The 54296-nt window shown below is 69.6% G+C and carries 59 protein-coding genes and 1 pseudogene (1 of these 60 running past the window's edge); 38 read left to right on the top strand and 22 right to left on the bottom strand.

What is annotated here, in order from left to right; genetic code table 11:
• Positions 1–62: 62 nt before the first annotated feature.
• Positions 63–1427 (bottom strand): MFS transporter, encoded by a 1365-nt coding sequence (locus tag ACFWBQ_RS25740; RefSeq protein WP_385497366.1) that lies wholly within the window; start codon positions 1425–1427, stop codon positions 63–65.
• Positions 1428–1718: 291 nt separating this feature from the next.
• Between ACFWBQ_RS25740 and ACFWBQ_RS25745 the strand changes: the two genes are divergently transcribed.
• The 11 genes from ACFWBQ_RS25745 to ACFWBQ_RS25795 are packed head-to-tail and all read left to right on the top strand — an operon-like array spanning position 1719 to position 11747.
• On the top strand, positions 1719–3203 hold the full coding sequence (locus tag ACFWBQ_RS25745; RefSeq protein WP_385497373.1) for an aldehyde dehydrogenase: 1485 nt from the start codon (positions 1719–1721) through the stop codon (positions 3201–3203).
• A gap of 34 nt (positions 3204–3237) precedes the next feature.
• Positions 3238–4182 carry a VOC family protein gene (locus ACFWBQ_RS25750; RefSeq protein ID WP_385497378.1) on the top strand — a complete coding sequence of 315 codons (945 nt, stop codon included), beginning with the start codon at positions 3238–3240 and terminating at the stop codon, positions 4180–4182.
• Entirely contained in the window at positions 4179–4976 is a 798-nt protein-coding gene (locus ACFWBQ_RS25755; RefSeq protein ID WP_385497384.1) for an aspartate dehydrogenase domain-containing protein, read from the top strand. The genes ACFWBQ_RS25750 and ACFWBQ_RS25755 overlap by 4 nt, the downstream gene beginning before the upstream one ends.
• The gene (locus ACFWBQ_RS25760; RefSeq protein ID WP_385497389.1) at positions 4973–5773 is read left to right on the top strand and encodes an alpha/beta fold hydrolase; all 801 of its coding nucleotides are present in this window, start codon (positions 4973–4975) and stop codon (positions 5771–5773) included. Before ACFWBQ_RS25755 ends, ACFWBQ_RS25760 begins: the two co-directional genes overlap by 4 nt.
• A gap of 11 nt (positions 5774–5784) precedes the next feature.
• A complete protein-coding gene (locus ACFWBQ_RS25765) occupies positions 5785–6306 on the top strand; it encodes a cupin domain-containing protein (RefSeq protein WP_053930186.1) in 522 nt (173 codons plus the stop codon).
• Positions 6299–7054 carry an SDR family oxidoreductase gene (locus ACFWBQ_RS25770; protein ID WP_385497398.1) on the top strand — a complete coding sequence of 252 codons (756 nt, stop codon included), beginning with the start codon at positions 6299–6301 and terminating at the stop codon, positions 7052–7054. Before ACFWBQ_RS25765 ends, ACFWBQ_RS25770 begins: the two co-directional genes overlap by 8 nt.
• A 19-nt stretch (positions 7055–7073) precedes the next feature.
• Positions 7074–7862: an SDR family oxidoreductase gene (locus ACFWBQ_RS25775; protein ID WP_385497404.1), complete on the top strand. Its 789-nt coding sequence runs from the start codon at positions 7074–7076 to the stop codon at positions 7860–7862.
• 9 nt (positions 7863–7871) lie between these two features.
• Positions 7872–9497 carry a thiamine pyrophosphate-binding protein gene (locus ACFWBQ_RS25780; protein ID WP_385497412.1) on the top strand — a complete coding sequence of 542 codons (1626 nt, stop codon included), beginning with the start codon at positions 7872–7874 and terminating at the stop codon, positions 9495–9497.
• A 38-nt stretch (positions 9498–9535) separates the two neighbouring features.
• On the top strand, positions 9536–10474 hold the full coding sequence (locus ACFWBQ_RS25785) for a PDR/VanB family oxidoreductase (RefSeq protein WP_385497416.1): 939 nt from the start codon (positions 9536–9538) through the stop codon (positions 10472–10474).
• Between the two features lie 29 nt (positions 10475–10503).
• Positions 10504–10728 (top strand): recombinase-like helix-turn-helix domain-containing protein, encoded by a 225-nt coding sequence (locus tag ACFWBQ_RS25790; protein ID WP_385497419.1) that lies wholly within the window; start codon positions 10504–10506, stop codon positions 10726–10728.
• Between the two features lie 2 nt (positions 10729–10730).
• Positions 10731–11747: a Rieske 2Fe-2S domain-containing protein gene (locus ACFWBQ_RS25795; protein ID WP_385497427.1), complete on the top strand. Its 1017-nt coding sequence runs from the start codon at positions 10731–10733 to the stop codon at positions 11745–11747.
• A gap of 158 nt (positions 11748–11905) precedes the next feature.
• On the opposite strand, the gene ACFWBQ_RS25800 is transcribed toward ACFWBQ_RS25795, so the two are convergent.
• The 3 genes from ACFWBQ_RS25800 to nhaC form a co-directional block, all read right to left on the bottom strand.
• Complete coding sequence (locus tag ACFWBQ_RS25800; RefSeq protein ID WP_385497431.1) at positions 11906–13171, bottom strand: arginine deiminase; 1266 nt, start codon at positions 13169–13171, stop codon at positions 11906–11908.
• Between the two features lie 68 nt (positions 13172–13239).
• Positions 13240–14694: a basic amino acid/polyamine antiporter gene (locus ACFWBQ_RS25805; RefSeq protein WP_385497437.1), complete on the bottom strand. Its 1455-nt coding sequence runs from the start codon at positions 14692–14694 to the stop codon at positions 13240–13242.
• A gap of 42 nt (positions 14695–14736) precedes the next feature.
• Positions 14737–16200: a Na+/H+ antiporter NhaC gene (gene nhaC, locus ACFWBQ_RS25810; protein WP_385497441.1), complete on the bottom strand. Its 1464-nt coding sequence runs from the start codon at positions 16198–16200 to the stop codon at positions 14737–14739.
• Positions 16201–16394: 194 nt separating this feature from the next.
• Between nhaC and ACFWBQ_RS25815 the strand changes: the two genes are divergently transcribed.
• A complete protein-coding gene (locus ACFWBQ_RS25815; protein ID WP_385497447.1) occupies positions 16395–17402 on the top strand; it encodes an MsnO8 family LLM class oxidoreductase in 1008 nt (335 codons plus the stop codon).
• A 70-nt stretch (positions 17403–17472) separates the two neighbouring features.
• On the opposite strand, the gene ACFWBQ_RS25820 is transcribed toward ACFWBQ_RS25815, so the two are convergent.
• Positions 17473–18093, bottom strand: a complete 621-nt coding sequence (locus ACFWBQ_RS25820; protein WP_385497456.1) for an L-threonylcarbamoyladenylate synthase — start codon at positions 18091–18093, stop codon at positions 17473–17475.
• Between the two features lie 284 nt (positions 18094–18377).
• A complete protein-coding gene (locus ACFWBQ_RS25825) occupies positions 18378–19739 on the bottom strand; it encodes an FAD-dependent oxidoreductase (RefSeq protein ID WP_385497463.1) in 1362 nt (453 codons plus the stop codon).
• Between the two features lie 302 nt (positions 19740–20041).
• On the opposite strand from ACFWBQ_RS25825, the gene ACFWBQ_RS25830 reads away from it, so the two are divergent.
• Positions 20042–20485 carry a nitroreductase family deazaflavin-dependent oxidoreductase gene (locus ACFWBQ_RS25830; protein WP_385497468.1) on the top strand — a complete coding sequence of 148 codons (444 nt, stop codon included), beginning with the start codon at positions 20042–20044 and terminating at the stop codon, positions 20483–20485.
• A 37-nt stretch (positions 20486–20522) separates the two neighbouring features.
• Here the strand turns inward: ACFWBQ_RS25830 and ACFWBQ_RS25835 are convergent, their stop codons facing one another.
• The 3 genes from ACFWBQ_RS25835 to ACFWBQ_RS25845 form a co-directional block, all read right to left on the bottom strand.
• Entirely contained in the window at positions 20523–21452 is a 930-nt protein-coding gene (locus tag ACFWBQ_RS25835) for a PmoA family protein (RefSeq protein WP_385497471.1), read from the bottom strand.
• Positions 21449–22603 carry a Gfo/Idh/MocA family protein gene (locus ACFWBQ_RS25840; protein ID WP_385497475.1) on the bottom strand — a complete coding sequence of 385 codons (1155 nt, stop codon included), beginning with the start codon at positions 22601–22603 and terminating at the stop codon, positions 21449–21451. Before ACFWBQ_RS25840 ends, ACFWBQ_RS25835 begins: the two co-directional genes overlap by 4 nt.
• Positions 22604–22726: 123 nt before the next feature.
• Entirely contained in the window at positions 22727–23701 is a 975-nt protein-coding gene (locus ACFWBQ_RS25845; RefSeq protein ID WP_385497478.1) for an acetylxylan esterase, read from the bottom strand.
• Positions 23702–23855: 154 nt separating this feature from the next.
• On the opposite strand from ACFWBQ_RS25845, the pseudogene ACFWBQ_RS25850 reads away from it, so the two are divergent.
• Positions 23856–24089 (top strand): annotated as a pseudogene (locus tag ACFWBQ_RS25850) (LacI family DNA-binding transcriptional regulator); the annotation flags it as partial.
• 224 nt (positions 24090–24313) lie between these two features.
• Positions 24314–24589, top strand: a complete 276-nt coding sequence (locus ACFWBQ_RS25855; protein WP_385497485.1) for a DUF2087 domain-containing protein — start codon at positions 24314–24316, stop codon at positions 24587–24589.
• Between the two features lie 245 nt (positions 24590–24834).
• On the opposite strand, the gene ACFWBQ_RS25860 is transcribed toward ACFWBQ_RS25855, so the two are convergent.
• The gene (locus tag ACFWBQ_RS25860) at positions 24835–25659 is read right to left on the bottom strand and encodes an aldo/keto reductase (RefSeq protein ID WP_385497489.1); all 825 of its coding nucleotides are present in this window, start codon (positions 25657–25659) and stop codon (positions 24835–24837) included.
• A gap of 313 nt (positions 25660–25972) precedes the next feature.
• Here ACFWBQ_RS25860 and ACFWBQ_RS25865 point away from each other — a divergent pair, with 313 nt between their 5' ends.
• Entirely contained in the window at positions 25973–27271 is a 1299-nt protein-coding gene (locus ACFWBQ_RS25865) for an alpha/beta fold hydrolase (protein ID WP_385497497.1), read from the top strand.
• 13 nt (positions 27272–27284) lie between these two features.
• On the opposite strand, the gene ACFWBQ_RS25870 is transcribed toward ACFWBQ_RS25865, so the two are convergent.
• Positions 27285–27857: a rhodanese-like domain-containing protein gene (locus tag ACFWBQ_RS25870; protein ID WP_385497502.1), complete on the bottom strand. Its 573-nt coding sequence runs from the start codon at positions 27855–27857 to the stop codon at positions 27285–27287.
• A 390-nt stretch (positions 27858–28247) separates the two neighbouring features.
• On the opposite strand from ACFWBQ_RS25870, the gene ACFWBQ_RS25875 reads away from it, so the two are divergent.
• The 7 genes from ACFWBQ_RS25875 to ACFWBQ_RS25905 all read left to right on the top strand — a co-directional run bounded on the left by ACFWBQ_RS25875 (position 28248) and on the right by ACFWBQ_RS25905 (position 34488).
• Positions 28248–28847 (top strand): helix-turn-helix domain-containing protein, encoded by a 600-nt coding sequence (locus tag ACFWBQ_RS25875; protein ID WP_385497511.1) that lies wholly within the window; start codon positions 28248–28250, stop codon positions 28845–28847.
• 102 nt (positions 28848–28949) lie between these two features.
• A complete protein-coding gene (locus ACFWBQ_RS25880; RefSeq protein ID WP_385497518.1) occupies positions 28950–29918 on the top strand; it encodes an NADPH:quinone oxidoreductase family protein in 969 nt (322 codons plus the stop codon).
• Complete coding sequence (locus ACFWBQ_RS25885; protein ID WP_385497523.1) at positions 29915–31105, top strand: acyl-CoA dehydrogenase family protein; 1191 nt, start codon at positions 29915–29917, stop codon at positions 31103–31105. Before ACFWBQ_RS25880 ends, ACFWBQ_RS25885 begins: the two co-directional genes overlap by 4 nt.
• Entirely contained in the window at positions 31102–32223 is a 1122-nt protein-coding gene (locus tag ACFWBQ_RS25890; RefSeq protein WP_385497527.1) for an acyl-CoA dehydrogenase family protein, read from the top strand. The genes ACFWBQ_RS25885 and ACFWBQ_RS25890 overlap by 4 nt, the downstream gene beginning before the upstream one ends.
• 212 nt (positions 32224–32435) lie before the next feature.
• Positions 32436–33326, top strand: coding sequence for a phosphatidylinositol-specific phospholipase C/glycerophosphodiester phosphodiesterase family protein (locus ACFWBQ_RS25895; protein WP_385497530.1), 891 nt, complete (start codon positions 32436–32438; stop codon positions 33324–33326).
• A 137-nt stretch (positions 33327–33463) separates the two neighbouring features.
• Positions 33464–33658, top strand: a complete 195-nt coding sequence (locus ACFWBQ_RS25900) for a hypothetical protein (protein WP_385497533.1) — start codon at positions 33464–33466, stop codon at positions 33656–33658.
• Between the two features lie 80 nt (positions 33659–33738).
• Positions 33739–34488: a hypothetical protein gene (locus ACFWBQ_RS25905; RefSeq protein WP_385497539.1), complete on the top strand. Its 750-nt coding sequence runs from the start codon at positions 33739–33741 to the stop codon at positions 34486–34488.
• A gap of 13 nt (positions 34489–34501) precedes the next feature.
• On the opposite strand, the gene ACFWBQ_RS25910 is transcribed toward ACFWBQ_RS25905, so the two are convergent.
• Both ACFWBQ_RS25910 and ACFWBQ_RS25915 read right to left on the bottom strand, forming a co-directional pair.
• The gene (locus tag ACFWBQ_RS25910; protein WP_385497551.1) at positions 34502–35143 is read right to left on the bottom strand and encodes an endonuclease; all 642 of its coding nucleotides are present in this window, start codon (positions 35141–35143) and stop codon (positions 34502–34504) included.
• Positions 35140–35358, bottom strand: coding sequence for a hypothetical protein (locus tag ACFWBQ_RS25915; protein ID WP_385497557.1), 219 nt, complete (start codon positions 35356–35358; stop codon positions 35140–35142). The genes ACFWBQ_RS25910 and ACFWBQ_RS25915 overlap by 4 nt, the downstream gene beginning before the upstream one ends.
• A gap of 128 nt (positions 35359–35486) precedes the next feature.
• Here ACFWBQ_RS25915 and ACFWBQ_RS25920 point away from each other — a divergent pair, with 128 nt between their 5' ends.
• Positions 35487–36725: an aromatic acid exporter family protein gene (locus ACFWBQ_RS25920; RefSeq protein ID WP_385497563.1), complete on the top strand. Its 1239-nt coding sequence runs from the start codon at positions 35487–35489 to the stop codon at positions 36723–36725.
• Positions 36726–36732: 7 nt separating this feature from the next.
• Here ACFWBQ_RS25920 and ACFWBQ_RS25925 read toward each other — a convergent pair whose 3' ends face one another.
• The 5 genes from ACFWBQ_RS25925 to ACFWBQ_RS25945 form a co-directional block, all read right to left on the bottom strand.
• Positions 36733–38349: a phytoene desaturase family protein gene (locus ACFWBQ_RS25925; RefSeq protein ID WP_385497569.1), complete on the bottom strand. Its 1617-nt coding sequence runs from the start codon at positions 38347–38349 to the stop codon at positions 36733–36735.
• Between the two features lie 4 nt (positions 38350–38353).
• Entirely contained in the window at positions 38354–38791 is a 438-nt protein-coding gene (locus tag ACFWBQ_RS25930) for an SRPBCC family protein (protein ID WP_385497576.1), read from the bottom strand.
• A 363-nt stretch (positions 38792–39154) separates the two neighbouring features.
• Entirely contained in the window at positions 39155–39391 is a 237-nt protein-coding gene (locus ACFWBQ_RS25935; protein ID WP_385497581.1) for a CDGSH iron-sulfur domain-containing protein, read from the bottom strand.
• Positions 39375–40061, bottom strand: coding sequence for a HemK2/MTQ2 family protein methyltransferase (locus ACFWBQ_RS25940; protein WP_385497588.1), 687 nt, complete (start codon positions 40059–40061; stop codon positions 39375–39377). Before ACFWBQ_RS25940 ends, ACFWBQ_RS25935 begins: the two co-directional genes overlap by 17 nt.
• Before the next feature lie 90 nt (positions 40062–40151).
• Positions 40152–41114 (bottom strand): iron-containing redox enzyme family protein, encoded by a 963-nt coding sequence (locus tag ACFWBQ_RS25945; RefSeq protein WP_385497598.1) that lies wholly within the window; start codon positions 41112–41114, stop codon positions 40152–40154.
• Positions 41115–41333: 219 nt separating this feature from the next.
• On the opposite strand from ACFWBQ_RS25945, the gene ACFWBQ_RS25950 reads away from it, so the two are divergent.
• A complete protein-coding gene (locus ACFWBQ_RS25950) occupies positions 41334–42638 on the top strand; it encodes a PP2C family protein-serine/threonine phosphatase (RefSeq protein ID WP_385497607.1) in 1305 nt (434 codons plus the stop codon).
• An 8-nt stretch (positions 42639–42646) separates the two neighbouring features.
• Here the strand turns inward: ACFWBQ_RS25950 and ACFWBQ_RS25955 are convergent, their stop codons facing one another.
• Together ACFWBQ_RS25955 and ACFWBQ_RS25960 are read right to left on the bottom strand one after the other, a co-directional pair.
• Positions 42647–43669: a PHP domain-containing protein gene (locus tag ACFWBQ_RS25955; RefSeq protein ID WP_385497616.1), complete on the bottom strand. Its 1023-nt coding sequence runs from the start codon at positions 43667–43669 to the stop codon at positions 42647–42649.
• A gap of 2 nt (positions 43670–43671) precedes the next feature.
• Positions 43672–44115: a hypothetical protein gene (locus ACFWBQ_RS25960; protein WP_385497624.1), complete on the bottom strand. Its 444-nt coding sequence runs from the start codon at positions 44113–44115 to the stop codon at positions 43672–43674.
• Between the two features lie 125 nt (positions 44116–44240).
• Here ACFWBQ_RS25960 and ACFWBQ_RS25965 point away from each other — a divergent pair, with 125 nt between their 5' ends.
• Genes ACFWBQ_RS25965 through ACFWBQ_RS26010 form a run of 10 tightly spaced genes read left to right on the top strand, consistent with a single transcriptional unit; the run spans position 44241 to position 49843 of the window.
• The gene (locus ACFWBQ_RS25965) at positions 44241–44561 is read left to right on the top strand and encodes a gas vesicle protein (RefSeq protein WP_385497629.1); all 321 of its coding nucleotides are present in this window, start codon (positions 44241–44243) and stop codon (positions 44559–44561) included.
• A 33-nt stretch (positions 44562–44594) separates the two neighbouring features.
• On the top strand, positions 44595–45050 hold the full coding sequence (gene gvpJ / locus ACFWBQ_RS25970) for a gas vesicle protein GvpJ (RefSeq protein ID WP_385497640.1): 456 nt from the start codon (positions 44595–44597) through the stop codon (positions 45048–45050).
• Positions 45047–45805, top strand: a complete 759-nt coding sequence (locus ACFWBQ_RS25975) for a GvpL/GvpF family gas vesicle protein (RefSeq protein ID WP_385497644.1) — start codon at positions 45047–45049, stop codon at positions 45803–45805. Before gvpJ ends, ACFWBQ_RS25975 begins: the two co-directional genes overlap by 4 nt.
• Position 45806: 1 nt before the next feature.
• Positions 45807–46061, top strand: coding sequence for a gas vesicle protein GvpG (locus ACFWBQ_RS25980; RefSeq protein WP_385497650.1), 255 nt, complete (start codon positions 45807–45809; stop codon positions 46059–46061).
• Positions 46062–46068: 7 nt separating this feature from the next.
• Complete coding sequence (locus ACFWBQ_RS25985; RefSeq protein ID WP_385497654.1) at positions 46069–47001, top strand: histone protein; 933 nt, start codon at positions 46069–46071, stop codon at positions 46999–47001.
• 6 nt (positions 47002–47007) lie between these two features.
• Positions 47008–48135 carry an SRPBCC family protein gene (locus tag ACFWBQ_RS25990; protein ID WP_385497658.1) on the top strand — a complete coding sequence of 376 codons (1128 nt, stop codon included), beginning with the start codon at positions 47008–47010 and terminating at the stop codon, positions 48133–48135.
• Positions 48128–48481 carry a gas vesicle protein gene (locus ACFWBQ_RS25995; RefSeq protein ID WP_385497660.1) on the top strand — a complete coding sequence of 118 codons (354 nt, stop codon included), beginning with the start codon at positions 48128–48130 and terminating at the stop codon, positions 48479–48481. The genes ACFWBQ_RS25990 and ACFWBQ_RS25995 overlap by 8 nt, the downstream gene beginning before the upstream one ends.
• Before the next feature lie 19 nt (positions 48482–48500).
• The gene (locus ACFWBQ_RS26000) at positions 48501–49337 is read left to right on the top strand and encodes a GvpL/GvpF family gas vesicle protein (protein WP_385497667.1); all 837 of its coding nucleotides are present in this window, start codon (positions 48501–48503) and stop codon (positions 49335–49337) included.
• 3 nt (positions 49338–49340) lie between these two features.
• Positions 49341–49568 (top strand): gas vesicle protein, encoded by a 228-nt coding sequence (locus ACFWBQ_RS26005; RefSeq protein WP_385497673.1) that lies wholly within the window; start codon positions 49341–49343, stop codon positions 49566–49568.
• On the top strand, positions 49565–49843 hold the full coding sequence (locus tag ACFWBQ_RS26010) for a gas vesicle protein K (protein WP_385497681.1): 279 nt from the start codon (positions 49565–49567) through the stop codon (positions 49841–49843). The genes ACFWBQ_RS26005 and ACFWBQ_RS26010 overlap by 4 nt, the downstream gene beginning before the upstream one ends.
• Positions 49844–49849: 6 nt before the next feature.
• On the opposite strand, the gene ACFWBQ_RS26015 is transcribed toward ACFWBQ_RS26010, so the two are convergent.
• Positions 49850–51031 (bottom strand): alcohol dehydrogenase catalytic domain-containing protein, encoded by a 1182-nt coding sequence (locus ACFWBQ_RS26015; protein ID WP_385497688.1) that lies wholly within the window; start codon positions 51029–51031, stop codon positions 49850–49852.
• Between the two features lie 188 nt (positions 51032–51219).
• Here ACFWBQ_RS26015 and ACFWBQ_RS26020 point away from each other — a divergent pair, with 188 nt between their 5' ends.
• The 3 genes from ACFWBQ_RS26020 to ACFWBQ_RS26030 all read left to right on the top strand — a co-directional run bounded on the left by ACFWBQ_RS26020 (position 51220) and on the right by ACFWBQ_RS26030 (position 54004).
• Positions 51220–51375, top strand: a complete 156-nt coding sequence (locus ACFWBQ_RS26020; protein WP_385497709.1) for a DUF6131 family protein — start codon at positions 51220–51222, stop codon at positions 51373–51375.
• Positions 51376–51523: 148 nt separating this feature from the next.
• On the top strand, positions 51524–52159 hold the full coding sequence (locus tag ACFWBQ_RS26025; protein ID WP_385497727.1) for a lytic polysaccharide monooxygenase: 636 nt from the start codon (positions 51524–51526) through the stop codon (positions 52157–52159).
• A 204-nt stretch (positions 52160–52363) separates the two neighbouring features.
• A complete protein-coding gene (locus tag ACFWBQ_RS26030; RefSeq protein ID WP_385497753.1) occupies positions 52364–54004 on the top strand; it encodes an MFS transporter in 1641 nt (546 codons plus the stop codon).
• Positions 54005–54050: 46 nt separating this feature from the next.
• Here the strand turns inward: ACFWBQ_RS26030 and ACFWBQ_RS26035 are convergent, their stop codons facing one another.
• Positions 54051–54296, bottom strand: the 3' portion of a protein-coding gene (locus ACFWBQ_RS26035; RefSeq protein ID WP_385497782.1) for an N-acetylmuramoyl-L-alanine amidase. Its footprint extends 336 nt past the window's final position; 246 of the gene's 582 nt are visible here — the last part of the coding sequence; its start codon lies off the right edge, out of view; the stop codon is at positions 54051–54053.

Here is a 54296-nt window from a genome sequence, read left to right on the forward strand (position 1 = left end):
GTGTCCCGGAGCAGTGATCACTGCTCCGGGACACCGGCCCCTGGCCTGGACTTCCGGACGCGTCAGGAGTTGAGCTCCTCCAGCGTCCTTCCCTTGGTCTCGATCGCGAACCAGGCGATGCCCGCGCCCACCGCGGCCACCACGGCGAGCTGTGCGAAGACGAGGCCCAGGCTGCCGCCCGATCCGATGATCGCGCCCACGGTTATCGGGCCGAGAATGACGCCGAGCCGGTTCCACAGGCCGCCGAACGCCGCCCCCTTGGCGCGGTTGGACGTCGGGTACAGCTCGGGGGAGTACAGGTACAGCCCCGCGTTGATCGCGTAGAGGAAGAACGTCGTGCACGAGGCGAAGACGGCAACCTGAGCGCCCGAGGTCGCGCCGAGCAGGGCGAGCACGCCCAGCGAGAGCACGGTGCCGACGAGCGCGCCGATCAGGGCGGGCCTCCGGCCGATACGGTCGACCAGGAGGGCCACGACGAACGTGCCGAGCAGACCGGTGATGTTGCTGAGCAGGGTGAAGGTGAGTGCGGTGGTCAGATCCAGGCCGAACTGCTTCGTGTAGAGCGACGGCAGCCAGGTGGAGATGCCGTGGTTCACGTAGTAGGCAACGAACCACAGGCCCGACAGGACCGCTGTACGCCGAAGGTAACGGCCCCGGAACAGGTCGCGCAGGCGGCCCTGGGAGACCTCTTCGGGTACGTCGGCGGCGGGTGCGGGCAGCGGCTCGGCTGTGGCGCGGACGACCTCGGCCTCGATGCGGGCGATGGCCTCCTCGGCCTCCTGCGTACGTCCACGGGCCAGCAGCCAGCGGGGGGACTCCGCGACGTGGCGCGGAAGAACGGCGGCGATCAGTACCGGGAGCGTGCCGAGGAGGAACATCGCGCGCCAGCCGAAGTTGGGGACGACCCACACGGCGACCAGGGTGGCGGCCGCCAGTCCGGCCGGGAAGATCATCTCGTACAGCAGGACGAAGCGGCCCCGCTTGTCGGAGCGGGCTATCTCGTTGATGTACGTGGCCGCGACGGGCACGACACCACCGATGCCGAGACCCTGGAAGAACCGGAAGAGCGAGAAGGTCTCGATGCTGCCCGAGAAGGCGACGGCGAGGCTGGCCAGACCGGTGACGGCGACGCCCAGGGCGACAGTGCGCACCCGGCCGATCCGGTCGCCCAGCCAGCCCGCGGCCACGGCGCCGAGCAGCATGCCGATGGAGGCGGAGGTCACGGCGAAGGTGGCCTGGCCGGTGGTCAGGTGCCATTCCTTCATCAGGACGGGTAGTGCGGAGGCGGCCAGCAGCTGGTCGAACGCCTCGAAGAAGGTCACGGCGCCGATCAGGAACCGGACTTTGACGTGCCAGCGCGATTGCGGCAGTCGTTCAAGTCTCGCGGCTATGGAGCCGATGGCTGGCTTGCCGGCCACAGTCGTCATGGAGGGGTTCCTTCCGCGGGCAGAACAGTTGCGGAGACAGTAGGTTCCAGTATCTAAGCGGTCAATGGTTAAGAGCTTAGGAATCTCGCTCCCGGCAACTTGGTGTCCATCATCGACGCCACGGAGGGCGTGCTCAAGGCATGGAAGGCAACGATTTCGCCTTGAGGCCTTGCGGAAGAATAGTTAAGCGCTTAGATTTCTAGCACTTCGACGGTTCCGGGTGACGGCACACGCCAGTGCGTTCGCACCCGCAGCCCATCCCTGACCCCCACGTCGCCCGGAGGTACACCCGTGCCGCACTTCCCCACCGACATCCTGATCGCGGGCCAGTGGCGACGCGGTGCGGGCGCGCCCCTCGACACCGTCGACCCGGCGACCGGCCGCGTCCTCGCGACCGTCCACACCGCCTCGGCCGACGAGGTCGACGAAGCGGCCGAAGCCGCGGCGAAGGCAGCCGCGGACCCGGCCTGGCGGGACCTGCTCGCCCACGAGCGTGCCCGGCTGCTGTACCGCATCGCCGAGCTGACCGAACAGGCGGCCGACGACCTCGCCGCACTGCAGACCGCCGACACCGGTAAGACCCTCACCGAGACCCGCGCTCTCGCGCTCAGTGCGGCAGGCACCTTCCGCTACATGGCGGCGGCCCTGGAGAGCGCCGAGGACTCGGTCACGCCGTCCCGCGGCCCTTACGTCACCATGAGCGTGTACGAGCCGCTCGGCGTCGTCGGCGCGATCAACCCCTGGAACTCTCCCGTCGCCAGCGACGCGCAGAAGATCGCGCCCGCGCTCGCCGCCGGGAACGCGATCCTGCTCAAGCCGGCTGCCTGGACGCCTCTGGTCTCCCTCGCCCTCGGCCGGCTGATCACCCGGGCCCTCGACGAGTTCCACCTGCCCACCGCCCTGCTGTCGGTACTGCCGGGCAGCGGCCGGGTGGTCGGTGACGCCGTCGTACGCCACCCCCTCGTCGCCCGCATCGGATTCACCGGCGGTACGGAGACCGGCCGGTCCATCGCCACGATCGCCGCCCAGAAGCTCGTCCCCGCCTCGCTGGAGCTCGGCGGCAAGTCGCCGACGATCGTGCGTGCCGACGCCGACATCGAGCAGGCCCTGGCCGGCGTCATGTTCGGGATCTTCTCCTCCAGCGGCCAGTCCTGCATCGCCGGCTCACGGCTCTTCGTGGCCCGGGAGATCTACGACTCCTTCGTCGGTGAACTCGTCGAACGCGTCCGCAAGCTGCGCGTCGGCCCCGGCACCGAGCCGAGCACCCAGGTCGGCCCCCTGGTACACCACAGCCACCGCGACTCCGTCGCCGCCTACGTCGACCTCGCCCGCTCCGAGGGCGCACGGGTGCTGTGCGGAGGCTCGGCGCCCGAGGGGGAGCGGTACCAGGACGGCGCGTACTACCTGCCGACGGTCCTGGACGGACTGCCCAACACCTCCCGCACCTGCCAGGAGGAGATCTTCGGTCCCGTCCTGGTCGCCCTGCCCTACGACGACGAGGACGACCTGGTCCGCCAGGCCAACGACTCCGTCTACGGGCTGGCCTGCGGCATCTGGACCCGTGACCTGCAGGCCGCCTGGCGGATCGCCCGCCGGATCGAGTCCGGCACGGTCTGGATCAACACGTACAAGCAGTTCAGCGCCTCCACCCCGTTCAGCGGCTGGAAGGACAGCGGCCTCGGTACGGAGAAGGGCCGCGACGCGATCCGCGCCTACCAGCGCCAGAAGTCCCTGTACTGGGGCACCTCCGGCCACCCGCTTCCCTGGGCCAACTGACCCGGCACGCACGCCCGTCCGTCTGGAGAGACTGATGCACCAACCACCCCCCGGCCCGATCGCCCGGCTCCGCTCACTGCGCTACGTCGAGCTGCACACCCCGGCCTTCACCGAGACCGCCGACTTCTACGAAGAGGTCTGGGGCCTGGAGACCGTCGAGTCCGACACCGGCGCCCGCTGGCTGCGCGGCACGGGCGACGAGCACCACGTCCTCCACCTGGCCGAGCGGGAGCGGGTCGGCCTCGGCCGCCTCTCGTTCGCCGTCGCGACCCCTGCCGAGGTCGACGGGGCCGCGCGGCGCCTCGAGGCACGCGGCATCGTCCCCGTCTTCGGGCCCGGCCCGCTGGATCAGGCGGGCGGCGGCTACGGGCTGCGGTTCACCGATCCCGAGGGGCGCCTCATCGAGATCAGCGCCCAGGTCGAGGCGGTCGTCCCGCGCGGCCGGGACGGCGCCGTGCCCGTCGGGGTGACGCACGCCGTGCTCAACACCACCGACATCGACGCAGCCGTCACCTTCTACTGCGAGGTACTGGGGCTGCGCGTCTCCGACTGGTCCGAGCACCAGATGGCGTTCCTGCGCTGCAACAGCGACCACCACTGCATCGCGTTCAACCAGGCCGAGTGGACCTCCCTGAACCACGTGGCCTACGAGATGACCTCGGTCGACCACTTCATGCGGGGCCTCGGCCGGCTCCGCCACCATGGCATCACCCCCCAGTGGGGCCCCGGCCGGCACGGCCCCGGGAACAACACCTTCTCCTACTTCACCGACCCGTCCGGGCTGGTCTGCGAGTACACCTCCGAGGTCGCCCAGATCGTCGAGGACGCCTGGATAGCCCGGGTGTGGCGGCGGGTGCCGGACCTGTCCGACCTGTGGGGGACGGCGGGACCGCCGTCCAAGGAGATCCGCTGCCACATGGCGGGCGCGCCGGACCCCGGCCCGCTCGCTCCCCTCGACGCCCAGGAGGCCACCGCATGAGCACCGTACGCAAGGTAGGCATCGTCGGCTGGGGCGCGATCGGCCGGGTCGTCGGCACCGCCCTCGCCGAGGGCCGGGTGGGTGGCGCCGAGCTGGTGTGCGTCGTCGACAACCGCCCGCTCGGTGAAGCCGCACCGGCACGGCAGGCCACCTTCGAGGAGGCCCTGGAGGCCTGCGACCTGATCGTCGAGGCCGCGGGCCAGGGCGTCGTACGGGAGTGGGGCGAGCGGGTGCTGGAATCCGGCACCGATCTGCTGATCGCCTCCACCGGGGCGCTGACCGACGAGGACCTCGCGAAGCGGCTGCTCGCGGCGGGACCCGGCCGGGTGTACTTCACCGGCGGTGCCGTCGGTGGTCTCGACCTTCTCCAGGCGGCACGGTCCCTGGGGCCGCTCGACGAGGTCCGCCTCACCACCACGAAGCTGCCCTCCACACTCGAACAGCCCTGGATGGACGAGGAGTTGCTGACCCGGATGCGGTCGGCGACCGGACCGGTCGTGGTCATGACGGGCACCGCCCGCGAGATCCCGGTCAAGTTCCCCAAATCGACGAACGTGGCAGCGTCCGTCGCACTGGCCGTCGGCGACCTGGACACTGTGCGGGTCCAGGTCGTCGCCGACCCGGCGGCGCACCACACGCGCCATGTGATCGAGGCGTCCGGCGCACACGGTGCGTATCGCTTCGAGGTCGCCCACCTGCCCGACCCGGGCAATCCGGCCACCAGCCAGGTGGTGCCGTACGCGGTCCTGCGCAGCCTCGCCGCGCTCGCCGGACAGACGGGCCAGATCCTGTGAATGCCCGCGACGAGGTCCGGTTCGACGTCCATGTCGAAGAGGCCGGTGACCAGGGCCCCCTGCTGCTGTGCCTGCACGGGATCGGCTCGTCGTCGGCAGCGTTCGCCCCGCAGCTCGCCGAACTCTCCTCGTACGTGCGGGTCGTGGCCTGGGACGCGCCCGGCTACGCCAAGTCGCCCGACCCGGAGGGCCCGCTCGGCCTGGACGACTTCGCGGACGCAGCAGCCGCTCTCATCCGTGAGCGCGCCTCGACCGCGCACGTCCTCGGAGTGTCCTGGGGCGGCGTGATCGCGCTACGGCTCGCCGCCCGCCACCCGGAGCTCGTCGCCTCGCTGATCGTCGCCGACTCCAGCGCGGGCTCCGGCACGGACGAGGCGAAGGCGAAGGGCATGCGGGCCCGGGCCACCGAGCTGGCAGAACTCGGCCCGCGCGCCTTCGCCGAGGCCCGCGGACCGCGGCTGGTGTCGCCCGGCGCCCCCGACGAGCTGGTGCGCCGGGTCGTGGACACCATGGCCGCCTCGGTACGGCTGCCGGGCTACGCGTACGCAGCCGAGTCCATGGCCGCCGCCGACCTGCGCGCCGAACTCCCTTCGATCGCCACGCCCACCCTCGTGCTGTGCGGCGAGCAGGACCGGGTCACCGGCATCGAAGCGAGCCAGGTCATCGCCGGAGCCATCCACAAGACCGCCTACGTGATCGTCAAGGACGCCGGTCACCTGGCCAACCAGGAGCAGCCGGGCCACTTCAACGCCTGGGTGCTCTCCCACCTCCGTATCACCGCATCGATCCCCGCATAGGAGCCTCCACCATGCCTCTGACCACCGACGCGTACGACAACGGCGACGACCTCTCCGCGTACACCGACTCCCTCATCGCCACCAAGGCCTCCCGCGTGGCGGACTTCGACACCCTCTCCTTCCAGGAGAAGGCCGGCGCACAGTTCCGCCGCGGCCAGATCCGCTACGTCGGCTCGGGTGCCACCGGCAACCACGAGAGCGACAGCCGGATCCTCCCGTCCGGCGGGTTCACCTTCTCCAACATGCTGCTGCCGCCCGGCGCCGAGGGCCCGGCCCACACCCACCACGACGTCGAAGAGGCCTTCTTCGTCCTGGAGGGCGAGGTCAAGGTCGGTATCCACCGCGGCCCCGACGAGGCCGAGTACCGCACGCTCGGCTACCGCGACATGATCGTGGTCCCCGCCGGCGTGACCCGTTCGCTCAAGAACGAGGGCGACACCGACGCCCTGTTCTGCGTCGTCATCGGCACGCAGAAGCCGCAGGTGCCGACCTACCCCGAGTACTCGCCGATGCACGGCGTCACCCGTGGCTGACCAGTCCCCGGCCGACGCACGCACTGTCGTCGTCACCGGTGCGGGCCGTGGCCTGGGACTGGCCATGGCCCGCCGGGCAGGCGTCGACGGCTTCCGGGTCGTCGTCGCCGAACTGGAGCGGGAACGGGGCGAGCACGCCGTCGCGGAACTGTGCTCGGAGGGCATCGACGCCCGCTTCGTACGCTGCGATGTCGCCGACCCCGCCTCGGTGGCCGCGCTGGCGGCCGCCGTACGCGAGATCGGCCCCGTGTACGGCCTGGTCAACAACGCGGCCCTCGCCAACGGTGTGGGCGGCAAGGAGTTCCAGGACATCGACATCGAGGTGTGGGACCGGCTGATGGCGGTCAACGCCCGCAGCCCGTGGCTGGTGTCGAAGGCCCTGTACCCGCTCTTCGCGACACCGGGACGGATCGTCAACATCGCCTCGGACGCGGCCCTGTACGGATCTCCCCGCCTCGCCCACTACATCGCCTCCAAGGGTGCGGTCATCGCACTCACCCGGGCCATGGCACGCGAACTCGGCGACAAGGGGATCACCGTGAACGCGATCGCCCCCGGACTCACCGAGTGCGAGGCGACCGAGGGAGTGCCCGCCGAACGGCACGACCTCTACCGCATGAACCGGGCCATCTCCCGCCCGCAGCAGCCGGACGACCTCACCGGGATCGTCTCCTTCCTGCTCGGCGAGGAATCCCGCTACCTGACCGGACAGGTGATCGCCGTCAACGGCGGCTTCACCATGAACTGAACTGCAGGAGACACGAGTTATGGATCTGGGACTCGCCGACCGCACCATCGTGGTCACCGGCGGCAGCTCGGGCGTCGGCCTGGCCACGGTCCGCGCCCTGCTCGACGAGGGAGCCCGCGTCGCCACCTGTGGCCGTGACGCCGACCGGCTCGCCAAGGCGGCGGCCGACCTCGGCGCCGGACACGACCGTCTGCTGACCGGAGTCTGCGACGTCCGGGACGCGGGCGCCGTGGACGACTTCGTCCGCCGCACCGCCCAGGAGTTCGGCGGTATCGACGGACTCGTCAACAACGCCGGACAGTCCCGGATGAAGGGTCTCGACGACTCCACCGCCGAGGACTGGCGCGACGAGCTGGAGCTGAAGTTCGCCGGCGTACTCAACCCCCTGCAGGCCGCGCGCCCGCACCTCGCCGCCTCCGGCGCGGCGAGCGTCGTCAACATCAACGCGGTGCTCGCCAAGCAGCCCGAGCCCCGGCTGATCACGACGAGCGCCGCCCGGGCGGGCATCCTCAACCTCTCCAAGTCCCTGTCGGTCGAACTCGCCGGCGAGGGCATCCGGGTCAACTCCGTCTGCCTCGGTCTCATCGACACCGGCCAGTGGACGAGGCGCTACGCCGCCGCGGACTCCGGCCGGACCTACGAGGAGTGGCAGGCAGAACTGGCCGCCGACCGGGGCATAGCCCTCGGCCGCCTCGGCCGGGCCGAAGAGGTCGCGTACGCGGTTCTCACACTGCTCTCCCCCCTCGCCTCGTACATCACCGGCACCAGCATCGACGTCTGCGGCGGAGTCGGCCGCTCCATCCTCTGAGGAGACACCATGCGTTACGACAACGGAGGCGATCTCCTCGTCACCGTCCTGCGGGAACTCGGCATCGACACCGTCTTCGGCATCGTCAGCGTGCACAACCTGCCGCTCGTCGAGGCCGTCGACCGTGAACTGCGTTTCGTGCCCGTGCGGCACGAGGCATCCGCCGTGAACGCCGCGGACGCCTACGGGCGCGCCCGGGGCACCCTCGGCTGCGCACTGACCTCCACCGGCACAGGAGCCGGCAACGCGGCCGGATCGCTGATCGAAGCGCTCAGCTCGGGCAGTTCCGTCCTGCACATCACCGGCCAGGTGGAGAGCGAATTCCTCGGCAGCGGAAGGGGTTTCATCCACGAGACCAAGGACCAGCTCGGCATGCTGAGCGCGGTCTCCGCCTACGCCGCGAGTGTCCCGGACGCCGAGCAGGCGGGCCGGATCCTGCGCGAGGCGGCCCGCGCGGCGCTCACCGCGCCGGGCGGCCCGGCGAGCGTGGAGTGGCCGATCGACCTCCAGTTCGCGGCGCAGACCGACGAGCCGGCCGAGCTCCCCGCATCCGCCGTCCCGGCTCCCGCGGAGGCTGAACTTGCCGCAGCCGGCGCCCTTCTGGCCACCGCCCGCCGCCCCCTGATCTGGGCAGGCGGCGGTGTGGCAACCGCCGGCGGCGAGCTGGCCGGGCTGCTGGAGGCGACCGGAGCGGGACTGCTGACCTCGAACTCCGGGCGCGGCGCGGTGCCCGAGGACCACGAGCAGGTCATCGGCAACTTCGCCACCACCCCCGCGGTGCGCGCCCTGCTCGCCGACGCGGACGTGCTGCTCACCATCGGCACGCACTTCCGCTCGAACGAGACCGCCGACTACACGCTGGAACTCCCCGGGGCGCACATCCAGATCGACATCGAGGAGGACGCGCTGGGCCGGGTGTACCCCGTCGCCCACGCGCTGCACGGCGATGCCGCCGCCACTCTGGCCGCTCTGCTGCCCCACGCCCGGCCCGCGGAGAGCGGCTGGACGGACCGCGTCGGCGCCGTACGCACCGAGGTGCGGGCGCTCCTGCACGACAACATCGGACCGCAGGCCGCGATCTGCGACGCGATCCGCGCCGCGCTGCCCCGCGAGGCGGTCGTGGCGCGCGACGTCACGATCCCCTCCAGCAGCTGGGGCAACCGGCTGCTGGAGATGTACGACCCGCGGGACAACGTCTTCCCGCGCGGCGGCGGCATCGGACAGGGGCTCGGCATGGGCATCGGTGCGGCGCTCGCACGGCCCGACGCGCCCACCGTCGTCATCGCCGGCGACGGCGGACTCGCCGTCCACCTCGGTGAGCTCCTCACCCTTGCCCAGGAACGGCCCCGGCTGACCCTGATCGTCTTCAACGACGGCGGTTACGGAGTCCTGCGCAACATGCAGGACCGCTACAGCGAGCGCCGCTCCGGGGTCGACCTGGCCACTCCCGACTTCGAACTGCTGGCCCGCGCCTGCGGGTTGCCGTACCTGCGGATCGCATCCGAGGAGCACGCCGGCCCGGTGCTCGGTGAGGCCATCGCCTCCGGAGGACCCACGCTCGTCGAGGTCGATCTGACAGCACTCGGACCGATGAAGGTCCCGTTCACCCCACCCGTGAGGATCCCGGGCCAGTAGCCCGGTCGCGTGTACTGCCGGTAAGGAGGCAACAGGCCATGAGCGAGCATTCGCTGCAGCTGGTCGTCCATCGAATGACCTGGGAGGCGGAGGGTGTACTCTCCGTCGAACTGACCCACCCCGACGGCAAACCCCTGCCCGCCTGGACGCCCGGCGCGCATCTCGACGTCCACGTCGGGGGCCAGGTACGCCAGTACAGCCTGTGCGGCGACCCGAGCGTGCCGGACGTCTACCGCATCGGCGTGCTCAACGAACCCGCCTCGCGGGGCGGTTCGCGGTTCGTGCACACACAGCTGCGCCCCGGGCAGCCCGTCACGGTCTCCGAACCGCGCAACCACTTCCTGCTGGAGGACGCCGACGCCTACCTGTTCGTCGCCGGAGGCATCGGGATCACTCCGCTGCTGGCGATGGCCAGGGAGGCGACCCGCAGGGGTTCCGCGTGGCGGATGGTCTACGGAGGCAGGGGACGGGCGTCCATGGCGTTCACCTCGGAACTCGCCGCGCTCGGCGGTGACGTCACGCTCGTCCCGCAGGACGAACTGGGCCACATCGACCTGGACGCCGCGCTCGCGGACCTGCCCGACGGCACGCTGGTGTACTCCTGCGGTCCCGAACCCCTGCTCGCGGCCGTCGAGGCGCGCTGCCCCGAGGACCGGCTGCACCTGGAACGGTTCGCCGCACCGACGGTGGAACGCGCAGGTGACGACGAGGAGTTCGAGGTCGAGTGCCGCACCTCGGGCGTGACCCTCACCGTCGGCGCCGGTACCTCGATCCTCGACGCCGTCGAGGGCGCCGGGATCGACGCACCGAACTCGTGCCGCGACGGGATCTGCGGGTCCTGCGAGACCCGGGTGATCGAGGGCACCCCCGACCACCGCGACTTCCTGCTCAGCGAGGCCGAACGTGCCACCTGCGCCACGATGATGATCTGCGTCTCGCGATGCGCCTCACAGAGTCGGCTCGTCCTCGACCTGTGACACCTTCCCCCACACCTTCAGGAGACACCGTGAGCGACACCTGGCCGTACCTTGACGTCCACCAGTCACGTACCCACGAGCCGACCCCGTACGAGTACAAGCTGGCCGCAACCCTCGAGGACGTCTTCACCGAGGCGGGCCACGAGCTGAGCGACGTGGTGCGCGGACTCAACGCCCGCCAGGTCCACGCCGGCGACGGCACACCGTGGACCGAGGAATCCTTCCGCGCCGAGATGAACCGACTGGGAGCCTGACCATGACGCTGTCGTCCTCCGCCACGGCGGACCACATCTACGCCACCGGCCTGCGCAACCAGTGGCACCCCGTCGTCCCCTCGCACTTCGTCGCCCCCGGCGCGATGCGCAAGGTGACCGCGCTCGGCGAGCAGTGGCTGCTGTTCCGCCGCTCCGACGGCGCCCTGTCCATGCTCGCCGACCGCTGCCCGCACCGCGGTGCACCGCTGTCGCTCGGGAAGCACCTCGGTGACCGCGTCGCCTGCTGGTACCACGGTGTCGAGGTCGAGCCCGACGGGACGGTCTCCTCCGTCCCCGGGCTGCCGGGCTGCAGCCTGGAGGGCAAGAAGCTGGTCACCTCGCTGCCGGTACGCGAGGTCGCGGGCGCGATCCTCGCCTACTTCGGCGACGAGGAGCACCCGGAGCCGGCGGAACTGACGCTCCCGGAGCCGCTGACGGATCCCGAGGTGGACGCGTTCCTGTGCTACGCCGAGTGGAACTCACCGTGGCGCTACGCCGTGGAGAACCTGCTCGACCCGATGCACGGCGCCTTCCTCCACCATGATTCGCACACCATGTTCGACGGTGACACGACGGCCAAGTTCCGTATCCGGGAGACCGCGCGCGGCTATTACTTCGAGAAGACCGACCAGCGCGGCGTCAACTTCGACTGGGTGGAGCTGTGCCGCACCGGGGTGGACTGGTTCGACCTGTCCATCCCCTACCCGCCGTCGGCCGGCCCCGGCGGGCCGTTCGGGATCGTGGGCATGGTCTGCCCGGTGGACGAGCAGCGCAGCGGCGTCTTCTTCTGGCGCTACCGCCGGGTCGAGGACTGGCAGCGCGCGTCCTGGCGCTTCCTCTACCGGACGCTGATCGAGAAGCGCCACTGGGAGGTCCTGGAGCAGGACCGCGTCATGCTGGAGGCCATGCCGGTCGACGCCGACCAGCAGGAGAACCTGTACCAGCACGACCTGGGCGTGGTGCGGCTGCGCCGGCTGTACCGTGCGGCGGCCGAGGCACAGTCGTCGGCGGGCGCCTGAGGGCGCCGCACAGCGGCGGGTGCCGGGCGCGACGGGCAGGGGGCGCGACGGGCGGGGGGACCGCGCACGCGGTTCCCGGCCCCGCTGCTGCTCGTGCCCGCCGGCTCCGGAGCGACGGCCCGCTCGTGGACGACTCCCCGCTGACCGGGCCGGCCCGCTCAGAATTCGACAGGCTCGCGAATCAGCGGGCAGGTCATGCAGTGACCACCGCCGCGGCCGCGGCCGAGCTCCGCACCGACGATGGTGATGACCTCGACCCCGGCCGCGCGCAGCAGATCATTGGTCTGGGTATTGCGGTCGTAGGTGAAGACGACCCCGGGTTCGAGAGCCACGGCGTTGTTTCCGCTGTCCCACTGCTGGCGCTCGGAGGCGTACACGTCCCCGCCCGTCTCGATCACCCGAAGAGCGGGCAGGCCGAGGCTCTTGGCCACCACTTCGACGAACGGGCTCGAACCCTCGTCGGTGATCTCCACGCCCGGTGACGTGTCGCTGGGGCGGAGCGAGAACGTGTGGACCGCGTCCATGATCTTCGGATAGAGGGTGACGATGTCGCGGTCGGCGAAGGTGAAGACGGTGTCCAGGTGCATCGCCGCCCTCAGTTTCGGCATGCCCGCCACCACGACGTGCTGGGCGGCACCGTTCTTGAACAGGGAAGCGGCGACCTGGGTGATGGCCTGCCGGGAGGTGCGTTCGCTCATGCCCATGAGGACGACGCCGTTGCCGACGGGCATGATGTCACCGCCCTCGAAAGTGGCGCTGCCCCAGTCGAGTTCGGGATCGCCCCACCAGACCGTGTTGCCGGCGAAGTCAGGATGGAAGCGGTAGACCGTCTTCATCAGCAGCGTTTCGTCATGACGGGCGGGCCAGTACAGCGGGTTGAGGGTCACCCCTCCGTACAGCCAGCACGTGGTGTCGCGCGTGTACAGGGTGTTCGGCAGCGGCGGCATGAGGTATTCGCGCGCCCCGGTCGACTCGCGGGCCAGACCGAGGTAGCCGGAGCGGTACTCCCCGGGCAGGTCGGTGGTGGCCAGGCCACCGATCAGGTACTCGGCGAGCTGCCGGGGTTCCAGGGATTCCAGGTAGGCGCGGGTGGCGTCGATGAGTCCCAGGCCGACCTCGTTGGCGGTGATCTTGCGGTCGAGGAGCCATGACTTCGCCCCGGGCACCTCCAGGGTCCGGGCCAGCAGGTCGTGCAGTTCCACGACCTCGACGCCGCCCTGCTGGAGCTTGCTGACGAAGTCGGCGTGGTCACGCTGCGCGTTGTCCACCCACATCACATCGTCGAAGAGCAGCTCGTCGGCATTGCTGGGGGTGAGCCGGCGGTGTGCGAGGCCGGGTGCGCAGACCAGTACCTTGCGCAACCTGCCGACCTCGGAGTGGACACCGTGCACGGGACCTGCGCCGGTGTCGGTGGTCTTCGTCATGGGTGCTGCCTTTCGGTCGTGTGCGGTGTTCCTGCTCGGAGGAGGACGGTCCGGATGCGCCCGGGCTGTCAGAGGCTGATCCAGCCCGCGGCCAGGGCGATCACTCCGATGACGGCTCCGACGACGGAGACGGCGCAGATGACGAGTTCAACCGGCGAGAACACCTGGCGCTTCTGCTCCCGTCGGGCCATCGCGAACAGGATCGTGGCCGGGGCGTAGATGATGAAGGAGACCAGTACGAACTTCAGGCCGGCCGCGTACAGCAGGAACGCGGTGTAGAGCGTTGCCACGAGGCCGATGACGAGGTCACGCCCGCGGCCTGTTCCGGCCGTCAGTTCGTCGGGCCGCACCCTGACCTTCACTGCGAACGCCGCCGCCAGCAGGAACGGAATCAGGGTCAGGGCGCTGGTCAGGTCGAGGGCGAAGTTGAACGCATCGTCCGAGAAGAGGGTGACGACGAGGACCACCTGGGACAGCGCGGTGGTCATCAGCAGTGCGGGCACGGGCACATCGGCGGAGTTGTGCCGGCGCAGGAAGCGCGGCATGTCGTCATCCTTGGCGGCCACGAAGAGCACTTCCGCCGCCATGAGGGTCCAGGCGAGGTAGGCGCCGAGCACGGAGACGATCAGCCCGACGCTCACGAAGACCATGCCCCAGGTCCCGACAGCATCCTCCAGCACGCCGGCCATGGACGGCTGGCGGAGATCGGCCATCTCGGCCATCGGCATGATGCCGTACGACACGATCGTGACCGAGGCGAAGACGGCGAAGACGCTGAGAAAGCCCAGCACGGTGGCCCGCCCGATGTCCTCCCGGCGCTTGGCGTGCCGTGAGTAGACGCTGGCGCCCTCCACCCCGAGGAAGACGAACACCGTGGCCAGCATGGTGCCGCGCACCTGGTTGAACAGGGAGCCCGCGTAGTCCGCGCCCCCGAAGTTGTCGGCGAAGACACCCGCATCGAAGTAGAACAGCGCGAGGATGACGAAGACGATGATCGGAACCACCTTGGCCACGGTGACCACCCTGTTGATCGCGGCGGCCTCCTTCACGCCCCGGCGGATGAGCAGGTAGAAGGCCCACAGGCCGAACGAGGACAGCACGATGGCGAGCAGGGTGTCGCCGTCCCCGAGCGCAGGCCAGATGGATCCGACCGTCGACATGATCAGAACCCAGTAGGTCACATTGCCGACGCAGGCGCTGGCCCAGTAACCGAACGCGGAGAAGAAGCCGAGGTACTCGCCGAATCCGGCCTTGGCATAGGCATAGACACCGGCATCGAGATCGGGCCGGCGCACGGCGAGCGTCTGGAAGACGAAGGCGAGCATCAGCATGCCCGTACCGGCGATGGCCCAGGCGATCAGCGCCCCGGCGACACCGGTCTCCTGTGCGAAGCGGGACGGCAGCGAGAACACCCCGGCGCCGACCATCGAACCGACCACCATCATGGTCAGCGTGAGCAGCGTCATCTTGACCGCGTTGCTGGAGCCCTGGACGGCATCGGTCCCCGTGTCGGAGCTTGTCATGTCTTCCCCTCGTGCGAGACAGATAGGAGAACTGGCCGGATATCAGTGAGCGATGGGGGTGCGCACTTCGCCGAAGGCAGGCGGGACCTTTTCGATCTTGAAGCCGGTGATGCCGTACAGGACGCTGAGCAGGGGGCTGGCGTAGTTGAAGACCGCGAACGGCAGATAGGACAGCGTCGCCACGCCGAGCACCGCGCCCATGAACGCGCCGCAGGAGTTCCACGGGACCAGCGCGGACGTCACCGTGCCGCTGTCGGCTGTCAGCCGGGAGAGGTTGGTGGGTGCGAGAGACCGCTTCTCGAACTCGAGGCGGAACACCCTGGCCGGCAGGACGAGCGCGATGTACTGGTCGCCCGCGACCACGTTGAGGCCGAACGCACACGCGAAGACCGTCACGAACAGTCGGCCGGTGGACTTCGCCGAGCGGATGAGCGGGTCCACGAGCCGTGCGATCAGGCCGAATTCCTCCAGGATCGCCCCGAAGGTGACCGCGCCGATGATGAGCCACAGGGTCAGCAGCATGCTGTCCATGCCGCCGCGGGACAGCAGTTGGTCGATGACGGGGATCCCGGAGTCGATGGTGAATCCGTTCGCCATCGCCAGCCAGATCCCCTTCACCGACTCGACGACGAGGTTGCCCGTGCCGGCGACGAATCCCCGCATCACATCCGGCTGCAGGAACGCGCCGAGAACGCCGGCGAAGAGCGCCGAACAGGCGAGCGCCAGTGAGGGCGGCACCTTGCGGACGGACAGGACGGCCAGCAGGGCAAGGGGCAGGAGGTTCAGCGGGGTGATGTGGTAGATGTCGCCGAGACTTGCCAGCTCGATCTCCTTGCCCACCGGGTTCCGCACCTCGGGGCCTTTGACCAGCCCGATCACCAGGAACACGACGAGCCCGATCACGAACGCGGGCACGGACGTCCATGCCTGACGCTTGATGTGCTCGTAGACATCCACCCTGACCATCTGGGCGGTCAGCACCGTGGTCTCCGACAGAGGGGAGAGCTTGTCACCCAGGTACGCTCCCGAGATGACCGCTCCGGCGGTGATCGCCGTGGAGACGCCGAGCATGTCCGCCACCCCGACGAGCCCGACGCCGATGGTGCCCGCTGTCGTCCATGAGCTGCCGATGCTCATGGCGACCGCACCGCAGATCACGGTCGTCGCCGCGTAGTACCAGCTGGGCGACAGCACCTGGATGCCGTAGTAGACAAGCGTCGGGATCGTCCCCGACAGGTTCCAGACACCGATCAGTGCGCCTACGGCCAACAGGATGAACACCGCACTTGTGATCGATGACAGCGCCCCCTGCCCCGCCTTCTGCACGGCCGACCAGCTGTGCCCGTTCTTCAGTGCCACCAGAGCGGCCGTCATGGCACACATGATCAGGGCCACCTGGACAGGCCCGTCCAGTGCGTCCAGACCGAACAGTGCCAGCGCGCCGGCCACCAGCACGGCAAGAACCACCAGCGGAGTGATCGCATCACCGAGAGACGGGCGACGCACAGGGCGCCCCTCATAGGACCCCGGCTTCTCGCCATCCATACTGCTCACACCACCGCCCAGTCGCACGAGGCCGTTAGAGGCCTAACGGACTTTAGCGACAATATGGACTTCGTGTCTGCTGGGTGGGTGGTTTTCAGGGCCGGGCCGGTCGCGGTGTACGGGAATCCTGGTGGGCCGCGGGCGTTGAACCAGGCGTGAGCCCTTCGATCGAAGCGACCCGTTTCTCGTTCCTGGACCGCTCCCGCACCCGAGAGGGATACGACGGCCGGCAGGCGCTGCGCGACACCGTCCGGCTGGCCGGCGTGGTCGAAGCGCTCGGCTACCACCGCTTCTGGGTTTCCGAACACCACAGCGTGCCGGGTGTGGCCGGCTCGGCGCCGACCGTGCTGGCCGCCGCCGTCGCGGCCGCAACCTCCGCCATCCGTGTGGGTACGGGCGGAGTGATGCTCCCCAACCACCAGCCGTTCGTCGTGGCCGAGCAGTTCGGCGTGCTCGCCTCACTGTTCCCCGGGCGGATCGACATGGGTCTGGGACGCTCGGTGGGCTTCACCGACGGCATTCGCAGGGCGCTGGGCCGTGACAAGGAGGATGCCGACGACTTCGCCGGACAGCTCTCCGAGCTCCTCGGCTGGCTGGACGGCACCCAGCAGGCCCACCCCCAGGTTCATGCCCGCCCCGCCGAGGGCCTGCGCATACCCCCGTACGTCCTGGCGACGGGCGAGGGCGCCGCGATTGCCGCTGCGGCCGGGCTCCCCCTGGTGGTGGGCGATCTCCGCGGCCGGGAAAAGCTGCTGCGCGCAATCGATGGCTATCGCCGAGAGTTCCGCCCCTCCGCCTGGGCCCGGGAACCGTATGTGGTCGTGGCGGGGACGATCGCCGTCGCCGGGACGGCGGAGGCCGCCCGGCGGCTCCTGATCCCCGAGGCCTGGTCCATGGCGTACGCGCGCAGCCGCGGCTCGTTCCCACCGCTCGCCCCCGCCGAGCGGGTCGAGGGGCTGGCGATGACGGAGAAGGAGCGAGGGCTCTTCGAGAGCGGGCTGCGTGGCCACCTCGCGGGCACCGAGGAGACGGTCGCGGCCGAACTCGAACTGGTCATCAAGGAGACGGGCGCGGACGAAGTGCTGGTCACCACGAGCACGTACGACCGTGAGGCGCTCGAGGACTCGCTGCGACGGCTCGCGCGGATCGCAGGCCTGGGCTGAGCGGCCCACGGCACCCCCGGTGCCCCGCCGGGAGCACCGAGAGCGCGGGGCGACCGGGGTGTCGAGTGGGCTACTCGAACCGCGCGGTGTCACCCGCCCCGCGGCGTACGATCTCGAGTTCGCCGCTCGAGAAGTCGATGACCGTGGTCGGCTCGGTGCCGCAGTCGCCGGAGTCGAGCACGACGTCCACCACGTGGTCGAGGCGCTCCTTGATCTCCCAGCCCTGCGTCATCGGCTCGTCCTCGTCGGGCAGCAGCAGCGTGCTGGAGAGCAGCGGCTCACCGAGCTCGGAGAGGAGGGCCTGAGCGACGGCGTGGTCGGGAATCCGGACGCCGACCGTCTTCTTCTTCGGGTGCAGCAACTGCCGCGGCACCTCTTTGGTGGCGGGGAGGATGAACGTGTAACTGCCGGGCGTCGCTGCCTTGATCGCCCGGAAGACGTCGTTGTCGATCTGCACGAACTGCCCCAGCTGTGCGAAGTTCTGGCACACCAGGGTGAAGTGGTGGCGATCGTCGAGGTTCCGGATCGACCGGATCCGCCCGATGCCGTCGCGACTGCCCAGCTGGCATCCCAGGGCGTAGCAGGAGTCCGTCGGGTACGCGACGAGCGCACCGGACCGGATGCTGTCGGCCACACTGCTGACGGTGCGCCGCTGAGGATTATCGGGGTGTACGTCGAAATACTTCGCCATTCGCCGAGTCTAAGGGCTAGCGGTCTTTCGTTTGGATCAGGCCGGATCAGTGAGCGGGGTCTGGTGCCGTGGATCGCAAGGCGGAGGAGGGAGGCATAGCGGAGCCATGCCTCCCGACGACAACGCGGCGAGGTGCGGCACCAGGGCACGCGAGCCCGGCAAGATCCAAACGAGAGGCCCTAGGGGCAGCCGCATTCGGCTGCAGCAGGTACCGACCGCAGCGACCCGGACAGCACCGCGCCCCCGGAGCTCGCCGAGGAGCTCCGGGGGCGCGCGGCTCGCGGTCAGGCTCCGGACGCCTCCAGCATGGCGGCGCGCTCGACGACCTTGATCCGCTCGCGGCCCTGCTCGGCGCCCAGTGCCTGCTCATGGCCGTCCAGGCGGTGCCAGCCCTCGCGGGTGGTGTAGCGGACGCCGCGCTGCTCGAGGAATTCGACGACCGCATCCGGCTCGGGCTGGGCGGGGGCGGGCAGCCGTCCGGCGGTGTGGTCCTCCAGGAGGCAGGCGACCGTCTCGTTGGCGTCGCCCTTGGTGTGCCCGATCAGGCCGATCGGACCACGCTTGATCCACCCGGTGACGTACACCGAGGACATCGGCTCCTCACCGCTCAGGACTCGTCCGGCGGCGTGCGGGACGGTGCCGGAGGCCACGTCGAACGGCAGCTTCGGGAGCTCCTCCGAGTAGTAGCCGACCGCGCGGTAGACGCTCTGCACGTCCCAGTCGGTGAAGCGGCCTGTGCCCCGGACGTTGCCGGTGCCGTCCAGCTCGGTCCGCTCGGTACGCAGGGCGGCGACCCGGCCGTCCTCGCCCAGGATCTCCACCGGGGACTCGAAGAAGTGCAGGAACAGCTTGTGCGGGCGGTCGCCCGCGTCCCGGATCGCCCAGTTCTCCAGCGTGGAGGCGACCATGTTGGCCTGCTTGTTCTCCCGCCGGGTAGCGATCGAGCCGTCGTCGTAGTCGATGTCCTCCGGGTTGACGATGACCTCGATGTTCGGGGAGTGGTCCAACTCGCGCAGCTCCATCGGGCTGAACTTTGCCTGGGCCGGACCCCGCCGCCCGAAGACGTGCACCTCGAGCGCCTTGTTCGCCTTCAGGCCCTCGTACACGTTCGCCGGGATCTCCGTGGGGAGCAGCTCGTCCGCCGTCTTGGCGAGCATGCGTGCCACGTCGAGGGCCACGTTGCCCACGCCCAGCACGGCGACCTTCTCGGCCCCCAGGGGCCAGGTGCGCGGCACCTCGGGGTGTCCGTCGTACCAGGCGACGAAGTCGGCGGCGCCGTGGGAGCCATCGAGGTCGGCCCCCGGTATGTCGAGGGCGCGGTCCGCGTCGGCGCCCGTGGAGAAGATCACGGCGTCGTAGAAGGACCGCAGGTCGTCCAGGCCGATGTCGTTGGGGTAGTCGACGTTGCCGAACAGCCGCAGCTGCGGCTTGTCCAGGACCTGGTGCAGGGCCTTCACGATGCCCTTGATCCGCGGGTGGTCCGGCGCCACGCCGTAGCGGATCAGGCCGAAGGGGGCCGGCATGCGCTCGAACAGGTCGATCGATACACCCGGGTCCTGGGCGGCCTCGGATTTGAGCAGCGCGTCCGCTGCGTAGATTCCGGCAGGACCGGCTCCGACGATGGCGACGCGGACGGGGCGTGTCATGGAGTGTTGTTCCTTTGGGCGGGCGAGCACGGACAGAGTGCAGCGGAGTAAGGCTTGACTTACTTCGCTCCGCCCCACGGTATGCCCTGCGCCCGAGCGACCCTGGAGCGGGGCAAGTGTGCAATTCGGATATAAGTGTGTATACAGACCTCAAAGGTGCGCGATTATGTGAGCGGATACCTCGTGAGCCCCGTGCGGGCACCCGGACGCGACCCGTCCTCCGGTGTCCCGCGTGCCCCGGACCTTCCGGGGAAGGGTCAGGGGGCGAACGATGCAGGACTTCGACGAGAGGAACAGGCGCCATGCCGATCGAGGGCGAGTACGAGCCGAGTCCTACGCCGTGGGTGCGTGAGCAGGTCGAGCTCATCGAGAGTTCGGGCGGCACGCAGGGGACCACGTTGCGCGGAAAGCCCGTCATTCTTCTGACCACGCGCGGCGCCAGGAGCGGCAAACTCCGCAAGACACCCCTCATGCGGGTCGAGCACGACGGCCGCTACGCCGTGGTCGCCTCCCTCGGCGGCGCCCCCAAGCACCCCGTCTGGTACTACAACGTGGTCGCCGATCCCCATGTGAAGCTGCGGGACGGCACTGTGCAGCAGGACATGGTCGCCCGTGAGATCACCGGCGAGGAGAAGGCCCTGTGGTGGGGCCGCGCCGTGGAGGCCTTCCCCGACTACGCCGACTACCAGACCAAGACCGACCGTGAGATCCCTGTTTTCGTCCTGACCCCGGCCGGTGCGCAGTAGTCCCGATACTCATGACGGGGTCCCGGGGGCTGAGCCCCTACCAGGACAGTGCCCCGACCCTGGAGGCGATCTGCTCGCGGTCCCAGGCGCCGTCCGCCACCAGCACCCGATAGCGGCGGGTCATCGTCGCACCGGGTGCCAGGACCAGTTCGTCGTGGAAGGCGAACGACGGCGCGACGGCGGCGAACGGGGTGTTGCGCACGAACCAGTGCGCCGGATGCGCTCCGCCCGCACCGGTGTGGTCGTTCTCGGGGGAGTGGACGAAGACGAGCGTGGCGTGGCCGTCCACCTCGTCGTGTTCACCGCTGTAGGCCAGCCAGTCGGCCTGCTTCCCCATGAGCTCCGGGCCCTCGGCATCCGGCGCGAGGATCCGCCCGTCGCGGAAGGCGCGCGGACCCCGCCAGAACAGTCCGGTGTATCCCGCGCCGGGCCGGCCGTGCGTCGTCGGGCTGCCGAGGCGCAGCGGCTCCTCCCGCCGGTTGGTGACCGCGGACGACCAGGTCAGCACCCAGCTTCCCGTTGTCGTGTCGACGTCGTGCACCTCGATGCGGCGGGTCTCCTCGGCCCAGATCTCGCCGCTGTGCGGATGCCAGCTCAGCCGCTCGGTGATGCCGGCCCCGCCGTCGTGCACCGACACTTCGTCGAATCGGCGGTGCGCCATGGAACCGACGCGCTCCGGCAGGGCGCGATAACCCTCACCGTGCACATAGGTGTTGCCTCCCCACAGATTCTGGCCCGACAGATGCGAGGCGGTCATCTGCAGACCCTTGTGCCAGCGGTGGTCGTTGGGGCGGTAGTCGGTCACCACCCGCCCGGAGAGTGTGCGCAGGGGGTGGATGTATGGTTTCGGGGCCTCCCAGGGGGCCTCGGCCCGGTACACATAGCGCAGCAGTTCGACCCCGCTGCCCGCGACGGACACGGCGAGGTGGTCGCCGTGCCGGTGGACGAGCTCCACGGTCTCCGTCATGCCGTGACCTCCACGGATTCTGCCGGGGACTCCGGTGCCCAGCCGGGAGCGTTGCCGTGCAACGCGCCGTAGTAGGGATCGCCGGGACCTGTCTCGCCGGCCCGGACGGTGGCCCCGGTGAAGGCGGCCTTGTAGAGGGCCGTGACCAGTTCCAGACTCTTGCGGCCGTCGGCGCCGCTGCTGCGGGGCCTGCGCCCGGCCCGCAGATCCTCCAGCAGTCCGCGCAGCTGCGCCTCGTGGGAGCTCGGGACGTCGGCACCGAAGTCCTGCCAGGAGGCTGCCTGTGAGGGAGAGACTCCCGGGGCAGGCGTGATCCGCCAGTCCGCGTTGCGATGCCCGTACAGATGTGTGAGCTCGACCGTCGCGTGCTCGCAGTCGATGCGGATCCGGCTGACCTCGTCCGGGCTGAGCACGCTGTTCACGACCGTGGCCATCGCGCCGCTCTCGAAACGGATGAGCGCGGTGGAGACGTCCTCCGTCTCGACGTCGTGCACCAGCCGCCCCGCCATCGCGCGGATCTCCGTCCACGGGCCGAGCAGATCGAGCAGGAGATCCATCTGGTGGATGCCGTGCCCCATCGCGGGACCGCCGCCCTCGCTGCTCCAACTTCCGCGCCAGGGAACGGCGTAGTACGCCTCGTCCCGGTACCAGGTCGTCTGGCAGTGCGCCACCAGGGTCCTGCCCATCGCCTGTCCGGCCAGCAGCTCCCGCACATGGCGGGAGCCCGAACCGAATCGGTGCTGAAAGACGATCGCCGCGAACGGCCCGCCTTCCTCGGGGCCCTCCGCTGCCTCGATGGCGTCGAAGTCCTCCAACGACGGACAGGGCGGCTTCTCGCACCACACCCAGGCCCCGGCCCGCAGTGCGGCAACGGTCTGATCGCGGTGGAACCGGGGCGGGGTGCAGAGCGTGACCAGGTCGGGCCGCTGCTCGGCGAGCATGGCGGACAGGTCCGTGTACGGGTGCGGGATGCCCGCATCCGCACAGAACGCCTCGGCCGACGCCGCGTCGACATCGACCGCCGCGACGATCTCCAGCGGCTGTCCGGCGGCGAGTGCGGTCAGCGCGGGCAGATGACTGCCTCGCGCGATCGCACCCGTGCCGACGATCGCGACCCGGACCGGTCCCCGGTGTGAAGGACGGCTGGGCATGACGCACCCCCTGGAGGATCACCTGTCGGATGGCAAGCGCCCGATAGCAAGCGCTTTCTCTCCGGGGAAACCTAGGCTCCGTACGCGAGCCCGGTCAAGTGCCCAGCGCCGCGTACGCGGAGGTCAGGCCTTCAACAGCTGAGGCAGCCGGGCGAGTTGTACCGCCTGCTGGAACGGTCCGCCGCCCTCGTGGTCGTTGAAGTCGTACACCTCGATCTCCTTGTCCGGGTGCGCGTACGCGTTGAAGGCGGCGAAGACCGTGGACGGCGGGCAGGTCTGATCCTCGAGGGCGACCGAGAACAGTGCGGGTGCCCGGCCGCGGGCCGCGAAGTGCACTCCGTCGAAGTAGGCCAGCGTGGCCTTCGCCTGTTCGGCGCGCCCCCGGTGCGTCTTGAGGTAGTTGCCGATCTCGCGGTAGGGGAGCCTGTCGGTCAGGCTGATCGCCCGCGGGAAGTCGCAGAGGAACGGGACATCGGGTGCGACGGCCGCCAGGTCGGGTATCAGCCCGCCGACCGCGATGGCGAGTCCGCCGCCCTGGCTCGCACCGATCGCGGCGGTGCGGGCCGCGTCCGTCAGCGGGTGCGAGCGGGCTGCCTCCACGGCGCGTACGGCGTCCGTGATCAGTCGGCGGTAGTAGTACGCGTGGGGGTCCTCGATGCCCCGGGTCATGAACCCGGGCAGCGACGGTCCGTTGCCCACGGGGTCGGCCGTGTCGCCCGGAGCCCATCCGCTTCCCTGGCCCCGGGTGTCCATCACGAAGTGGGCCATGCCGGCCGACGCCCAGAGCAGGTACGAATGCGGCAGCCCGCGCCCGCCCCCGTACCCGATGAACTCCACGACCAGCGGCAGCGGTCGCGTGGTGCCCGCCGGCATGACGAGCCAGCCCCGGACCGGGTGGCCGCCGAAACCGGCGAACGTCACGTCGTACACGTCGACCGTGGTCAGGCCGGTGTCGGTGCGCAGCTCGAATCGGGCATCGAGGTCGTGGGTCCTGGCCTCGGTGAGCGTGTCCGACCAGAAGGCGTCGAAGTCGTGCGGTTCCACCGACCCGCTGCTGTAGGTGTGCAGTTCGTCCAGGGGCAGATCGAACAGGGCCATGCGGGACCGCCTTTGTCGCAAAGTCGATATGAATGATCACACCGTACGACTGGCGGGGCGGCAGTCAAGAACTTCTTGTGTCCACCCTCTTGACCGTTATGTGAACGGCCCCCACAGGACTCGTCAATGCGCATTGACGATCTGAGGAGCAGTGGTGGAGGAACCCAGGAAGCGTGCCGGGCCCGGCCGTTCACCCGCGCCGGCGGGCCGCACGGCACGACCGCGACAGGCCGAGGTCGCACGGCTTGCCGGAGTCTCGCAGGCCACCGTTTCGCTGGTGCTCGCGGACAGGAAGCAGGGCACCACGATCTCCGAGGAGACCCCGCGCAAAGTCCTCGAAGCGGCGAACAGCCTCGGATACGTTCCCGACCCGGCGGTCCGGAGGGTCTTCGGGCTCTTCCACGATTCGATGACCGGTGCCCCGGACAACGGGCGCACCGCTGCCCCGAGTTTCGGTACGCAGAACGGCACCGCCTGCATGGTCTACGAGGCGGGGGAGCGGCTCCAGGGCGCCATCGCGGTCGCCCGCGCACTGGGGGACCCGCCACGGGCGCCGGCCGGGAACGCGGAAATCACGTTGCCCGTCCGTCCGGCGCCTGCGACGCTTCCGGCATGTCCGATACAGATACCCGCAGTTCGCACCAGGTGGCATCACTCTTCTCGCACGGGCGCCTGACGGTGATCCCGCGGAAGGTGGCTCGCCGCGAGCAGCTGCTGGTCCACCTCGCCCACACGCTGTTCGAGCGCGATCGGGTCTACACCGAGCGCGAGGTCAACGAGGCGCTGCTCACCGTGCACGAGGACTGCTCGGCCCTGCGCCGCTACCTGGTGGTCGCCGGGCTGCTGGTCCGCCCGAAGGACGGCAGCAGCTACCGGCGGGGCCGCTGAGGGCTGTCCCGGCAGGTGAGATGCTGTCCCCATGGGGAGACGTTCGGGCACGTGCGCCCGCTGTGGGAGACATCGCCGGCTGAGCGGCGGGACATGCAGGAGGTGCCGGTCCGCGGGACACCGCTCGGACCGGGCCGAAGCGGCCGCGGATATCGGGGAGACCGCCGTGGAGATGGGCGCCCTGGGGGCGTTGGGGCGCCTGCTCCGCGCCGCTCTGCGGGCTCTGGTCGACTGACGGGCCCGGTTCAGTTGAAGGTGTCGGGGTCCGGGCCCGTGCGCATGCCCCGGTCGAGTCGGGTGATCGCGTCCATGTCGGCGGACGAGAGTTCGAAGTTGAAGACATCGATGTTCTGCCGGATGCGAGCGGGCGTGACCGACTTGGGGATCACGACGTTCCCGAGCTGGAGGTGCCAGCGAAGGACCACCTGGGCGGGCGACTTCCCGTGGCGCCCGGCGATCGAGACCAGTGCGCTGTCGTCCAGCAGCGCGCCCTGCGCCAGGGGGCTCCACGCCTCGGTGGCGATGCCGTGCTCGGCGTGCAGGGTACGCAGTTCCTTCTGCTGAAGGCCGGGATGCAGCTCGATCTGGTTGACGGCCGGGACCAGGGAGCCGGCGTCGATCAGGCGGCGCAGGTGGGCGGGCTGGAAGTTGGATACTCCGGCGGCCCGGATCCGTCCGTCGGCCAGCAGCTTCTCCAGGGCACGCCAGGTGTCCGGGTAGAGGTCATGGGCGGGCGTGGGCCAGTGGATGAGGTAGAGGTCCACGTAGTCGAGGCCGAGCTTGGCGAGGCTCGCGTCGAAGGCGGCGAGCGCCGTGTCGTATCCCTGGTCGGCGTTCCACAGCTTCGTGGTGACGAACAGTTCCTCACGCGGGATCCCGGAGGTGGCCAGGGCGCGGCCCACGCCGGCCTCGTTTCCGTAGACGGCGGCGGTGTCGATCGAGCGGTAGCCCGCGTCGAGCGCGCTGGACACCGCTGCGGTGGTCTCGTCGTCGGGAACCTGGAAGACACCGAAGCCGAGCTGCGGAATCGTGATGCCGTTGTTGAGGGTGACGGTGGGGACCGTGGACATGGGAGTCCTTCCTGAGATGCCGGACTGTGCGCCTGCGTCGGACCATGCGATCTGCGCACGATGGTTATTGGCGTCCACAATAATTGCACACGCGGGTATATGGCAAAAGCGGGCAGGCTCGTGGAGTCCTTGCGTCGCGCCCCGGCAGGTCCGTCGGCCGGCGCCGCACGGCCGTGCGAACCGCTGCGGTCTGCTCGAACCGGATCATGAGCGCACGGTAGAAGCCGCAGGACCGCGGCGCACACGGGCCGGGGCCGTACGGGGAACGGTCATGTGCTGAACTGTCCGGGAAACACCGGATCCAGGAGCACCCTTGAACAGCTATCGCCACCCCGGCCTCGTCCTCACCGACCGTCGGTTCACGGTCCCCCTCGACCACGACGATCCCGGCGGCGAGAAGATCGAGATCTTCGGCCGTGAGGTCGTGGCGAGCGCCAAGTCCGACGAGGACCTGCCCTGGCTGGTGTATCTGGAGGGGGGTCCCGGCTTCGGTGCCCGCAGGTTCATCGGCACGGAGGCATGGCTGGGGCGGGCGGTGCGGGAGTTCCGTGTGCTGCTGCTGGACCAGCGCGGCACGGGCCTTTCCACCCCGGCCAACCGGCAGACCCTCCCGCTGCGCGGGGGGCCCCGCGAGCAGGCCGACTACCTCGCGCACTTCCGGTCGGACAGCATCGTCCGGGACTGCGAATTCATCCGTCCCCGGCTCACCGGCGGTGCCCCCTGGACCGTTCTGGGTCAGTCCTTCGGGGGCTTCTGTGCCGTCCGGTACCTGTCCGCCGCCCCGGAAGGGCTCAAGGCCGTCCTGATCACCGGCGGGCTGCCCTCCCTGGACGCCCATGCCGATGACGTCTACCGGGCCGCGTATCCGCGGATCGAGCGGAAGGTCGCGGCCCACTACGCCCGCTACCCGCAGGACATCTCCCGCGCCCGCGCGATTGCCGCCCACCTCGCCGAGCACCGCCCGGAGAGCGGCGGGCACCGTCTGACACCCGAAGGGTTCCAGTCCCTCGGCATCCTGCTGGGCGGCGGGAACGGCAGCCACCAACTGCACCACCTCCTGGAGAACGCCTTCGTCGGCGGCCCGCACGGCACCGAACTCTCCGACACCTTCCAGGAGGCCATGCGCACGGTCACCTCGTTCGCGGGCCACCCGCTGTACGCCCTGATGCACGAGGCGATCTACGGGCACGGTCAGCGGCCGACCGGCTGGGCCGCCGAACGCGTCCGCGCAGAATTCCCGCAGTTCGACGCCGCAGCGTCGGGGGACGACGGTCCCGTGATCTTCACCGGCGAGAGCATCCACCCCTGGCACTTCGAGGTCGATCCCGCGCTGCGTCCACTGCGCGAGACGGCCGAGCTGCTCGCCGCCCGAACCGACTGGCCCGTCCTGTACGACACCGAGCGGCTCGCGGCCAACGAGGTGCCGGTCGCCGCGGCGGTCTACCACGACGACATGTACGTGGACACGGAACACTCGCTGCGCACGGCCGCCGCGATCCGTGGCCTCCGTACCTGGGTGACCAGTGAGTTCGAGCACGACGGACTGCGGGCCGGAGGACCACGCGTCCTGGACCGGCTGCTCGCACTCGTCCGGGGCGAGAGCGACCGGTAGCCCCGCGGGCAGGTCAGCGCTGCAGGGCGTCCAGGGTCGCGTTCAGGTCGGCCGCGGCATGAGGGGCGCGGTTGTACGGGAGCTTCGACAGCGCCGCCGCCATGCCGCAGGTGTTGGTCACCGCGGAGAAGACGAGGCCGGAGCCGATGCCCGCCGACAGCCAGCGCGCCGCAGGGAAACGCCTGCCCGCGAGCAGGCCGGCCACCACCAGGGAACCGGCGGCGAGGCGCACCTGGCGCTCCATCGGCCAGGTGGCCCGGCCGCCCTCCGGGCGGTCCAGGCCGTGCCCGTCGCCCGCCCAGGCGGACGTGCCGCCGGTCAGTGTGACGGCTTCGATGTCGGCCCCGGCGAGGACCTCGCAGGCCCTCGTGGAACGGACACCGGAGGCGCACACCACCAGCAGGGAGCCGCGGGCCGAGGCGGACTTGAGTGCGGGTACCGCTTCGCCGAGCCGGTCGAGCGGAATGTTGAGAGCGCCGGGCACATGCCCGGAGGCGTACTCACCGGGCGCCCGCACGTCGATGACGGTGAACTCCTCCAGCCGGGCTGCGGCCTGGGCGGGGGAGAGGGAGGCGGGACTGGTCACGAGCGGGTTCCTTTCGTTCACCGGGGTGGGGGGGAGCGGCATCGTCTCACTCACCCCGCTGGTCAGAATACCCCTCGGGGTATCGCAGGCAGATGCGGCTCGACCTGATCGGGCAGGGTCGGGCGCGCGCCACCCATTGCTCACCCTGCCCCGATCCGATCCCGGAATGCGCGCGGTCGCGGCCGTCCGTGGAGAGCCTCCCGGTGTAACGCAGGAGTGGGGTCCGCTCTTCCCGGTGTGGACCGAGCAAGGGCCGATGCCGTGGGACGGGGACCGACAAAATCGTTCCTCGCGCGTGGTGGGCGCCGGACCGTACGCCCGTCGTGGCGCTTTCCGGGGACCAATTCCGCTGCGATTGACAAAGTCGTTTGCTGATTCTGCAATGGGGTCATGAAGGAACAGAGTCAGGACGACCCCGAACTCGACGCCGTACTCACCGGAGTCGGCCCCCGACTGCGCCGGCTCCGCAAGGACCGGAGTGTGACGCTTGCCGCGCTCTCCGAGGCCACCGGAATCTCCGTGTCCACCCTGTCCCGCCTCGAATCCGGCGGCCGGCGCCCCAGCCTGGAGCTGCTGCTCCCCATCGCCCGCGCCCACGAGGTGCCGCTCGACGATCTCGTCGGGGCCCCGCCGGTCGGTGATCCGCGGGTCAGGGCGAAGCCGATCGTGCACGGCTCGAAGACCTCCCTGCCGCTGACCGGCCGGCCTGGCGGTCTCCAGGCGTACAAGGTCATTCAGGCGGCACCCTGCACGGAGGAGCCCGAGCAGCGCACCCATGAGGGATACGAGTGGCTCTATGTGCTCAACGGGCAGCTGCGGCTCAAGCTCGCCGAGCACGACCTGGTCCTGGTGCCCGGAGAGGCGGCGGAGTTCGACACCCGGTTGCCGCACTGGTTCGGCCCCGTGGGCGACGAGCCGGTCGAGTTTCTCAGTCTGTTCGGGCCGCAGGGGGAGCGGATGCACGTCAGGGCCAAGCCGAAACGGTCATGAACGGTCCGGGACCGACTCGCGCGAGGTGTTCCCAGACGGGCAAGCGACCGCTTAGTATGCGCCGGAGCAGTGGTAATGCCGACAGTGTTGTGGAGGCCCCTCATGCAGGCATGGCGAGTGCACCGGAACGGCGAGCCGAGCGAGGTGATGGAGCTCGAAGAGACGGACCGGCCCAGTCCCGGCCCCGGGCAGGTGCTGCTCGAGGTGCGCGCGGCGAACATCAACTTCCCCGATGCGCTGCTCTGCCGCGGCCAGTACCAGGTCCGGCCTCCGCTGCCGTTCACCCCGGGAGTGGAGATCTGCGGGGAGACGGAGGACGGGCGTCGTGTGCTCGCCACCCCCGCCCTCCCGAACGGTGGCTTCGCCGACTACGTCGTCGCGGACGAGGCTGCCCTGCTGCCCGCCCCCGACGCCCTGGACGACGCCGAAGCGGCCGCCCTGCACATCGGGTACCAGACGGGCTGGTTCGGACTCCACCGCCGAGCGCATCTGCAGGCGGGCGAGACACTGCTCGTGCACGCGGCGGCAGGCGGCGTCGGCAGCGCCGCGGTGCAGCTCGGCAAGGCGGCCGGTGCCACGGTCATCGGCGTCGTCGGCGGACCGGAGAAGGCCGCGATCGCCCGTGGGCTCGGCTGTGACCTGGTCATCGACCGCCGTAGCGAGGACATTGTCGCGGCGGTGAAGGAAGCCACCGGCGGACGCGGCGCGGATGTCGTCTACGACCCCGTCGGCGGCGACGCCTACGCCAAGTCCGTGAAGTGCATCGCCTTCGAAGGCCGCGTCGTCGTCGTCGGCTTCGCGAGCGGCGCCATCCCGGCCCCGGGCCTCAACCACGCCCTGGTGAAGAACTACTCGATCGTCGGGCTCCACTGGGGTCTGTACAACACCAAGGACCCGGCCGCGGTCCGCGCCTGCCACGACGAGCTCACCAAGCTCGCCGCGCAGGGAGTCGTCAAGCCCCTGGTCAGCGAGCGGCTCCCGATGGCCGACGCCGCGCGCGGCGTCCAGCGTGTCGCCGACGGTACGAGTACCGGCCGGATCGTCGTCCTGCCGGCAGGAGGTGCCCGATGACCACCGCCGTCGACGCAGCGGAGATCCGCCGGCGTACGCAGGAACTGCTCGCCGCGTACCCGCCGGCCACAACGGACCGTACCGACTTCCTCAAGGCACGCTTCGACGCCGGTCTCGCGTGGGTGCACTACCCCGCCGGCCTCGGCGGCCTCGACGCGTCGCGCTCCCTGCAGCCCGTCGTCGACGCCGAGCTCGCCGCCGCGCAGGCTCCCGACAACGACCCGCGCCGCATCGGCATCGGTCTCGGGATGGCCGCGCCGACGATCCTCGGATACGGCACCGACGAACAGAAGCAGCGCTTCCTGCGCCCCCTGTGGGTCGGCGAGGAGGTGTGGTGCCAGCTCTTCAGCGAGCCGGGCGCCGGATCCGACCTGGCCGCCCTCGGCACGCGCGCCGTCCGTGACGGCGAGGACTGGGTGGTCGACGGGCAGAAGGTCTGGACGTCCAGCGCCCATGTGGCCCGCTGGGCGATCCTCATCGCCCGCACCGACCCGGACGTTCCCAAGCACCGGGGCATCAGCTACTTCATCTGCGACATGACCGACCCCGGTGTCGAGGTCCGGCCGCTGCGTCAGATCACCGGCGAGGCGGAGTTCAACGAGGTCTTCCTCACCGGGGTACGCATCCCGGACAGCAGGCGTCTCGGCCCGGTCGGCGACGGCTGGAAGGTTGCCCAGACCACCCTGATGAACGAGCGCGTCTCGATCGGCGGAGCCCGTATCCCGCGCGAGGGCGGCATGATCGGCACGGTCGCGGGGACCTGGCGCGAACGCCCCGAGCTGCGCACCCACGATCTCCATCAGCGACTCGTCACGCTCTGGGTCGAGGCCGAGGTCGCCAGGCTCACCGGTGAGCGGCTGCGCCAGCAGCTCGTCGCCGGGCAGCCGGGCCCCGAAGGATCCGGCATGAAGCTCGCGTTCGCCCGCCTCAACCAGGAGATCAGCGGGCTCGAAGTCGAACTGCTCGGTGACGAGGGCCTGTTGTACAGCGACTGGACCATGCGCCGCCCGGAGCTCGTCGACTTCACCGGACGCGACGCCGGTTACCGGTATCTGCGCTCCAAGGGCAACTCCATCGAGGGCGGCACGAGCGAGGTCCTGCTCAACATCGTCGCCGAGCGCGTCCTCGGTCTGCCCGTCGAACCGCGCAACGACAAGGATGTCGCCTGGAAGGATCTCTCCCGATGACCGCACAGACCGAAGCAGCCCACGCTCCCGACCTGCTCTATTCGGAGACCGAGGAGGACTTGAGGTCCGCGGTGCGCTCGCTGCTCGCCGACCGGGCCGACGCGCCGACGGTGATCGCAGCTATCGAGTCCGACACGCCGTACGACCTGCGGCTGTGGGAATCGCTCGCCGCCGGCATCGGGGCAGCGGGACTGCTGGTGCCGGAGAAGCTCGGCGGACAGGGAGCCTCTCACCGCGAGGCCGCCGTGGTCCTGGAGGAGCTCGGCCGCAGCGTCGCCCCGGCTCCGTATCTGACCAGCGCCGTCGTCGCCACGGAGATCCTCCTCGCGCTCGGAACGCAGGACGGCCCGGTCGGTGAACTGCTCGGCGAGCTGGCGGCGGGCCGCAAGGTCGCCGTCCTCGCCCTGCCGTTCGCCACGCCCGCCGCCGATGCCGCCGCGGCGATGACCGGCACCCTCGAGCGGACCGTCGCCGGTGTTGCCGAGGCAGCGGTGGCCGATGTGCTGCTGGTGCCCACCGCCGGGGGTCTGTACGCCGTCGACAGGGGAGGGGAGGGCGTCGGCGTCGAGTCGCTCGTGCCGCTCGACCTCACTCGTCCACTGTCCACGGTCACCCTCGCCGGGGCTACGGGCATCCATCTCGCCGAGGCCGGGCCCGGGGCCCTCGCCGTGGAGAAGGGGCTGCTGTCCGGAGCCGGACTCCTCGCTTCCGAGCAGCTCGGCCTCGCCGAGTGGTGCCTGACCGAAACGGTCCGTCACACCCGCGAACGTCACCAGTTCAACCGGCCGGTGGGCTCGTTCCAGTCGCTCAAGCACCGGATGGCCCAGCTCTGGCTGGAGGTCGTCTCCGCGCGGGCAGCTGCCCGCAACGCCGCGGACGCGCTGGCGGCAGGCAGCCCGGACGCACCGCTCGCGGTGGCCGTGGCCCAGGCGTACTGCTCGAAGGTCGCGGTGCACGCCGCGGAGGAGTGCGTCCAACTGCACGGCGGGATCGGTATGACCTGGGAGCACCCGGCGCACCTCTACCTGAAGCGGGCGAAGGCCGACTCGATCGCGTACGGCACGGCAGGGCGCCACCGCGAGGCCGTCGCCGAGCTGGTGGAGCTGCCCGCACCGTAGGGCCGCCAGGAGCGGGGGGTACGTGCTCACGTACCCCCCGCTCCGTCATGCCTGCCCCGGTCACCTGGGTAACAGCAGACGCAGCGCAGTCGACGGACGGACGACGACGGGTCCAACTCTTGGCAGGTACCTGCCCTTCGAGTGGGTCGCGGCTCCATACTCGTCGCGTCCACCCGCCCGCTCTGCCCGCTCCACCGCTTCAGGGAGACCCCATGGCACACCTGACCCGCCGCAGAGTCGTCACCACCGGCCTGGCTACCGTCGCCGCAGGCGCCTTCATTCCCGCCCAGTCGGCAACCGCGGCGCCGGCCGTCACCGGCCGCCCCCGTGGCCCGCGCCCGCTGGCCCATGCCCACGCGCACAACGACTACCTGCACACGCGTCCCCTCCATGACGCGCTCGCGCACGGGTTCACCAGCGTCGAGGCGGACATCTTCCTCGTCGACGGCGAACTGCTCGTCGCCCACGAGGCGAGCAGCCTCGATCCCACCCGCACCCTCACCTCGCTCTACCTCGACCCGTTGCTGGCCCGGGTCAGGGCGAACCACGGGTCGGTGCACTCCGGGTACCGCACACCGCTGCAGCTGCTGATCGATATCAAGACCGACGGCGCCGCCACCTACCTCGCACTCGACAAGGTGCTCCGGCGCTACCGGCAGATCCTGACCCGCTTCAGCCTCGGCCGGGTCCGTACCGGTGCGGTGACGCCCGTCATCTCGGGCGACCGCGCCGCTCGCGTACCGATGGAGGCGCAGCGCACGCGTTACGCCTTCTACGACGGCCGGCTCGACGATCTGGGGACCGCCGCCCCTGCCTCCTTCATTCCGCTCATCAGCAGCAACTGGACCCAGAGCTTCAGCTGGCTGGGCACCGGCCCCTTCCCCGCCGCCGAGCGGGACAGACTCCGCACCCTTGTCTCCGCCGCCCGTGCAAACGGTCAGCGGGTCCGATTCTGGGCCACGCCCGATGTGGCGGGGCCGGAGCGCGACGCCGTATGGACGGAGCTGCTCGCCGCAGGCGTCGACCATCTGAACACCGACGATCTGGCGGGGCTCGAGGCGTTTCTCCGCCACCGTGACCGGGACGGCCGCAGCAACCGCTGACCGCATCGCGGCAAGCGGCTCCGGTCACCGTGCGTCAACACCCGTTCGGCGGACACGCCAGTCCACCGGATGGCTCCTCCGCTGCGCCACACTGGCGGCCGAATGCCGCAATTCCGGCGCGGCGGAGGAGGTTGGCCATGGCCATTTCGATCTCACTGGTGCTGCTCCTGCTGATCCTTGCAGTGATCTTCCTGCGCAACGGCGGACTCAAGGTCTCGCACGCGATCGTCTGCGCCCTGCTCGGCTTCTTCCTCGCAGGTACGAGCATGGCGCCCACCATTCACGAGGGGATCGCGGCCACGGCGGATGTGGTCAGCGGTCTGAAGCCCTGACCACGCGCACGGTCCGGGTGCGGGAGAATGGCGACTGAACGTGGCAGAGCGCCGCACCGGACCAGTGAGGGAACGCAGCAATGTCATTTCCGCCACCCGGACGGCAATCGGGCGCCGCCCACCACGAATACTGCAATACGGCTCTCTGCTGCCGCTGCCAGCAGCGGCAGTGGGCAACGAAGCTGGGCGACGAACGCCTCTGCGGCCTCTGCGCCGCCTGCTGCCGTGACTGCGGCCGCGCTCCCGCTCCCCATCTGGACGGGCTCGACGACGGGCTCTGTGCCGAGTGCCGGGGTATGTGCGGCCGGTGCCAGCGACAGCTGCCTCTCGAGGGCCCCTGCGTATGCCGGAAGTGGCGCGAGCGGGCGGGCGCCGACCCGGTGACGTACATCCTGCAGGCCCTCCCGCAACCGCTGGTCCAGGCGCTCGGTCACCGGACCCCGCAGTCCGTCCACGAACTGATCCACCGGGAACTCGCCCGGCGGACCCCCGACCAGCTGCTGGACCGCCTCGAGCGCCGGTGGAACGTCCGCTGGGCGCACGCCCTCCAGGAGAAGGACGAGGACGGCCGGCGCCGCTGGACCGCGCAGGAGGTCGCCGAGGCGCTGCTGAGTCCGGGCCACTGCACGAACCCGAAGTGTGAGGACGGTTACCTCGTCACCACCGACACGCCGTGCGGACAGTGCCTGCGCCCCACGCACCGATTCGTCACTTCTGTGGCCGACCGCACGGCGACCTCCGCCCATGCGAGGGAGACCGCTGCCCAGATCAGACGTGCGCTCCTCGACGGCCGCTCGTCCAAGCCGGGCAAGCCGCGGCCGCCTCGCTGAAGCGCGTGGGTGTTCAGGCCGCGGAGCGGACCGAGGCCGCGACGTCCTTGTCCAGAGCGGTCCGCACCAAAGCTGCGGCGAGCACCGCGGGATCCCGGCCCTTCACCATCCGTGTCAGTCCCGCCGGCGAGGTGGGCAGGCCCAGATGCTGGGCGCCCTGAAGCGCCTTCGCGTCGAGGTAGGGGGCCGCCTCCGGCCACACCGTCTGCACCTCGCGCAGGAAGATGTCCGCGCCCGTGGGACCCATTCCGGGGAAGCGCTGCAGCGCGCTGCGGAGTGCGCCGGTGTCACCATCGGCGTCCCGGCGGAGGCTACGCAGATCCCCTCTGTACGCGTTGAGCAGCAGGACGGCGCCGTCCCCCAGCTGGGTCGCCGTCCGCTCGTCGTACCGGCGGTACCCGCCCTCGCCCAACGCGTCGACGCGTTGCTGCCATGTCGCGTCGGCCATCCGGTGCGGGGTGCGCATCCCGTGCGCGTACAGCGCCCGGGCGGCGGCCACGGCCACGGAGGCGCGGATACGGGCGCTCAGCAAGTCGCTCAGCACGAGGAGCTGGTACAGAGGCTGAGGGGTGTCGCGCAGCCGGATGCCCGCCTCGTCCGCGTACGTGGTGCCGTGCATCTCCAGCAGCGCGTCCAGCGTTGCGCGGTCACTCATGTGAATCCGAAGATGCGCGCGATGAAGTACCCGGCGACCACGGCTGAGCCGAGCAGCACCACCGCGGCCCAGAAGGCGGGATGCTCCCAGATGCCGCCGTCCGGACGCTCGACGTGTGCCTCGCTGATGCAGCCTTCGCCCGGAGGCGTTTCACCCGGGGACGTGAGCGAGCGCGCGGGTGCCATGGGGATCGGGGGAGTGTGTGAGATAGCCATACCTCCACCATCCCTCCGCACCGCCCGGCCCGCATCGCAGGTGCTGGAGGTGCACAGGGGTGCGTCCGTACGGAGTCTGCCTGATCTGTGAAGCGCTGCGGCACCCCGGTTCGGGGCACCGTCAAGGAATGCCTGGAGTAACTGCGCCCGCGCCCGTCATCAAACTCGTGCAACGCACCACCGAGCCTGCCGCGGCCCAGTTGCTGCGGTCCACCGCTGCGGCCGTCATCGCCTTCGCCGTGGCCCAGTGGGCTCTGCCCGACCCGCATCCAGCGCCCCTGACCGCTCCTCTCACGGCTCTGCTCGTGGTGCAGGTGACGCTCTACGCCACGCTCACCACGGGGATCCGACGGGTGAACTCGGTCGTCGTCGGCGTGCTGATCGCCAGCGGGTTCAGTTCCCTGGTGGGGCTGAGCTGGTGGACTCTGGGGTTGACGATCTTCACTTCGCTGCTGATCGGGCGCTTCGTCAAAGTGAACGAGTTCGTGCCGGAGGTGGCGATCAGCGCGATGCTCGTCCTCGGCGTCGCACAGGTCGCCGACACCGCCTGGGAGCGGGTGTTCGAGACGCTCATCGGCGCAGGGGTCGGGCTCCTGTTCAATCTCCTGTTCGCACCGCCCGTCTGGGTCGAGACGGCGGGCGTCTCCATCGGCGGCCTGGGGGCGCGGATGGGAACCATGTTCCGGGCCCTGGGCGAGGAGATCGGTGGCAACCACCCCGTGCCGGAGGCCGCCGCCCGCCTGCACGAAGCCCGCCGGCTGGACCACGACATCGTGGAGGTGGACGCCTCGCTGCGGCAGGCCGAGGAGAGCCTGATGCTCAACCCCCGTGTACGGCAGGGGCTGCTGTACCGCGTGGTCCTGCGCACGGGACTCGACACTCTGGAGATCTGCGCTGTGGTGCTGCGTGTACTGACGCGTACCCTGACCGACCTGGCCAAGGCGCGCACGGACGAGGCGCTCTTCCCGGAGGACGTGGCCGTATTCCTGCGGGAGTTGTTCGGACACATGGCGGACGCGATCGAGGGCTTCGCGGTGATGATCACGACACCGATCGCCGCCAGCGGGGAGGAGGCCGAGGAACGCCTCGCCGAAGCGCTCAGCCGTAGTCGCGCGACCCGCGACCGGGTGGCCGATCTGCTCCTGGAGGATGTTCAGGAGCATCCCAGACAATGGCAGCTGCACGGAGCCCTGCTCGCCGAGGTCGACCGGATCCTCGACGAACTCGACATCGACAAGCGCACGGAACGCCTCGGTGAAGAGCTCGACCGTCACTCGGCGGAAATGCACGAGCGTCACCCCCGTATCCAGACGGTGCTCCGCCGGCTGCGCGGGGCGACGCAGTCCAGGCCGCGGGCACAGGCCTGAGGGGACGTCAGGGCGAGGAGTGCTCGGGCGGACGCGCGAGAGCGTACTGAAGGCGCGCGACGACGCCCCTGCGGTGACCGCGCAGAGCCGCGCGTGCCGCGTTGGCACCGGGAGCTCCGTGAACACCCCCGCCGGGGTGCGCTCCGGCGGAGGCGAGGTACAGACCCTTCACCGGGGTCTCGGGACGGCCGGCTCCCGGGGTCGGCCGGAGGACCAGCTGCTGGTGCAGAGCGGTGGTACCGCTGTTGATCGCACCGCCCCGGAGATTGGCGTCGAGGTTCTCCAGCGTGGTGGGGGAGAGGACGCGACGGGCCTTGATACGGCCCCGGAACCCGGGGGCGACACGCTCGACCTGCTCCTCCACCCGGTCCGCCATGGTCTCCTCCTCCCGTCGGTCCCAGGCCCCGGTCAGGCCGCCGTCCCCCGCGTCACCCCGGATGCGGCGGGGCACGTGGGTGTAGGCCCAGGCGGACTCGGTGCCCGCCGGCGAACGGGTGGGATCGGTGGTGGTCATCTGGCCGAACAGCACGAAGGGCCGGTCGGGGACCTGGCCCATCGCGATCTGCGCGGCGAAGCGGGTTAGCCCGTCCACCCCGTCCGCGAGATGGACGGTGCCGGCGGTGGAAGCGGCTGCGGCGTCCCAGGGCACCGGTCCGTCGAGCGCCCAGTCGACCTTGAAGGTGGCGAAGTCCCACTGGAAGCGCCGCAGATCGTCGAGCAGCTGAGAGGGAAGATGCCGGGCGTCGACGAGTTCGCCGTACAGTGCGGGTGCGGAGACATCCGCCAGCACGGCGCGCCGGGCGGTGACACTCTCACCGCCGGCGGTACGTACGGCCACGGCGCGGCCCCCGCGCACGGTGACCCCGGTGACCCGTTCGCCGCAGCGCACCGTCCCACCCCGGCTCTCCAGCCGTCCGACGAGGGCGGACGTCAGTGCACCGGAGCCGCCGACCGGGGCAGGGAAACCGTACATCTGTCCGAGCATCGTCATCAGCCAGCCGAAACCTCCGCTGCCCGCGGCCTCCGGAGCCAGGTCGGCATGCAGGGCGTTGCCCGCGAGCAGCAGCCGTCCGCCCTCCCCGCGGAACTCCTCCTCACCCAGCCGCCGCACCGGCAGCAGCATGGTCCGGGCCAGTCGCAGGCCTCCCGCAGCGCGCACCGAGGCGGCCAGCCGGGCACCGGCCCGGACCGGCGGGAAGGGTGTGAACAGCGCGTCGAGCAGCGGGCGCCGAAGCTTCTCCCACACCTCGTACTGCGCACACCACGAGGCGCCGTCCCCGGGGGCGAAGGTGTCCAGCCCCTCCGCGGTCTCCTCGACGGTCCGGCCGAGCACGGCGCAGCGGCCGTCGGCAAGAGGATGGGCCAGCACCCGCGGTGCGTGGCTCCACCGCAACCCGTACTCGTGGAGCCGGAGTCCGGAAAACACGGGTGATGCGGCGGCCAGCGGATAGAACGCGCTGAAGACGTCGCTGATGTACGCGGGGTCGACGCCACGGTCATGCCGTACGGCCCCGCCCGGTTCGCTCTGTGCCTCGAGCACCTCCACCGTCCAGCCGGCGTCGGCCAGGAGGTTGCCCGCCACCAGCCCGTTGGGGCCGGCTCCGATCACCACGGCATCCGGCACGGTCTCAGCTCTCCCCGTGTTCGCAGAGCTTGGCCAACCGGTTGAGCATGGCCCGGTGGCGTAGCTGGATCACCGCGTCGAAGGCCACGTTGTGCAGCACGGCGCCCGCGCCCCGCAGAGGATGTTCGTCGACGATCAACAGGGTGTCGTCGCCCCACGGGCGGACATCGAAGGCGACCCTCGCGGTACCCAGATGCCCGCTGTCCACTTCGAGTTCCAGGATCCTCGGCGGTTCGCACCGGCGCACGACCGTCTCGTTGTTTAGATCGAAGGGGCCGATCCTGACCCGGTACGCGATGGTGGAACCGACGTGCGGCCACCGGCCCTTCGCGGGACGGGAGTCGGCTGTGCCGACCACCCACCGGTCGTAGCGCTCTCCGTCGGACAGGACGGCCCAGACCGCGTCCGCGCTCCTCCTGATCAGTTTGTGCCGTACAGCCATGAGCTCCTCCAGTTTCTGGCGGTGCTATCGGCCCACCCGCACCCTCAGCGTAGGACGGCCCGCCCGGTCCGGCTCGGCGTGACGGGGGCCGGCAGCCGCCGCGTCAGAGGCGGCCCTGCTCCATACGGGTGAACGGGCTCGTGTCGGGACAGCAGATCAGCCGCGTCCCGGTTCACCTGGTGGCTTCCTCGTTCGTGTCCGATTCCGGAGTCACCCCCGGTGACCACGGCCCCGGTCCTGGAGCAGGCCGTGCTCCGGTGACCCTCACCGTGATCGGGGGGCGGGTCCATCGGTCCCGTCCACCCCGGGGTTTCCTGGTGCTGGTCGGGAATGTCGGGCCGCGGGTGTGCGGTCGTGGGGTCCTTAGGACGTGCGGCCCCGCTCGGCATCGGTGTTCTCCTCACGGTTCGTGCGACGCCGATGGCTGGTGTCGCACCACGGATACATCCGGCTCCGCCGACAGGTGCACACGGCGACGACGAACCGGTCCGACACAGCCACACGGCCGTCTGCACACGTGAACTGCACGGGTCCTTCGATCAGCAGAGGGCCTTCGTCGTCGAGGCAGATCCTGCGGGGATGTTCAGGGGTGTTCGGCACGGATGACCACCAGTTCCTCGGTCGTTTCGCTACCGCCCACCAGGCCCGACTCCCTCAACCACCGGAGTCTGGACCGCAGCACGGGCCCGAGCGGTACGCGTGCGCGGTCACTGACACGCGCGTGCAGACCGGCGTCCGACAGACGGCGCAGGGTCGCGTCGCTGTCGCACAGGCCGGAGTGGACCATCAGCAGGAGGCCTCCGGGACGCAGCGCGGCCGGAGCCGCGGTGCAGACACGGTCGAGGACCGCGCGCCCGTCGTACCCGGCGTCCCAGGCCCGCGCGGCACCGTGCCCCGGCAGCCGGCCGATGGGGGACGGCACGTACGGCGGATTGCAGATCACCAGGTCGTAGGACCTGCCGGGCAGCGCGGACAGGAGGTCACTGCGCTGCACGGTGATGCGCCGACGGTGCAGCAGTGCGTTCAGCCGCGCGGTCATCACGGCCCGCCGCGCGATGTCCACGGCTGTCACCCGCGCCCCCAGCTGTGCTGCGTACAGGGCGAGTGCACCGCTGCCCGTAGCGAGGTCCAGGACGTCGGTACCGGGGCCTATCTCCTCCCGGTCCAGCGCCGCCATGAGGAGGCGTGTGTCGTGCTGCGGCGCGTACACGCCGGGGAGCGTCAGCAGCCGGGCCGCGCGGGCTGGTTTCTCGGTCAGTTCTGCGGACATCCAGGACTCCTTGACTCCGTGAAGGCGACTCGGTGACATGGCTCCGTGGCGCAACGACTCCGTGCGAACGGAGCGGTGTGAGCAGTTGGGTCAGACCTGCCACTCCTCCAGCAGCCGGTTCCCGAGCCGGTCCTCCAGACAGGAGGTCGCGGTGACACCGAAGGCGATGTCGGCCGCCAGCCCCGGTTCGTCCTCGAGCAGCCCGCCGATGACGTCGCGGCGCACCACCTGCTCGTGGACCGCGTCGGCCTCGACATGTTCGGTGTAGAAGAACTCCGCCGCGGGCCCCGCCCCCGTTCGTTTCATGGCACGGGCCAGACGCCGGGAAGCGGGTGAGGAGGTGATCTCGACAGCGGCGAAATGCCCCACCAGCGCCCCGCGCAGCCGGCGGTGCAGGCCGAAGAGCGACATCAGGTTCACCAGAGCCAGCATCTCCGTGCAGCCGTCGTCGAGATAGCGGCCGTAGGTGCTGTCGAGGCCCAGATCGGTCATCAGGTCGGCGAAGAGCTGTGCGTGGACGCGATCCGCGCGTCCGCCTCCGAACTCGTCGTACTCGATCGCCGCCATGCCTGCCTTGGCCCGTCCGCTCAGCCGTGGCAGCACCCAGGCGTGCGGGTCGGCCTCCTTGAGGTGGTAGAGGGAGCGCTGCACCGCATAGGCCCGCATGTGCCGCAGTTCGCCCCGGTCCTGCAGAAACCACGAGAGCCCGGTCCCGTGGACCGGTTCCACCAGCAGGCCGGCCAGTACGTCGTCCAGATCCGCCGTTCCCGTGGCGTCACGGCGCAGCGCTGTGAGGAAACGTTCCTCCAGCTCGGCGCGGACGGTGAGCAGGCCCGGATCCCACTCCAGCTCCGGTCGCACCCCGGCGAAACCCCGGTAGTGCAGTTCGTAACAGACGTACAGAGCCAGATGCAGATCATCCCCGTACGGGTCGGTGTCCCGGGCGGCGCCGGGCTCCGGCAGGGCCGGGTCGCCGCGCAGAAAACCCACCACGGCCGCGGACACCGGGCCGCGCGTTCGTGGAAGAGAAGGTCCAGTGCGTTGATCGGGCATGGGCCCCTCCTGCCCTGTTATCCACGGAAACCACACAGGCATCGTGATCGACTGTACGCCGGAGGTCCGGCCGGGGCCTTTCGGTGCGTGCCGGGCCCGCCGACCTGGCAGACAATCGAGGAAGAGGCGGGAACACCCGTCGCGCTCGAAGGAGCACGCATGTGCGCTGACCGGGGTCACCCCCCTCGTGATCCGGCGGATGGTGACGACGCATTCGAAGTGGACCGAGAGGTCCAGTTCGCACTGGACCGGCTGACGCTGCTGATCAACGCGGCGGAGGCGCTGGCCAGCACCCTGGACGAGGAGACCGGCCTGCGCCGGCTGTGCCACACGCTCGTCCCCGGACTCGCCGACTGGTGCGCCGTCGACCTGCTGGACCGGCGGGGCCGACTGCGCAGGATCGTCGTCGCGCACCGCGACGCCGACCGGCTGTCGCCAGGCCTGTACGAGGGGCTCCTCCCGCCGACCGAGGGCTCCGCCGCGGCAGTGGCACGGGCCCTGCGGGGTGCCGGCCCGATACTCCTGACGGAATTCCTCCCGCCGCGCCGGGCCGTCGACCCACTGCACGCGCGCGAGCTCGAACTCTTCGACCGCATGACGGCCGACACCGCTGTGATCGCTCCGCTGCGGGCGCGCCGTCAGGTGCTGGGCGTCATCACGCTCGTACGGACCACGAGCGAGGCCCGGCTCGACGAGGACGTGCTCTCCCTCGTCGAGGACCTGGCCCACCGGGTCGGCCTGGCCGTCGACAACTCACGCCTGCACTTCGAGGCCCAGCACACCGCCGAACGCCTGCAACGCTCACTCCTGCCCGACCTGCCGACCGAGGGACCCGTGGAGCTCGCCGCCCGGTACCAGTCGGCGGTCGCGACGGCTCAGGTCGGTGGCGACTGGTACGACGCGTTCCTGCTGGCCGAGGGCGCCACCGCGCTGATCATCGGGGATGTGGCGGGCCACGACCTGCGCTCCGCGGTGACCATGAGCCAGATGCGCAACATGCTGCGGGGCATCGCCTGTGACCGGAAGGAGCCGCCCGGCAAGATCCTGGCGCGGCTGGACGCCGCCACCCACATCCTCTACCCCCACCAGACGCTGACGTGCATCTACGCCCTGGTCGAGAAACCCCTCCCCGACGGGCCGTGGCAGCTGCACTACGCCGTGGCCGGCCACCCCGCACCGCTCCTGGTGACCAGGGAGGGCGAGACCCGCTTCCTCGACGGCGGAAGAAGCATGATGCTGGGCGTCGACCCGGACGAACACCGCCCGGACGCCACGGATGTGCTCCCCGCGAACTCGACCCTCCTGCTCTACACCGACGGCCTCGTCGAGCGCCGTGACGAAGTGCTGGACCGGGGCCTGGCCCGACTGCGCCAGCACGCCGCCGCGCTCGCGCGCGAGCCCCTGGAGACCTTCTGCGACGAGCTGCTCAACGGACTCGCGACGGCAGGCACGGACGACGTCGCCCTGATCGCGGTCCGTGTCGCCGCGCCCGCGCTGGGCCCCGCCACGGCCACCGCGAAGTGACGGCGCGGTCAGCCGGCCGCAGCCTTCTCCCGAGTCCACTCCAGCAGCCGGTCCGCGGTCCACGAGGTGATGACACGCTCTGCCGGGACCCCGCACTCCTCCGCCCGCGCACAGCCGTAGATCTGCCAGTCCAGCTGGCCCGGCGCGTGGGCGTCCGTATCGATGGAGAAGAGAACCCCGGCAGCGACCGCCCGCCTGAGCAGGGGGCGTGGGGGATCGAGCCGTTCGGGCCGGCAGTTGATCTCGACAGCCGTCCCCGCTTCCTCACACGCCGCGAAGACCTCGGCGGCATCGAACTCCGACTCGGGGCGGGTCCGTCCGCCGACGAGCCGCCCCGTGCAGTGCCCGAGCACATCCGCGTGCGGATCGCGGACAGCAGCGAGCAGGCGCTTCGTCATCGCAGCCGCACCCATGCGCAGCTTCGAGTGGACCGAGACGACCACCACGTCGAGGCGCTCCAGCAGCTCGGGCTCCTGGTCGAGGGAGCCGTCGGCGAGGATGTCGCACTCGATTCCGGTGAGCAGACGAAAGGGCGCCCACTTCTCGTTGAGCTCCGCCACCACGTCCAGCTGACGGCGAAGACGCTCCGGCGACAGTCCATGGGCCACGGTCAGCCTGGGGGAGTGGTCAGTGAGCACGGACCACTCGTGGCCCAGTTCCGCCGCCGCCCTGCCCATCTCCTCGATGGGGCTTCCCCCGTCGGACCAGTCCGAGTGTGTATGACAGTCACCACGGAGTGCCGCGAGCAAGGCCTCACCCCCCTGGGCGAGCGGCTCCGAGGCATCTTCCTCCAGCCTCTCCAGGTACCGGGGCGTCGCACCGGTCAGTGACTCCCGGATCACTTCCGCCGTCCGGGGGCCGATTCCCCGCACCGACTCCAGGGAGCCCTGCGCCACCCGGTCCGCGAGCTCGTCCCCACTGAGGGCCGCGACTGCATGGGCAGCCGTGCGGAAGGCCTTCACCCGGTACGTGGCCGCCTGGGACCGCTCCAACAGGAACGCGATCCGCCGCAGGGCCGTGGACGCCTCCACGGTCAGGGCCTTGCGGTGTGGTCGGGGTGCCCGCGGGTCCTGCGGGCTTCCTTCATCTCTGCCTCGTACAAATGCTGCCGCCCCGCCACGAGATCCTGCCGCACCCGGGCCTCGACCTCCACGAACGGCCGGTAGTAGGCCGTGTTGTACGCCTCGACGACCTGGTAGGTCCAGCAGCCCGGGATCACATTGCGGCCCAGGATCTCGTGCTCCACCAGGTCGGCCTGCTCCGAGTGCCCCGCCTGGCGGAGCAGCTCCACCACTCGGTCCAGGGCCAGATCGGCGCCGCCCGTCAGCTGATGGAACCCGTAGAGATGGCCCCGGGCCCGTTCCACCGCCTCCAGTGCCTCCGTCAATGCCCCGAGCGCCTCCACGGTGGTGTCTCCGACTCCCGGCGGGCGCTTGTGACCGGCATCGAGTCCGCTCTCATCACGTGTCTCACGCATGACTACGACTGTGCACCTCTTCGGCCCGACTGCGTTCTGCCGGCGGGCCGAAGGGGTGAGGGCCGCACCGTCATGCGCGTGCCGCCCGAGATGCGCGGAGCTCTTCTGTCAGCAGACTGGATCTCATGGCAGAGAAACAACGCACCCGTACCGGGCAGGCGAAGAAGGCGACAACCCCGCGCGCCTCGCCCCGGCGAGGCCCGGAGCACGTCGCCCGTGCTGCCTGCCAGAGCCTGGAGAGGCTCATCGACCACCCCTCGGAGGGGGTATCCGCCGTGCGGCGGAGCGCGGACGGGTGGTGCGTCGTGGTGGATGTGCTCGAGGTCGAGCGCATCCCCGACACCACGAGCCTGCTCGCCTCCTACGAGGTGCAGTTGGACGAGGACGGCGAGCTCCTGGAGTACAGCAGGGTCCGCCGGTACCGACGGGGCGCCGCCGACGAGTGACCCGTGTTGCCCCATCAGCCGGAAGGAAACTCCATGACCACCATGTACGCCGACGAAGTCCTGCCGTGCCCGCCGCGTGCAGGAACCCTGTACGACGTCCTGGAACTCATCCTCGACCGGGGCATGGTCATCGATGTGTTCATCCGGGTCTCGCTGGTCGGCATCGAGATCCTCAAGATAGACGCGCGCATCGTGATCGCGAGCGTGGACACATACCTGCGCTTCGCCGAGGCGTGCAACCGCCTGGACCTGGAGCGTGACTCGGGCAGTACGACCGTCCCCGAGCTGTTCGGCGGCGGCGCGGCCAAGGCCGTCGGCAAGCGCAAGGTGCGCAGGGCCGCGGAGTCCGTCGGTGAAGGCGTCCGCAAGGCGGTGGGCGGTGGCGACGACGACGAGTCGGACGAACAGGAAGAGCAGCACGAGCGGCCCAGGAAGCGCCGGGCGCCCGCCCGTGACGGTGCGAGCCGACGACGCCGCGTGGAGGCATGAGCGTGACACAGACCACCGGCGTGTACGTCTACGCAATCGTCCCGACGGGTGAACCGCTTCCGCGGAAATCCGTCGGCGTGGGGAACCCGCCGGCCGCGCTGCGGCTGATCGCCCAGGGGCCGGTCACCGCTGTGGTGAGCGATGCGCCCCCGCAGCTCCGGGCGCGGCGCCGGGACCTCATGGCACACCAGGACATCCTGATGCGTCTCACGGACAGAGGCCCGGTACTGCCCATGCGCTTCGGAATGATCGCAGCGGACGAGGACACGGTGCGCAGAGAGCTGGCCGGAGCGCAGGAGAGCCACCTTGCCACCCTGCGGCACCTCTCCGAAGGCGTCGAGATCAACCTCAAGGCTCTCCCGGCCCGGGACGCACTCGCGGCGGTCGTGGCCGAGGAGAGTCAGGTTCGCCGACTGCGCGACGAAGTGCGCAGGCGGCCCGGCTACGAGGCAAGTGTCCGACTGGGTGAGGCCGTTGCGACTGCCCTCTCGCGCAGGGCCGCGGACGCCGGCAAGAAGATTCTGCGCACGCTGACGCCCATGGCCCGGGCCGTGGCAGCCGGGCCGGAGGTCCACGGATGCGCGCTGAACGTGTCGTTCCTCATCGACCGGCGCGACAGCGACCGCTTCCGGACAGAGGCGCAGGCGTTCGCAGACACCCACCGCGCACACGTCGAACTCCGGATTGCCGGACCGCTGCCCTGCTACAGCTTCGTCTCTTCTCAGCCCGCCCGGACACCGGTGGCAGGGAGCTGAGATGGGGCTGATCAGCGGCATCCTCCTGCTTCCCCTCGCTCCTGTCCGCGGCGTGATCTGGGTGGCGGAGAAGGTGAACGACGCAGCCGACCGTGAGATGTACGACCCCGGGGTGCTCCGGGCCCAGCTGGCGGCGCTGAACGAGGAGTTCGAGCGCGGCAACGTCAGCCTGGAGGAGTTCGAACGGGAAGAGGAAGAGCTGCTCGAACGGCTGCACGTCGCTCGGGCCCGCTCCGTGCGAAACGATCGAAGGTGACTGACTCATGGAAGACCAGACCAAGGTGACTCTGGCTGCCGCAGTGGTCGGCGGATATGTGCTCGGCCGTACGAAGAAGGGCCGTCTGGCGATCACCATCGCGACCTATCTGGCGGGCAGACGGTTCGGTCTTGAACCACGCCAGCTCGCCGCCGAAGGAATGCGCAGGCTGGGGGAGGTGCCCCAATTCGCCGAGCTGCAGGAGCAGCTGAAGGGCGAGGTCCTCGAGTCGGGCCGAAAGGCTCTGACGGCGGCCGCGGACCGCGGCATGAGCTCGTTGGCCGATGCGCTGAGTGATCGAACGGCACGGCTCGCGGACCGAGGCGAAGAAGAGGAAGGGTACGAGGGGGAGCCGGAGGAGGACGGCGAGTACGAGGGCGAGTACGAAGAGGACGAGCCCGAGGGGGAGTACGAGGACGAAGAAGAGGAGGACATCGAGGACGAGGAGGAGCCGGACGAGTACGAGGACGAGTACGAGGAGGAGGACGGCGAAGGGGAAGAGGAGGAAGAGGAGGAAGAGGAGGAGGAAGAGGAGCCGAAGCCGAGCCGGTCACGCGGCTCCCGGAAGTCCTCGAAGCCGGCGCCTGCCAAGAAGGCGCCTGCCAAGAAGGCTCCCGCCAAGAAGGCCGCGGCGAAGAAGGCTCCTGCGAAGAAGGCCGCGGCGAAGAAGGCTCCTGCGAAAAAGGCCGCGGCGAAGAAGGCTCCTGCGAAAAAGGCTCCTGCGAAGAAGGCCCCCGCCAAGAGGACGCCATCGAAGAAGACGGCGGCGAAGAAGACCACTCCTGCCAGGAAGACCGCCGCGAAGAAGGCGCCCCCGAGCAAGAAGTCCGGGGCGGGGGCGAAGGCGCCGAAGAAGTCGGCTCCTGCGAAGAAGTCCTCGGCCAAGAAGACCACGTCATCCAAGCGAGCCGCGTCCAAGCGCACCGAACGGCGGAGGTAGTCAGTCATGGCCAGGACGGACAGAGACGAACCGGAGGCCGCGGAGTCGGGCATGGGCCGGCTTCGCGAAGAGGCGTCGAACTTCCTCAGCGCGCAGGTGGAAAAACTCGCGGAGAAGGCCGGCGGCAAACTGACCGACGTCACAGGTCAGCTCACGAACATCGCGGAGAACGGGGGCTCGCTGCCCGCCATCGGCTCCCGCGTCCTGCAGGGTGAATCGCCGGTGAAGGCTTTCGTCTCGGAGAAGGCCAAAGGCGTCAAGGACAACGTCGTGGACAAGGCCAAGGACGTGTTCGGCGGAGGAAAGAAAAAGCGCAAGTCCAGCGGCGGCAAGATCACGAGCATCATCGAGGTCCTCGATGTGGGTGTGCCGCTGCGCGATGCGTATGACTACTGGACGCAGTACGACCAGTTCAGCAGTTTCGCCAAGGGCGTGCGCGACGTCTCGACGAGTGACGAGATGACCAGCGACTGGAAGGTCAAGGTCGGTCCGTCCTCCCGCAGCTTCAAGGCGACCGTTCAGGAACAGGTACCGGACGACCGGATCGTCTGGACCTCCGAAGGCGCGAAAGGCACCACCCGGGGCGTTGTCAGCTTCCACGAAATCGCGCCGACCCTGACACGGATCGTGCTGGTCGTGGAGTACTACCCCTCGGGCTTCTTCGAGAAGACGGGCAACCTGTGGCGGGCCCAGGGGCGCCGTATGAGGCTGGACTTCAAGCACTTCCAGCGGTACGTCACGCTCACCGAGGAAGAGCCCGAGGGCTGGCGCGGTGAGATTCGCGACGGCGAAGTCGTGGAGACCCACGAGGACGCAATGGAGCGAGAGGAAGCCGAATCCGAGGAGGAGGAGCCCGAGGAGGACGAGGAAGCCGGGGAAGACGAAGAAGACGGCGAGCCCGAGGAGGAAGAGGAGGAAGAGGAGCCCGAGGAGGAAGAGGAGGAAGAGGAGCCCGAGGAGGAAGAAGAGGAAGAGGAGCCCGAGGAGGAAGAAGAGGAAGAGGAGCCCGAGGAGGAGGAAGAGGAGGAGGAAGAGGAGCCCGAGGAGGAAGAAGAGGAAGAAGAGGAAGAGGAGCCCGAGGAGGAAGCCCCCGCACCCAAGAAGCGCCGAGGCCGGAGGCGCAGCAGTGAATGACGGCGACCTCGTCCAGAGCGGATACCAGGTCCCCGGACCTCAGACGACCAACCTCGCCGACATCCTCGAACGCGTTCTCGACAAGGGCATCGTCATCGCCGGCGACATCAAGATCGACCTGCTCGACATCGAGCTGCTCACCATCCGGCTCCGTCTGTTCGTGGCGTCCGTGGACACCGCGAAGAAGGCAGGGATCGACTGGTGGGAGACGGATCCGGCCCTGAGTTCGCACGCAGCCCGCAACGCGCTCCAGGACGAGAACCGCGAACTTCGCGAACGGCTCGAAGCGCTCGAGTCGAAGGCGGACGACGTACCGGCGAGGCAAGAAGTAGCGGCCAAGCACTGAGCAAGGAGAACCGAGGAACATGACGGAGTCGGGCGCCGATTCTTCGGATGGCAACGCCATCTACGTATTCGCTGTCTGCAGGGCCCCGGAACAGGCCGTGGTCGCGGATCTGCCGGGTGTCGCAGCGGACGCACCCGTACGCACCATGCCGTTCGGGGAGCTGACGGCGATCGTCCAGACCGTTCGCGCTGCCGACTTCTCCGACGAAGTCTGGCAGGCGCGCCTGTCCGACACGCGCGAACTGGAACGCTACGCACGTGCGCATCACCACGTCGTGGAGGCAGCGGCAGCGGCCTGTCCCACCGTTCCGCTTCCTCTGGCCACCCTGTACCACGACGAAGAGAGGGCCCGGTTGGCGCTCACCGGCGAAACCCGACGCTTCCTTGCCGCGCTCGCGCGAACCGCGAACCACTCCGAGTGGGGGGTCAAGGTCTACGCGCCCGAACGTCCGGCGCAGGAAGTGTCACGTCCTGCGCAGGACATGCGCAGTGCACGGCGCGGGCCGGCCGTGCCTGCCGACCGGCCTCGCCCGGCTCCCGGAGCGGGCCTCGCCTACCTGGACCGCAAACGCGGAATGCAGGCCCGGCGCGAACAGCGGCAGGAGGAGGATCTCCGGGTGGCGGAGGCGGTGGACGCGGAGTTCCAGAAGGTGGCAGCGGCGGCCCGCAGGCTGAGGCCGCACGGCCCCGAACTCGCCGGGGGCCACCGGGTCCAGGTTCTCAACGCCACCTACCTGGTCGCGGAACGGCGAGCAGACGAACTGGAGAAGCTGACCGGTGTGCTGCAGGACAGCACCGGCGCACTGATCGAACTTTCGGGGCCCTGGGTGCCGTACTCCTTCGTCGGAGAGGTGTAGGGGATGTCGCACGACATCGTGCCCTGGAACACTCCCGAGCCCCTGAGCGGCCCCATCGGCGTGCCGCTCGTCGACCTGCTGGACCGGCTGCTGGCGACCGGCGTGGTGATCAGCGGAGACCTGGTGATCGCGATCGCGGACGTACCCCTCGTACGGCTGTCGCTCCACGCCCTTCTGTCGTCCGTCAACGAGCGCATCCCGTCACCGTGGGCCGATGGAGGCCCGCTGTGACCGCCTCCCGGGTCGACGTGGATTCGGACCAGCTGGGGCATGACCTCGTCGCTCTCGTGCTGACGGTGGTGGAGCTGCTGCGGCAGCTCATGGAGCGCCAGGCCATTCGCCGCATCGACCAGGGGGACCTCACCGATCATCAGGTCGACGAGATCGGGACCACGCTCATGCTGCTCGACCAGCGCATGACTGAGCTGTGCGAGCAGCACGGTGTGCGGCCGGAGGACCTCAATCTCGATCTGGGCCCGCTGGGGACACTGCTGCCGCGCAGCTGACGGGGCTCAGGCGGTCAGGAGGGTCTTGACCATCCCGTCCGCCTTCGCCTGGAAGGTGCGGTACGCCTGTGGGCCCTCCGCCAAGGGCAGCCGGTGGGTGGCGAAACCGTCGACGCCCAAGGGATCGGAATCCTCGAGCAGGGGGAGGATGTCGTCCACCCAGTGCCTGACGTTGGCCTGGCCCATGCGCAGCTGTACCTGCTTGTCGAACAGGGTCAGCATCGGCACGGGATCGATCGCACCTCCGTAGACACCGACGACGGAGATGGTCCCGCCGCGGCGCACGGCGTCGATGGCCGTGTTGAAGGCGGTCATGCTGTCGAGGCCTGCATGCTCCATGACCTTGGCGCCGAGCGCGTCCGGCAACAGCCCCGTGGCCCGTTGAGCCCCCCTGGCGAAGGGGGCGCCGTGCGCCTCCATGCCGACGGCCTCGATCACTGCGTCCGTGCCGCGTCCGTGTGTGAGGCGGCGGATCTCGTCCGCCACGTTCTTGTGCTCCCTCAGATCCAGCGCGTCGACGCCACGTGCGCGCGACCTGGCCAGCCGCTCCGGCACCAGGTCCACGCCGATGACCTGTTCCACGCCCTGGTGAAATGCGATCCGGGTCGCCATGTCGCCGATCGGGCCGAGGCCGAGAACCGTCAGGCTTCCGCCCGGTGGCACATCGGCGTATGCCACGGCCTGCCATGCGGTGGGCAGCACGTCCGACAGATAGACGAAGCGGTCGTCCGGAGGACCGTGGGGCACCTTCACGGGCAAGGTGTTGCCGAAGGGGACACGGAGGAGTTCCGCCTGGCCGCCCGGTATCTGTCCGTACAGTTTGGAGAACCCGAAGAGCGATGCCCCCGTGCCGCGTTCCCGTACCTGCGTGGTCTCGCACTGCGAGTGAAGGCCCTGTTCACACATCCAGCACGTACCGCACGAGACGTTGAATGGCACCACCACTCGGTCGCCCACCGAAACAGCGGTGACCTCCGGGCCGACCTCCTCGACGATTCCCATCGGTTCGTGGCCCAGAATGTCGCCGGCATCCAGATAGGGGCCGAGCACCTCGTACAAATGTAGATCGGACCCGCATATCCCGGTGGACGTGATGCGCACGATGATGTCTGTGGGATCCACGATCTTCGGATCGGGCATCGTCTCGATGCGTACATCGCGCTTTCCTTGCCAGGTGAGTGCCTTCATCGTGACCTTCTCTCCCTGTTGCGCAGATTCATTGCGAAACACATAGAAGTGACCCTCTCCCTGTATACGCCGCCCGCGGGTGGCAGGCGCATCGGAGTGAAAGTGCGTGGTGGTCGTTGCAGTCATTGCAGGCATATGCTCAAAAGTGCTCCCCTTTCGGTATGAGGGCCGCACGATCGGAGGAAGCGATGATCATTATTGGAGCAATTCTCCTCATCGTCGGCTTGGTGGCTGGGCTGGGTTTCCTGTGGACCATCGGCATCATCCTGCTGGTAATTGGGCTGGTCCTGTGGCTCCTGGGGTCCATGGGTCGTGCGGTCGGTGGCCGCAAGCACTACTGGTGAGCGACTGGAGACGTTTCAGGGCGGGTTTGAACCGTGCGTGGCAGGGCAGAGCCATTGTGGCGCGGGAGCGCTCCCATGCCGATGAATCCCCCCACTCCCGAAGGTGGAGATCGCGCATGATTGTCATGATCACTTCAAGTTACGGGATGTGGTGCTGCGTCTGGGCGGCGTGCTCGTGGCCGCCCTGCTCTGTCTGCTGCCATGGACGGGCACCGCGAGTGCCCATGGCTCCGTCGTCGACCCGGCGTCCCGCAACTACGGCTGCTGGCTGCGCTGGGGCAGCGACTTCCAGAACCCGGCCATGGCTCAGGAAGACCCCATGTGCTGGCAGGCGTGGCAGGCCGACCCGAACGCCATGTGGAACTGGAACGGGCTGTGCCGCAACGGATCCGGCGGCAACTTCCCGGCAGTCGTACCCGACGGCCAGCTGTGCAGCGGAGGCCGGACCGAGAGCGGCCGCTACAACTCCCTCGACACGGTGGGCGCCTGGAAGACGACGGACATCGGCGGCAACTTCACCGTGAAGCTGTACGACCAGGCCAGCCACGGCGCCGACTACTTCCGCGTGTACGTCAGCCGTCAGGGCTTCGACCCGGCCACGCAGCCGCTGACCTGGAGCGATCTCCAGTTGGTCGCAACGACCGGTAGCTACGGCCCCAGCCAGAACTACGAGATACCCGTGAGCACCTCGGGCCTCAGCGGCCGCCATGTGGTCTACACGATCTGGCAGGCCTCGCACATGGACCAGACGTACTTCCTGTGCAGTGACGTGAACGTCGTCTGACGCACACCTGTCCCGTCGGATCCCCCTGTCCGGCGGGACCTCGCGCGCGGATCCCGCCGTCCGGCGGGGTCCGCGCCGCCCCGTCGACGGCCGGTGAGCGGGGCGAGCCGGTTCGATTGGCGAGGAACGCCCGTTCGGCCTACGGTCGATGGGTGAACGTTTCCGTTCACCACTGGCTCGTACGGCTCGAATCGCACTGCTGCCATGACGGAATCAACGGCGAAAACCTCGACGCTTGCCGAATCCCCGGAGCGGGGCCACGGCAAGGGAATCGCCCTTCTCGTCATCTGCTCGTGCCAGCTGATGGTGGTCCTCGACATCACCATCGTGAACATCGCACTTCCGAACATCCAGACCTCGCTGGGCTTCTCGACCGAGAGCCTGTCCTGGGTGATCAACGCCTACACCCTGACCTTCGGTGGACTGCTCCTGCTCGGCGGCCGGCTGGGCGACATTCTCGGGCGCCGCAGAGTCTTCATCTTCGGCGTTCTGCTCTTCGTGTTCGCCTCGCTGCTGGGTGGACTCTCGCAGGATTCCTGGCAGTTGCTCGCAGCACGCGCCCTGCAGGGCGTCGGCGGTGCGATCGCTTCCCCGACCGCGCTCTCGCTCATCACCACGACCTTCCGCGAAGGTCCCGAGCGGAACAGGGCGTTCGGTGTCTTTGCCGCCGTGTCCGCGGGCGGCAGCGCGATCGGACTGCTCGCGGGCGGAATTCTCGTGGAGTGGCTCGACTGGCGATGGGTCTTCTTCGTCAATGTGCCCATCGGGCTGCTGATCGCCGCCGCGGCGCCCCGATACATCAAGGAGTCCGAACGCCACCCGGGTCACTTCGACGTCCTCGGTGCGCTCACTTCCACCATCGGCATGGTGCTTCTTGTCTACGGCTTCATCCGTGCCTCGGAGGACGGCTGGAGCGACAGTCTGACGATTGGCTCGTTCATCGCGGCCGTGGTGTTCCTGGCCCTGTTCCTTGCCGTCGAGACCCGGTCGAAGCAGCCCATCACCCCCTTGAAGATGTTCCGCGACCGCAATCGCGCCGGCACCTACGGAATGATGTTGAGCCTGGCGGCTGCGATGTTCGGCATGTTCTTCTTCCTGACGCTCTTCGTGCAGAACATCCTGGACTTCAGTCCGCTGCAGGCGGGTCTCGCCTTCCTCCCCGTGAGCGTGGTCATCGCGGTCAGCGCGGGGATCGCCTCGCAGCTCCTGCCCAAGTGGGGGCCGAAGCCCTTCATGGTGGTGGGCGCGGTCCTGGCAGCTCTGGGACTCGGCTGGCTCACGTTCACCGACATCCACAGCAGCTACCTGGGGAGCATCCTGGGCCCCATGCTGGTCTTCGGCTTCGGCATGGGGATGCAGTTCGTGTCGCTGACGCTGATGGCCGTCTCCGGAGTGGCACCGCGGGAGGCGGGAGCCGCGTCCGGGGTTCTCAACGCCACCCAGCAGGTGGGCGGATCTCTGGGGCTGTCCATTCTGGTCACGGTCTTCGGCACAGCCAGCCGCAACGAAGCCACCGACCAGGTGCCACGCTTCCTGGCCGAGGCGACTCCGGCCCAGCAGCTGGAGTTCCGCAGGACGGGCGAACTTCCTGCCCCCTGGGGCGACCAGGTGCTGGCCTCGGGAGTCTCCAGCGCGTTTGTCGTCGCTGCTGTCCTGGCCGTCATCGCCGCACTGATCGCCCTGCTGGTGATACAGGTACGCGCCTCCGACCTGGAACGTCTGCGCGGCGGAGCGATGGTGCCGCCGGTGGACGGGGAGGCTTCGGGGGAAGACACGCAGGACAGTGCCACGGGCGCTCGTGCTCCGGTACGGAAACGGGGCGGGGACGCGGGCCCGGACGGCTGAGTGGGCGCAACCCCGTCGGCTCGAGGCAGGGCGGGCGCCAGCGGCCTCACAGCAGGTTGACGAGACGTATGTAGCGCACCCAGTCCCAGTTCACCCCGGGGTCGGTGTGGTCGCTGCCCGGTACCTCGTGGTGGCCGATGATGTGCGCACGGTCCTTGGTCAGACCGTAGCGGTCGCAGATGTTCGCCGTGAGCCTGGCCGACTGCTCGTACATGGCGTGGGTGAAGTACGAGGGCTGATCCACCCAGCCCTCGTGCTCGATGCCGATGCTACGGGTGTTGTGGTCCCAGTT

The sequence above is a fragment of the Streptomyces sp. NPDC060035 genome (assembly GCF_042736635.1).
Lineage (GTDB): Bacteria > Actinomycetota > Actinomycetes > Streptomycetales > Streptomycetaceae > Streptomyces.

Bases quoted from the DNA above. Each gene is read 5' to 3' on its own strand.
- ACFWBQ_RS25740 (WP_385497366.1), bottom strand. From the start codon at position 1,427: ATGACGACTGTGGCCGGCAAGCCAGCCATCGGCTCCATAGCCGCGAGA.
- ACFWBQ_RS25750 (WP_385497378.1), top strand. From the start codon at position 3,238: ATGCACCAACCACCCCCCGGCCCGATCGCCCGGCTCCGCTCACTGCGC.
- ACFWBQ_RS25755 (WP_385497384.1), top strand. From the start codon at position 4,179: ATGAGCACCGTACGCAAGGTAGGCATCGTCGGCTGGGGCGCGATCGGC.
- ACFWBQ_RS25765 (WP_053930186.1), top strand. From the start codon at position 5,785: ATGCCTCTGACCACCGACGCGTACGACAACGGCGACGACCTCTCCGCG.
- ACFWBQ_RS25775 (WP_385497404.1), top strand. From the start codon at position 7,074: ATGGATCTGGGACTCGCCGACCGCACCATCGTGGTCACCGGCGGCAGC.
- ACFWBQ_RS25780 (WP_385497412.1), top strand. From the start codon at position 7,872: ATGCGTTACGACAACGGAGGCGATCTCCTCGTCACCGTCCTGCGGGAA.
- ACFWBQ_RS25785 (WP_385497416.1), top strand. From the start codon at position 9,536: ATGAGCGAGCATTCGCTGCAGCTGGTCGTCCATCGAATGACCTGGGAG.
- ACFWBQ_RS25795 (WP_385497427.1), top strand. From the start codon at position 10,731: ATGACGCTGTCGTCCTCCGCCACGGCGGACCACATCTACGCCACCGGC.
- ACFWBQ_RS25800 (WP_385497431.1), bottom strand. From the start codon at position 13,171: ATGACGAAGACCACCGACACCGGCGCAGGTCCCGTGCACGGTGTCCAC.
- ACFWBQ_RS25805 (WP_385497437.1), bottom strand. From the start codon at position 14,694: ATGACAAGCTCCGACACGGGGACCGATGCCGTCCAGGGCTCCAGCAAC.
- ACFWBQ_RS25820 (WP_385497456.1), bottom strand. From the start codon at position 18,093: ATGGCGAAGTATTTCGACGTACACCCCGATAATCCTCAGCGGCGCACC.
- ACFWBQ_RS25825 (WP_385497463.1), bottom strand. From the start codon at position 19,739: ATGACACGCCCCGTCCGCGTCGCCATCGTCGGAGCCGGTCCTGCCGGA.
- ACFWBQ_RS25830 (WP_385497468.1), top strand. From the start codon at position 20,042: ATGCCGATCGAGGGCGAGTACGAGCCGAGTCCTACGCCGTGGGTGCGT.
- ACFWBQ_RS25835 (WP_385497471.1), bottom strand. From the start codon at position 21,452: ATGACGGAGACCGTGGAGCTCGTCCACCGGCACGGCGACCACCTCGCC.
- ACFWBQ_RS25840 (WP_385497475.1), bottom strand. From the start codon at position 22,603: ATGCCCAGCCGTCCTTCACACCGGGGACCGGTCCGGGTCGCGATCGTC.
- ACFWBQ_RS25845 (WP_385497478.1), bottom strand. From the start codon at position 23,701: ATGGCCCTGTTCGATCTGCCCCTGGACGAACTGCACACCTACAGCAGC.
- ACFWBQ_RS25855 (WP_385497485.1), top strand. From the start codon at position 24,314: ATGTCCGATACAGATACCCGCAGTTCGCACCAGGTGGCATCACTCTTC.
- ACFWBQ_RS25860 (WP_385497489.1), bottom strand. From the start codon at position 25,659: ATGTCCACGGTCCCCACCGTCACCCTCAACAACGGCATCACGATTCCG.
- ACFWBQ_RS25875 (WP_385497511.1), top strand. From the start codon at position 28,248: ATGAAGGAACAGAGTCAGGACGACCCCGAACTCGACGCCGTACTCACC.
- ACFWBQ_RS25880 (WP_385497518.1), top strand. From the start codon at position 28,950: ATGCAGGCATGGCGAGTGCACCGGAACGGCGAGCCGAGCGAGGTGATG.
- ACFWBQ_RS25885 (WP_385497523.1), top strand. From the start codon at position 29,915: ATGACCACCGCCGTCGACGCAGCGGAGATCCGCCGGCGTACGCAGGAA.
- ACFWBQ_RS25890 (WP_385497527.1), top strand. From the start codon at position 31,102: ATGACCGCACAGACCGAAGCAGCCCACGCTCCCGACCTGCTCTATTCG.
- ACFWBQ_RS25895 (WP_385497530.1), top strand. From the start codon at position 32,436: ATGGCACACCTGACCCGCCGCAGAGTCGTCACCACCGGCCTGGCTACC.
- ACFWBQ_RS25900 (WP_385497533.1), top strand. From the start codon at position 33,464: ATGGCCATTTCGATCTCACTGGTGCTGCTCCTGCTGATCCTTGCAGTG.
- ACFWBQ_RS25905 (WP_385497539.1), top strand. From the start codon at position 33,739: ATGTCATTTCCGCCACCCGGACGGCAATCGGGCGCCGCCCACCACGAA.
- ACFWBQ_RS25910 (WP_385497551.1), bottom strand. From the start codon at position 35,143: ATGAGTGACCGCGCAACGCTGGACGCGCTGCTGGAGATGCACGGCACC.
- ACFWBQ_RS25915 (WP_385497557.1), bottom strand. From the start codon at position 35,358: ATGGCTATCTCACACACTCCCCCGATCCCCATGGCACCCGCGCGCTCG.
- ACFWBQ_RS25920 (WP_385497563.1), top strand. From the start codon at position 35,487: ATGCCTGGAGTAACTGCGCCCGCGCCCGTCATCAAACTCGTGCAACGC.
- ACFWBQ_RS25930 (WP_385497576.1), bottom strand. From the start codon at position 38,791: ATGGCTGTACGGCACAAACTGATCAGGAGGAGCGCGGACGCGGTCTGG.
- ACFWBQ_RS25940 (WP_385497588.1), bottom strand. From the start codon at position 40,061: ATGTCCGCAGAACTGACCGAGAAACCAGCCCGCGCGGCCCGGCTGCTG.
- ACFWBQ_RS25945 (WP_385497598.1), bottom strand. From the start codon at position 41,114: ATGCCCGATCAACGCACTGGACCTTCTCTTCCACGAACGCGCGGCCCG.
- ACFWBQ_RS25960 (WP_385497624.1), bottom strand. From the start codon at position 44,115: ATGCGTGAGACACGTGATGAGAGCGGACTCGATGCCGGTCACAAGCGC.
- ACFWBQ_RS25965 (WP_385497629.1), top strand. From the start codon at position 44,241: ATGGCAGAGAAACAACGCACCCGTACCGGGCAGGCGAAGAAGGCGACA.
- gvpJ (WP_385497640.1), top strand. From the start codon at position 44,595: ATGACCACCATGTACGCCGACGAAGTCCTGCCGTGCCCGCCGCGTGCA.
- ACFWBQ_RS25975 (WP_385497644.1), top strand. From the start codon at position 45,047: ATGAGCGTGACACAGACCACCGGCGTGTACGTCTACGCAATCGTCCCG.
- ACFWBQ_RS25980 (WP_385497650.1), top strand. From the start codon at position 45,807: ATGGGGCTGATCAGCGGCATCCTCCTGCTTCCCCTCGCTCCTGTCCGC.
- ACFWBQ_RS25985 (WP_385497654.1), top strand. From the start codon at position 46,069: ATGGAAGACCAGACCAAGGTGACTCTGGCTGCCGCAGTGGTCGGCGGA.
- ACFWBQ_RS25990 (WP_385497658.1), top strand. From the start codon at position 47,008: ATGGCCAGGACGGACAGAGACGAACCGGAGGCCGCGGAGTCGGGCATG.
- ACFWBQ_RS26000 (WP_385497667.1), top strand. From the start codon at position 48,501: ATGACGGAGTCGGGCGCCGATTCTTCGGATGGCAACGCCATCTACGTA.
- ACFWBQ_RS26005 (WP_385497673.1), top strand. From the start codon at position 49,341: ATGTCGCACGACATCGTGCCCTGGAACACTCCCGAGCCCCTGAGCGGC.
- ACFWBQ_RS26015 (WP_385497688.1), bottom strand. From the start codon at position 51,031: ATGAAGGCACTCACCTGGCAAGGAAAGCGCGATGTACGCATCGAGACG.
- ACFWBQ_RS26020 (WP_385497709.1), top strand. From the start codon at position 51,220: ATGATCATTATTGGAGCAATTCTCCTCATCGTCGGCTTGGTGGCTGGG.
- ACFWBQ_RS26030 (WP_385497753.1), top strand. From the start codon at position 52,364: ATGACGGAATCAACGGCGAAAACCTCGACGCTTGCCGAATCCCCGGAG.